General features: G+C 56.7%; 47 protein-coding genes, 7 pseudogenes and 1 riboswitch (1 of these 55 running past the window's edge). Of the genes and pseudogenes, 33 read left to right on the forward strand and 21 right to left on the reverse strand.

The window, feature by feature from the left end; translation table 11 throughout:
- From ACZ1HE_RS21950 to ACZ1HE_RS21965, 4 genes and pseudogenes are all read right to left on the reverse strand, one after another.
- A pseudogene (locus ACZ1HE_RS21950) lies at window positions 1–185 on the reverse strand (hypothetical protein); the annotation flags it as partial.
- Window positions 186–197: 12 nt separating this feature from the next.
- Window positions 198–1,160: a PDR/VanB family oxidoreductase gene (locus ACZ1HE_RS21955; protein WP_472624629.1), complete on the reverse strand. Its 963-nt coding sequence runs from the start codon at window positions 1,158–1,160 to the stop codon at window positions 198–200.
- Window positions 1,157–1,753 (reverse strand): dimethylamine monooxygenase subunit DmmA family protein, encoded by a 597-nt coding sequence (locus ACZ1HE_RS21960; protein WP_472624631.1) that lies wholly within the window; start codon window positions 1,751–1,753, stop codon window positions 1,157–1,159. The genes ACZ1HE_RS21955 and ACZ1HE_RS21960 overlap by 4 nt, the downstream gene beginning before the upstream one ends.
- A gap of 55 nt (window positions 1,754–1,808) precedes the next feature.
- A complete protein-coding gene (locus tag ACZ1HE_RS21965) occupies window positions 1,809–2,954 on the reverse strand; it encodes an aminomethyl transferase family protein (RefSeq protein ID WP_472624633.1) in 1,146 nt (381 codons plus the stop codon).
- Window positions 2,955–3,295: 341 nt separating this feature from the next.
- On the opposite strand from ACZ1HE_RS21965, the gene ACZ1HE_RS21970 reads away from it, so the two are divergent.
- The 7 genes from ACZ1HE_RS21970 (at window position 3,296) to ACZ1HE_RS22000 (ending at window position 10,206) form a co-directional block, all read left to right on the forward strand.
- Complete coding sequence (locus ACZ1HE_RS21970; RefSeq protein WP_472624635.1) at window positions 3,296–4,669, forward strand: ammonium transporter; 1,374 nt, start codon at window positions 3,296–3,298, stop codon at window positions 4,667–4,669.
- A 12-nt stretch (window positions 4,670–4,681) separates the two neighbouring features.
- The gene (locus ACZ1HE_RS21975) at window positions 4,682–4,897 is read left to right on the forward strand and encodes a hypothetical protein (protein ID WP_472624637.1); all 216 of its coding nucleotides are present in this window, start codon (window positions 4,682–4,684) and stop codon (window positions 4,895–4,897) included.
- A gap of 147 nt (window positions 4,898–5,044) precedes the next feature.
- Window positions 5,045–5,974: a class II glutamine amidotransferase gene (locus ACZ1HE_RS21980; protein ID WP_472624639.1), complete on the forward strand. Its 930-nt coding sequence runs from the start codon at window positions 5,045–5,047 to the stop codon at window positions 5,972–5,974.
- A 1-nt stretch (window position 5,975) separates the two neighbouring features.
- Complete coding sequence (locus tag ACZ1HE_RS21985) at window positions 5,976–6,659, forward strand: protein GlxC (protein ID WP_472624641.1); 684 nt, start codon at window positions 5,976–5,978, stop codon at window positions 6,657–6,659.
- Between the two features lie 20 nt (window positions 6,660–6,679).
- Window positions 6,680–8,008 carry an FMN-binding glutamate synthase family protein gene (locus tag ACZ1HE_RS21990; RefSeq protein ID WP_472625064.1) on the forward strand — a complete coding sequence of 443 codons (1,329 nt, stop codon included), beginning with the start codon at window positions 6,680–6,682 and terminating at the stop codon, window positions 8,006–8,008.
- 79 nt (window positions 8,009–8,087) lie between these two features.
- Window positions 8,088–9,416, forward strand: a complete 1,329-nt coding sequence (gene glnT, locus ACZ1HE_RS21995; protein WP_472624643.1) for a type III glutamate--ammonia ligase — start codon at window positions 8,088–8,090, stop codon at window positions 9,414–9,416.
- 79 nt (window positions 9,417–9,495) lie between these two features.
- Window positions 9,496–10,206: a type 1 glutamine amidotransferase gene (locus ACZ1HE_RS22000; protein ID WP_472624645.1), complete on the forward strand. Its 711-nt coding sequence runs from the start codon at window positions 9,496–9,498 to the stop codon at window positions 10,204–10,206.
- A 13-nt stretch (window positions 10,207–10,219) separates the two neighbouring features.
- Here ACZ1HE_RS22000 and ACZ1HE_RS22005 read toward each other — a convergent pair whose 3' ends face one another.
- Window positions 10,220–10,645, reverse strand: a complete 426-nt coding sequence (locus ACZ1HE_RS22005) for a globin domain-containing protein (protein ID WP_472624647.1) — start codon at window positions 10,643–10,645, stop codon at window positions 10,220–10,222.
- A 139-nt stretch (window positions 10,646–10,784) separates the two neighbouring features.
- Between ACZ1HE_RS22005 and ACZ1HE_RS22010 the strand changes: the two genes are divergently transcribed.
- Window positions 10,785–11,636 carry an EamA family transporter gene (locus ACZ1HE_RS22010; RefSeq protein ID WP_472624649.1) on the forward strand — a complete coding sequence of 284 codons (852 nt, stop codon included), beginning with the start codon at window positions 10,785–10,787 and terminating at the stop codon, window positions 11,634–11,636.
- Between the two features lie 342 nt (window positions 11,637–11,978).
- Here ACZ1HE_RS22010 and ACZ1HE_RS22015 read toward each other — a convergent pair.
- Window positions 11,979–13,654 (reverse strand): annotated as a pseudogene (locus ACZ1HE_RS22015) (formate--tetrahydrofolate ligase).
- Window positions 13,655–13,830: 176 nt separating this feature from the next.
- Window positions 13,831–14,766: a LysR substrate-binding domain-containing protein gene (locus ACZ1HE_RS22020; RefSeq protein WP_472624651.1), complete on the reverse strand. Its 936-nt coding sequence runs from the start codon at window positions 14,764–14,766 to the stop codon at window positions 13,831–13,833.
- Window positions 14,767–15,003: 237 nt separating this feature from the next.
- Here ACZ1HE_RS22020 and ACZ1HE_RS22025 point away from each other — a divergent pair, with 237 nt between their 5' ends.
- The 9 genes and pseudogenes from ACZ1HE_RS22025 to ACZ1HE_RS22065 all read left to right on the forward strand — a co-directional run bounded on the left by ACZ1HE_RS22025 (window position 15,004) and on the right by ACZ1HE_RS22065 (window position 25,075).
- Complete coding sequence (locus ACZ1HE_RS22025) at window positions 15,004–15,954, forward strand: ABC transporter substrate-binding protein (RefSeq protein WP_472624653.1); 951 nt, start codon at window positions 15,004–15,006, stop codon at window positions 15,952–15,954.
- A gap of 85 nt (window positions 15,955–16,039) precedes the next feature.
- The gene (locus tag ACZ1HE_RS22030) at window positions 16,040–17,068 is read left to right on the forward strand and encodes a quaternary amine ABC transporter ATP-binding protein (RefSeq protein ID WP_472624655.1); all 1,029 of its coding nucleotides are present in this window, start codon (window positions 16,040–16,042) and stop codon (window positions 17,066–17,068) included.
- Window positions 17,068–19,050 carry an ABC transporter permease gene (locus ACZ1HE_RS22035; protein WP_472624657.1) on the forward strand — a complete coding sequence of 661 codons (1,983 nt, stop codon included), beginning with the start codon at window positions 17,068–17,070 and terminating at the stop codon, window positions 19,048–19,050. The genes ACZ1HE_RS22030 and ACZ1HE_RS22035 overlap by 1 nt, the downstream gene beginning before the upstream one ends.
- A gap of 1 nt (window position 19,051) precedes the next feature.
- A complete protein-coding gene (locus tag ACZ1HE_RS22040) occupies window positions 19,052–19,417 on the forward strand; it encodes a cupin domain-containing protein (protein ID WP_472624659.1) in 366 nt (121 codons plus the stop codon).
- On the forward strand, window positions 19,414–21,813 hold the full coding sequence (locus ACZ1HE_RS22045) for a DUF1989 domain-containing protein (protein ID WP_472624661.1): 2,400 nt from the start codon (window positions 19,414–19,416) through the stop codon (window positions 21,811–21,813). Before ACZ1HE_RS22040 ends, ACZ1HE_RS22045 begins: the two co-directional genes overlap by 4 nt.
- Window positions 21,814–21,848: 35 nt before the next feature.
- Window positions 21,849–22,283: a hypothetical protein gene (locus ACZ1HE_RS22050; RefSeq protein ID WP_472624663.1), complete on the forward strand. Its 435-nt coding sequence runs from the start codon at window positions 21,849–21,851 to the stop codon at window positions 22,281–22,283.
- 51 nt (window positions 22,284–22,334) lie between these two features.
- Window positions 22,335–22,664 (forward strand): annotated as a pseudogene (locus ACZ1HE_RS22055) (phospholipase D-like domain-containing protein); the annotation flags it as partial.
- A gap of 184 nt (window positions 22,665–22,848) precedes the next feature.
- Window positions 22,849–24,151: pseudogene (locus ACZ1HE_RS22060) on the forward strand (alanine/glycine:cation symporter family protein).
- Between the two features lie 43 nt (window positions 24,152–24,194).
- Window positions 24,195–25,075 (forward strand): annotated as a pseudogene (locus ACZ1HE_RS22065) (glutaminase).
- Between the two features lie 82 nt (window positions 25,076–25,157).
- Here the strand turns inward: ACZ1HE_RS22065 and ACZ1HE_RS22070 are convergent.
- Genes ACZ1HE_RS22070 through ACZ1HE_RS22080 form a run of 3 tightly spaced genes read right to left on the reverse strand, consistent with a single transcriptional unit; the run spans window position 25,158 to window position 28,301 of the window.
- Window positions 25,158–25,859, reverse strand: coding sequence for a thiamine ABC transporter ATP-binding protein (locus ACZ1HE_RS22070; RefSeq protein WP_472624665.1), 702 nt, complete (start codon window positions 25,857–25,859; stop codon window positions 25,158–25,160).
- A complete protein-coding gene (locus ACZ1HE_RS22075; RefSeq protein ID WP_472624667.1) occupies window positions 25,846–27,342 on the reverse strand; it encodes an ABC transporter permease family protein in 1,497 nt (498 codons plus the stop codon). The genes ACZ1HE_RS22070 and ACZ1HE_RS22075 overlap by 14 nt, the downstream gene beginning before the upstream one ends.
- Complete coding sequence (locus ACZ1HE_RS22080) at window positions 27,318–28,301, reverse strand: thiamine ABC transporter substrate-binding protein (RefSeq protein WP_472624669.1); 984 nt, start codon at window positions 28,299–28,301, stop codon at window positions 27,318–27,320. Before ACZ1HE_RS22080 ends, ACZ1HE_RS22075 begins: the two co-directional genes overlap by 25 nt.
- A 43-nt stretch (window positions 28,302–28,344) precedes the next feature.
- A riboswitch (TPP riboswitch) is annotated at window positions 28,345–28,447 on the reverse strand.
- A gap of 200 nt (window positions 28,448–28,647) precedes the next feature.
- On the opposite strand from ACZ1HE_RS22080, the gene ACZ1HE_RS22085 reads away from it, so the two are divergent.
- The 6 genes and pseudogenes from ACZ1HE_RS22085 to ACZ1HE_RS22110 all read left to right on the forward strand — a co-directional run bounded on the left by ACZ1HE_RS22085 (window position 28,648) and on the right by ACZ1HE_RS22110 (window position 33,977).
- Window positions 28,648–28,809, forward strand: a complete 162-nt coding sequence (locus ACZ1HE_RS22085) for a type II toxin-antitoxin system CcdA family antitoxin (protein WP_472624671.1) — start codon at window positions 28,648–28,650, stop codon at window positions 28,807–28,809.
- Between the two features lie 518 nt (window positions 28,810–29,327).
- Window positions 29,328–29,654: pseudogene (locus tag ACZ1HE_RS22090) on the forward strand (PAN domain-containing protein); the annotation flags it as partial.
- 69 nt (window positions 29,655–29,723) lie between these two features.
- Complete coding sequence (locus ACZ1HE_RS22095; RefSeq protein WP_472625076.1) at window positions 29,724–31,979, forward strand: hypothetical protein; 2,256 nt, start codon at window positions 29,724–29,726, stop codon at window positions 31,977–31,979.
- A 110-nt stretch (window positions 31,980–32,089) separates the two neighbouring features.
- On the forward strand, window positions 32,090–32,713 hold the full coding sequence (locus ACZ1HE_RS22100) for a caspase family protein (protein WP_472624673.1): 624 nt from the start codon (window positions 32,090–32,092) through the stop codon (window positions 32,711–32,713).
- Between the two features lie 74 nt (window positions 32,714–32,787).
- Window positions 32,788–33,042 (forward strand): caspase family protein, encoded by a 255-nt coding sequence (locus ACZ1HE_RS22105; RefSeq protein WP_472624675.1) that lies wholly within the window; start codon window positions 32,788–32,790, stop codon window positions 33,040–33,042.
- A gap of 482 nt (window positions 33,043–33,524) precedes the next feature.
- Complete coding sequence (locus ACZ1HE_RS22110; protein ID WP_472624677.1) at window positions 33,525–33,977, forward strand: hypothetical protein; 453 nt, start codon at window positions 33,525–33,527, stop codon at window positions 33,975–33,977.
- A 99-nt stretch (window positions 33,978–34,076) separates the two neighbouring features.
- Here the strand turns inward: ACZ1HE_RS22110 and ACZ1HE_RS22115 are convergent, their stop codons facing one another.
- The 8 genes and pseudogenes from ACZ1HE_RS22115 to ACZ1HE_RS22150 form a co-directional block, all read right to left on the reverse strand.
- The gene (locus ACZ1HE_RS22115) at window positions 34,077–35,564 is read right to left on the reverse strand and encodes a M81 family metallopeptidase (protein WP_472624679.1); all 1,488 of its coding nucleotides are present in this window, start codon (window positions 35,562–35,564) and stop codon (window positions 34,077–34,079) included.
- Window positions 35,561–36,934, reverse strand: a complete 1,374-nt coding sequence (locus ACZ1HE_RS22120; RefSeq protein WP_472624681.1) for an amidohydrolase — start codon at window positions 36,932–36,934, stop codon at window positions 35,561–35,563. Before ACZ1HE_RS22120 ends, ACZ1HE_RS22115 begins: the two co-directional genes overlap by 4 nt.
- Window positions 36,935–37,220: 286 nt before the next feature.
- A complete protein-coding gene (locus ACZ1HE_RS22125) occupies window positions 37,221–38,144 on the reverse strand; it encodes an oligopeptide/dipeptide ABC transporter ATP-binding protein (protein WP_472624683.1) in 924 nt (307 codons plus the stop codon).
- Entirely contained in the window at window positions 38,141–39,121 is a 981-nt protein-coding gene (locus ACZ1HE_RS22130; protein WP_472624685.1) for an ABC transporter ATP-binding protein, read from the reverse strand. The genes ACZ1HE_RS22125 and ACZ1HE_RS22130 overlap by 4 nt, the downstream gene beginning before the upstream one ends.
- Window positions 39,118–39,975 carry an ABC transporter permease gene (locus tag ACZ1HE_RS22135; protein WP_472625066.1) on the reverse strand — a complete coding sequence of 286 codons (858 nt, stop codon included), beginning with the start codon at window positions 39,973–39,975 and terminating at the stop codon, window positions 39,118–39,120. The genes ACZ1HE_RS22130 and ACZ1HE_RS22135 overlap by 4 nt, the downstream gene beginning before the upstream one ends.
- A gap of 30 nt (window positions 39,976–40,005) precedes the next feature.
- A pseudogene (locus tag ACZ1HE_RS22140) lies at window positions 40,006–40,923 on the reverse strand (ABC transporter permease); the annotation flags it as partial.
- Window positions 40,924–41,007: 84 nt separating this feature from the next.
- Complete coding sequence (locus ACZ1HE_RS22145; RefSeq protein ID WP_472624687.1) at window positions 41,008–42,573, reverse strand: ABC transporter substrate-binding protein; 1,566 nt, start codon at window positions 42,571–42,573, stop codon at window positions 41,008–41,010.
- A gap of 21 nt (window positions 42,574–42,594) precedes the next feature.
- Entirely contained in the window at window positions 42,595–44,571 is a 1,977-nt protein-coding gene (locus ACZ1HE_RS22150) for a CocE/NonD family hydrolase (protein WP_472624689.1), read from the reverse strand.
- A gap of 129 nt (window positions 44,572–44,700) precedes the next feature.
- On the opposite strand from ACZ1HE_RS22150, the gene ACZ1HE_RS22155 reads away from it, so the two are divergent.
- From ACZ1HE_RS22155 to ACZ1HE_RS22165, 3 genes are all read left to right on the forward strand, one after another.
- Entirely contained in the window at window positions 44,701–45,462 is a 762-nt protein-coding gene (locus ACZ1HE_RS22155; RefSeq protein ID WP_472624691.1) for a helix-turn-helix transcriptional regulator, read from the forward strand.
- A 260-nt stretch (window positions 45,463–45,722) separates the two neighbouring features.
- A complete protein-coding gene (locus ACZ1HE_RS22160; RefSeq protein ID WP_472624693.1) occupies window positions 45,723–46,130 on the forward strand; it encodes a hypothetical protein in 408 nt (135 codons plus the stop codon).
- Window positions 46,121–46,651, forward strand: coding sequence for a hypothetical protein (locus tag ACZ1HE_RS22165; protein WP_472624695.1), 531 nt, complete (start codon window positions 46,121–46,123; stop codon window positions 46,649–46,651). The genes ACZ1HE_RS22160 and ACZ1HE_RS22165 overlap by 10 nt, the downstream gene beginning before the upstream one ends.
- A gap of 6 nt (window positions 46,652–46,657) precedes the next feature.
- On the opposite strand, the gene ACZ1HE_RS22170 is transcribed toward ACZ1HE_RS22165, so the two are convergent.
- The 3 genes from ACZ1HE_RS22170 to ACZ1HE_RS22180 all read right to left on the reverse strand — a co-directional run bounded on the left by ACZ1HE_RS22170 (window position 46,658) and on the right by ACZ1HE_RS22180 (window position 51,396).
- Window positions 46,658–47,677, reverse strand: a complete 1,020-nt coding sequence (locus tag ACZ1HE_RS22170; protein WP_472624697.1) for a hypothetical protein — start codon at window positions 47,675–47,677, stop codon at window positions 46,658–46,660.
- Window positions 47,678–47,739: 62 nt separating this feature from the next.
- Window positions 47,740–48,939 carry a COG3904 family protein gene (locus tag ACZ1HE_RS22175; RefSeq protein ID WP_472624699.1) on the reverse strand — a complete coding sequence of 400 codons (1,200 nt, stop codon included), beginning with the start codon at window positions 48,937–48,939 and terminating at the stop codon, window positions 47,740–47,742.
- Between the two features lie 387 nt (window positions 48,940–49,326).
- A complete protein-coding gene (locus ACZ1HE_RS22180; RefSeq protein ID WP_472624701.1) occupies window positions 49,327–51,396 on the reverse strand; it encodes an oxidoreductase in 2,070 nt (689 codons plus the stop codon).
- Window positions 51,397–51,498: 102 nt separating this feature from the next.
- On the opposite strand from ACZ1HE_RS22180, the gene ACZ1HE_RS22185 reads away from it, so the two are divergent.
- From ACZ1HE_RS22185 to argE, 7 genes are all read left to right on the forward strand, one after another.
- Window positions 51,499–52,293, forward strand: a complete 795-nt coding sequence (locus ACZ1HE_RS22185; protein ID WP_472624703.1) for a helix-turn-helix transcriptional regulator — start codon at window positions 51,499–51,501, stop codon at window positions 52,291–52,293.
- 244 nt (window positions 52,294–52,537) lie between these two features.
- Window positions 52,538–53,815, forward strand: a complete 1,278-nt coding sequence (locus tag ACZ1HE_RS22190; RefSeq protein WP_472624705.1) for a flavin-containing monooxygenase — start codon at window positions 52,538–52,540, stop codon at window positions 53,813–53,815.
- 18 nt (window positions 53,816–53,833) lie between these two features.
- Complete coding sequence (locus ACZ1HE_RS22195) at window positions 53,834–54,250, forward strand: RidA family protein (protein ID WP_472619128.1); 417 nt, start codon at window positions 53,834–53,836, stop codon at window positions 54,248–54,250.
- An 89-nt stretch (window positions 54,251–54,339) separates the two neighbouring features.
- Window positions 54,340–55,014 (forward strand): DUF1028 domain-containing protein, encoded by a 675-nt coding sequence (locus tag ACZ1HE_RS22200; RefSeq protein ID WP_472624707.1) that lies wholly within the window; start codon window positions 54,340–54,342, stop codon window positions 55,012–55,014.
- A gap of 16 nt (window positions 55,015–55,030) precedes the next feature.
- A complete protein-coding gene (locus ACZ1HE_RS22205) occupies window positions 55,031–56,527 on the forward strand; it encodes an aldehyde dehydrogenase (RefSeq protein WP_472624709.1) in 1,497 nt (498 codons plus the stop codon).
- Between the two features lie 24 nt (window positions 56,528–56,551).
- Entirely contained in the window at window positions 56,552–57,490 is a 939-nt protein-coding gene (locus tag ACZ1HE_RS22210; protein WP_472624711.1) for a LysR family transcriptional regulator, read from the forward strand.
- 31 nt (window positions 57,491–57,521) lie between these two features.
- Window positions 57,522–57,671 carry the 5' end (the start) of an acetylornithine deacetylase gene (gene argE / locus ACZ1HE_RS22215; RefSeq protein ID WP_472624713.1) on the forward strand. It continues 999 nt past the right edge of the window, so only the first 150 of its 1,149 coding nucleotides appear in the window; its start codon is at window positions 57,522–57,524; its stop codon lies beyond the right edge, outside the window.

Consider the following 57,671-nt stretch of genomic DNA (forward strand, 5'->3'; position numbering starts at 1 on the left):
TGTTCGTCGACATCAAACCGCATCTCGTAAACCGACCCTTCGGGCCCGCCCTTATGCTGTTCCATGTTGACCGAATACATATAGCTGTCTTCGTGAAACGGGAACGGAAAGCGTTTGATCGCCCACTCCGAGTTGTGGAACGTATAGTCGTCGCGAAAGGATTCATCGTTGAATTGAATGGTCATGTCGGTCCCCCTTCAGCGGTCCAGCACGAGGGCCTTGCCCTCGAAACGCGATACGCAGGGCATGATCTTCTTGCCTGCAGCTTTTTCTTCATCCGTTAGCCAGTGATCGCGGTGCACAAAGTTGCCATCGTGATCCAGCACTACGGTTTCGCATTGTCCGCAAGCCCCGCCACGGCACAGATACGGCGCATCGACACCTTCGCGTTCGATGGCCTCAAGCAGGCTTTCGTTTTCGCCCACATGAATGATCTTTTCTGACTTGGCCAGCCGCACTTCGAACGGTTTGCCGGGTTGGGGTGCAAGGAATTCTTCGTAGTGCACACAATCTTCGGGCCAGCCCTCGGCAGCCGCCGTATTGCGTACCCAGTCGATCATGCCCTTGGGGCCGCAGACATAGACATGCGTGCCCAAAGGCTGCCCGCTGAGCAGGTTTTTCAGATCAATCGCCTGTTCCTGATCGTCGTAATACAGATGCGTTTCGTTTGGGTGCCGGTCGGTCAGTTGGTCCGCATAAGACGCCAGCGCGTGATTGCGGCAGGCATAATGCAGTTCCCAATGCCCATGTAGCAGTTCAAGTTGTTTGATCTGCGCCAGAAACGGGGTGATCCCGATGCCACCGGCCAAGAACAGGTGCTTGCGGGCCCGAAGGTCCAGTGAAAACAAGTTGACCGGATAGCTGATGGTCATCTCGTCGCCCAGCTTGACCTGGCGGTGCATGAACAGCGAACCACCCCTGCCCTGATCATCGCGTCGAACCGAAATGGTGTAGGATGACTGATCAAACGGGTCCGACATCAGCGAGTATGGGTTGAGCCGCGTGATGCCACCATCCTGCATTTCAACAACGGTATGGGCCCCACCCGAAAAGGTCGGCAACTGGCCTCCGTCGATGCGTTCGAACCGGAACCGCGTCACCAACTCGTTCAAGGGGGTGATTTCGGTCACCTTGGCCTGGATTTTCTCGGCGCCACTCATTCGTAAATCCCCTTCGGCTTGGGCACGTTGCCATGATCTTCGGCATCCACGCGGACACCCTGATAGGCGGCAAGACGGCGGGAATAGTGGTCGCGCACAAACAGGTTCAGCCCGCAGTGCGCGCAGACAAACGGGTCAACCTCAACATCTTCCGTGATGCCTTTGCAATGCACGCATTGCATGCGACGCGCGACCGATCCGCGATGTTCGGTTTGGATTGCGGTGTGCGGCAGGCCAACGGTCATCACTTCGTTCATGGCCTGACCCATCATGCCCTCAGAGCCGGTTAGATAGACCTGCAATCCCATATGCGCGTCTTCCAGCACACGGCGAATACGCTGCAGCGCGGCCTCATAGGAGGGACCTTCGTAGAATTGCGCGGGGTTCAGCGCCTGCAGTCTTTCGGAATAGTCCGTTCCTTTGGGAATGTAGATCAGGTGGGTCTTGGACATCAGGTCGCGTGCCGCGATGTCGAGAACGGCTTCGGCGCCTTCGGCCTCAGCGATCATGAGATGATGTTCGCCCGGGCGAACCTCTAGCTTGCCCCAGACCGGGCGGCTTGCGATTGACTTGGGAAATTCGAACTTTGACATTGTGCCCTCAAATAGGAAAAGGGCGCCACGGAAAGTCCGTCGCGCCCTTGAAAGATCAGCCCTTGGCGGTACGGATCGACTTGTCCTTGTCGTAGAACGGCATTTCTTGCGCCGTTGCTGCAATCTCGGTGCCGTCTCCATTTCTGACCGTTAGGCTGGTACCGGGCGAGGCGCAGGAAACCGGCATACGGGCGATGCCCACATTGTGGCCGTTGACCTCGGAAAACATGCCAAAGGTGACAACGCCGACCTTTTCGCCGTTTTGCAGAAGATCGGCACCTTCGTCTGCTGGTGTTGTTCCCTCAAGCAGTACGCCATAGATCTTGAACCGCTCTTTGCCTTGCGCGGCATAGTGGTTTTCCGCACCGATAAAGCCGGTTTTACCGGGAGAGACGGTGAACTCCAGACCCAGCTCCCACAGGGTGTCGCCGCAGGTTTCGCCGTCAAATGGATAGGTTTCCGAATTGTCGCCGGGATAGAACAGCAGATAGCTTTCGGTCCGCAGCAGATCGAGGGTCGAGAACTGGACCGGGACGATGCCCATATCCTTGCCTTCGGACAGGATGCTGTCCCACAGGAGCACTGCATGCTTGGCCTGGCAGAAAATCTCGTACCCGCGTTCACCCGTGTAGCCGGTTCGCGAAATCATCACGGGGCAACCAAAAAGCTTGGTCTGCATGATCCCGAAATAGGCCAGATCGCGAATGCCGGGCACATGGTTGGCCAGGAATTCAACGGCCACCGGGCCTTGTAGCGACATGTCATGCATGTCGTCGTCAAAAATGACCGAGCAATTCTTACCCGCAGCCACAGAGGTCAGCTGTTCCATCCCGGTGCCGGTGCCGTGCACGACAAGCCAGGTGTTCACCGACAGACGATAGATGATGCAGTCGTCAACAAACTTGCCCTCGGAGTTCAGGATCGAGGCATAGGTCGACCGCCCTGGCATGATCTTTTCAACGTTGCGGGTGGTGACGCGGTCAATCACATATGCCGCGTCTTCGCCAACGACATGGACCTTTTTCAGGCCGGACACATCCATCAAACCTGCTTTGGTGCGGATCGCCTCGTAATCGGCTTTGGCCCGTTCTGGCGAGTGGTCATAGAACCACGCGGTCCCCATTCCGTTCCAATCCTCCAACTCGCCACCGATCTCGGCGTGGCGATGCGCAAGCGCAGACGTCCTCCATAGAATGGCCATGGTTCAGCTCTCCCGTTGATCATTTTTGTTGCCGATAGTGAGGCCGATGTTGTTCTGGAAATCAATATCGTGATGCAGATAACTTTCCCTGTGGGAATATTAGGCTCAAAAAAATGCAGGCTAAAAAGTCCACTGCTATGCGGGCAAAATTGTTATCTTTCAGAGAATTGCTTCTTAGATGTTCCGTTTACAGCTAAAAATGGAACTCAAGAGCACGGCATCTTGCCTCTAATATTTGTTGACAAGGGGCGGTTGCTATACCCCTGCGAGTGGATAACCTTTCCTTACAGGAAAATAGGCTGATCGCCTTTTCCCAATGAAACAAACGGGGAGACAACAATATGGATGGCAACTTAAACGCGCTCACGACCGTGTTTACCGAGTTCTACTACTGGGTGACGGTCGTCTTCATGTTCCTTATCCACGTGGGATTTTGCATGTACGAGGTTGGGGCAAGCCGGGCCCGAAACCACATGCACACATTGATGAAAAACATCATGATCATTCCTCTGGTCACGGTCACATTCTTCTTCTTCGGCTGGTGGATTTATTGGGCGTTCCCGAACTTCCCGTTCTGGGGTGGGCTGGACACCGAAGCGGGCGCTGCAAACCTGCCATGGGCGGACACAATGGGCCCCAACGCGGGCGACAGAATCACGGGCGTGTTCTGGGCTGCGTTCCTGCTGTTTTCCTGGACGGCTGCCTCGATCGTGTCCGGTTCCGTGATCGAGCGTATTCGGTCTTCGGCACTTTGGGTACATGCCGTTCTCATTGGGTCGGTCTGGTGGATCATTGATGCGGCCTGGGGCTGGCATTATGGCGGCTGGATGGTGCGCGAGCTTGGCTATCACGATGCTTATGCATCCGGTGTTATTCACGCGATTGCAGGTGGATACGCACTGGGAGTGATCATGGTTCTGGGTCCGCGTCTGGGCAAATTTGCCAAGGACGGCACACCTCGGGACATTCCACCGCACAACCCATGGCTGCTGACGATCGGTATCTTCCTGATCTACACCGGTTTCTGGGGCTTCTACGCCGCATGTAATGTTCCGGTTATCTCACCCGAAGGGATTGATGGTCAGATCACGGGCGTAACCTGGACCGCAACCAACATCTATCTGGCACCGACCACGCTTTCGGGCATCACATTCAACTTCCTGATGTCACTTTCGGGCGGGTTGATGGCAGCCTATGTGATCTCCAAGGGTGACGCGTTCTGGACCTTCTCGGGCGGTCTTGCCGGTATCATCACCGCATCTGCAGGCAACGATCTGTATCACCCGATTCAGGCCATGATCATCGGCGCTGTTGGTGTCGTGATCGTGTACAAGCTGCACTACTGGATGGAGCGCAAGTTTAAGCTGGACGATGCGGTCGGCGCGGTTGCCGTGCATGGCTATGCTGGTTTCGTCGGCCTTGTGATCTCGGGCTTTGTTCTCTGGGGTGTCCCTTCGTCGCCATATGAAGGGTACGCTGCGATCAACCCCGTCGGTCAGTTCATCGGTGCCGTCATCATGTTCTTTGTCCTTGGTTTCGTACCAGGCTGGGCCGTGGCCAAGATGCAGGCTGCTGCTGGGGTTCTGCGGATCCCGGAAGAGGTCGAATTGCAGGGCCTCGATTACGCCGAGCACCACGCTTACGAGGACGCCAAAGCCGCGATCATCGCGGCTGACAAGGAAGAACTGGCCAACCGCGGCGTAGCTGCAAAATAAGGGAGAACAGATATGTCTACGAACGGATATTCAAACTGGGCTGTCGATATGGCCGATGTCGGAGCAATCTATCCCTTTCAGGGATCCGAAGTTCTGATGGTCATCATCGGCGTTGCCTTCTGGATTGGCTGGCATCGCATTCAATTCGTGCGCGAACGCGAGCATCTGGAAAAGGCGCGCCACACCGGGGACGAAGAGAAGGTCAAGGCACAGCTCGAACGATATTGATCGTGCTTTGAAAGATCATAATGGGCGGGGGGCGTTGCCTCTCGCCCATTGCATGTCAGGAAAATAACTTTCCTATGATTATTGATGTCCCAAATGTTTGCTGGTACCTTAGAATCATAATGAAACTCACAAGGAGATCTGCCAGCCATGTGCGGAATTGTTGGATTATTCCTCAAAGATCAGTCTCTTGCGCCCGAATTGGGCAATATGCTGACAGACATGCTGATCACCATGACCGATCGCGGCCCTGACAGTGCTGGCATTGCCATTTATGGCGATGGGGCGCAGGACAAAACCAAGATCACGGTACAATCGCCAAACGCTGAAACCGATTTTGCCAATCTGGCTGAAGATCTTGGCAAAAGCCTGGGTGCGACGGTCACGCAAAACGACATCAGCACACATACCGTGTTGGAAATTCCGGCGGGTCAATTCGAAGCCGCGCGCGCAGCGCTTGCCGAAATCCGTCCCGATGTGCGCATCATGAGTCGGGGTGATACCCTGGAGATCTACAAAGAGGTGGGTCTGCCCAAAGACGTGGCAGAGCGCTTTAACCTCAGCGGTATGACCGGCACCCATGGGATTGGCCACACGCGCATGGCAACGGAATCCGCTGTTACCACGATGGGAGCGCACCCGTTCAACACGGGATCGGATCAGTGCCTGGTCCACAACGGCTCTTTGTCGAACCACAATTCGCTGCGCCGCAAGCTGCGCCGCGAAGGGGTGGTCATTCAGACCGAGAACGACACCGAAGTTGGCGCCGCTTACCTGACGTGGAAGATGATGAACGGGGCCTCTCTGGGTGAGGCGCTGGAAAGCAGCCTGGAAGATCTGGACGGGTTTTTCACCTTTGTTGTCGGCACCAAAGATGGCTTTGGCGTTGTTCGCGACCCGATTGCCTGCAAACCCGCTGTGATGGCCGAAACCGATCAATACGTGGCCTTTGGCAGCGAATATCGCGCGTTGGTGAACCTGCCGGGTATCGAAGACGCCCGCGTGTGGGAGCCCGAACCTGCGACAGTCTATTTCTGGACCCACAACGACAGCACCACCCCTAGTCAGAAAGCCGCCTGATATGCAGACCTATGATCTAGAAGCGGACGGCCTGCGCGGCATGAATTCGATCCTTCAGACCCAAAGTGGTGAAACCAACCAGACCAGCTGGGAGATTGTGAACCCCAAGGGCAGCCATGCAATTGCCGTGGGGCTGGACGCGCCGATTGAGGTCACCGTTAGGGGTTCTACCGGCTATTACTGCGCCGGAATGAACCAACAGGCGACTGTGCATGTCATCGGGTCCGTTGGGCCGGGTGTGGCGGAAAACATGATGTCGGGGACGGTCATCATTGATGGCGATGCCAGTCAATATGCCGGAGCCACCGGTCATGGTGGGTTGCTGGTCATCAAAGGCAATGCCAGTTCGCGCTGCGGGATCTCGATGAAAGGGATCGACATCGTGGTGCATGGCAACATTGGCCACATGTCCGCCTTTATGGCGCAGGCCGGGAACCTTGTGGTGTGTGGCGACGCGGGCGATGCGCTTGGCGACAGCCTGTACGAGGCGCGCTTGTTCGTGCGCGGATCAGTTAAAAGCCTTGGCGCGGATTGCGTCGAAAAGGAAATGCGCCCCGAGCATCTGGAAATTCTGGCTGACCTGCTTGAGCGGGCCGGGGCAGACGCAAAACCGGAAGAGTTCAAACGCTATGGCTCGGCCCGGCAGCTTTATAACTTCGACGTCGACAACGCTGCAGCGTACTAAGGACAAAGGGTATGAAAGATATGGACGATCAGATCCCCCGCACCCTGCCGATCCAGTCGGCGACATTCACCAACCCGATCAATGCCGAAATCCGCCGTGCGGCGGCTACCGGCATTTACGATATTCGCGGTGGCGGTGCCAAACGCAAGGTGCCTCATTTCGACGATCTGCTGTTTCTGGGCGCAAGCGTCAGCCGCTATCCGCTCGAAGGGTACCGCGAACGCTGCGACACCTCGGTCACTTTGGGCACGCGTTTTGCCAAAAAGCCGATCCAGCTGGACATCCCGGTCACGATTGCAGGCATGAGCTTTGGCGCGCTGTCCGGTCCGGCGAAAGAGGCCCTTGGCCGCGGCGCCTCGGCCGCGGGCACCTCGACCACTACAGGTGACGGCGGCATGACCCCGGAAGAGCGCGGCCATTCCAACAAGCTGGTCTATCAGTACCTACCCTCGCGCTACGGTATGAACCCCAACGACCTCCGCAAGGCTGATGCAATCGAGATCGTTGTCGGTCAGGGTGCAAAACCCGGCGGTGGTGGCATGTTGTTGGGTCAAAAGATCAGCGATCGTGTGGCTGATATGCGCACGCTGCCCAAAGGGATCGACCAACGCTCGGCCTGTCGTCATCCGGATTGGACCGGACCCGACGATCTGGAGATCAAGATCCTTGAGCTACGCGAAATCACCGACTGGCAGGTGCCGATCTACGTCAAGGTCGGTGCCACCCGCCCCTACTACGACACCGCGCTGGCCGTGAAAGCCGGGGCTGATGTTGTGGTTATGGACGGGATGCAGGGTGGCACTGCTGCCACGCAGGATGTGTTCATTGAACATGTCGGAATTCCGACATTGGCCTGTATCCGACCCGCTGTTCAGGCGTTGCAGGATCTGGGTGTGCACCGCGAAGTGCAACTGGTCATCTCGGGCGGCATTCGCACCGGCGCGGATGTGGCCAAGGCGCTGGCGCTTGGTGCCGATGCAGTCGCCATCGGGACCGCTGCGCTAGTGGCTTTGGGTGACAATGATCCCAAGTGGGAAGCCGAATATCAGAAACTGGGTACAACCACCGGCGCTTATGATGACTGGCACGAGGGGCAAGACCCCGCAGGCATCACCACGCAGGACCCGGAACTGGCATCGCGCCTGAACCCAGTCGAGGCGGGGCGTCGCCTGCGCAACTATCTGAAGGTGATGACGCTTGAGGCGCAGACCATTGCGCGCGCTTGCGGACACAATCATCTGCACAACCTCGAACCCGAGGATCTGTGTGCCTTGACAATGGAGGCCGCTGCAATGGCCCGGGTGCCGCTGGCTGGAACCAGCTGGTACCCCGGCAAAGAAGGCTTCTGAACCGATGCAGCGCGGCTCCCGAAAGGGGGCCGCGTTTTTACTTTGATAACCAAAAAACAACAGGGAAAGGAAAGCAATCGTGACGACAGATCTCGCAGCTTTCGCAGCCAAAAACGGCGTCAAATACTTCATGATTTCGTTCACCGACCTGTTCGGTGGGCAGCGGGCCAAGCTGGTCCCGGCGCAGGCCATTGCGGACATGCAAGAAGAGGGCGCAGGCTTTGCCGGGTTCGCCACTTATCTGGACATGACGCCAGCGCACCCGGACATGCTGGCAGTGCCGGATCCATCATCAGTGATTCAATTGCCATGGAAACCCGAGGTCGCCTGGGTCGCGGGCAACTGCGTGATGGAGGGCGAAGACGTCGCCCAAGCCCCCCGCAATGTGCTGCGCCGCCTGATTGACGAGGCCGCCGCCGAAGGCATGCACGTCAAAACCGGCATCGAGGCTGAGTTCTTTTTGCTGACGCCGGATGGAGAGCAAATCTCTGATCCGTTCGATACGGCGGAAAAGCCCTGCTACGATCAGCAGGCAGTCATGCGCCGCTACGACGTGGTGCGCGAGATTTGCGATTACATGTTGGAACTGGGTTGGGGTCCGTACCAGAATGACCACGAAGACGCGAACGGCCAGTTCGAAATGAACTGGGAGTTCGACGACGTTCTGCGCACCGCCGACAAACATTCGTTCTTCAAGTTCATGACCAAGTCGGTTGCTGAAAAGCACGGGCTGCGCGCCACCTTTATGCCCAAACCTGTCGAGGGGCTGACCGGCAACGGGTGTCACGCGCATATCTCGGTCTGGGACGCGCCGGGTGCGGATGCCAAGACCAACGTATTTGCGGGCGAAGGCGAAGGCCAGACTGGCGAGGTCGGATTGTCCGAGCGGGGCAAACATTTCCTTGGCGGCATCATGAAACACGCAAGCGCCTTGGCCGCGATCACCAATCCAACGGTGAATTCTTACAAGCGGATCAACGCACCACGCACCATGTCGGGTGCAACCTGGGCGCCCAACACCGTGACCTGGACGGGCAACAACCGCACACACATGGTTCGTGTGCCGGGACCGGGCCGGTTCGAACTGCGCCTACCTGATGGGGCAACAAACCCCTATCTGCTTCAGGCGGTCATCATCGCGGTCGGCCTGTCTGGCATCCGCTCCAAAGCGGACCCCGGCAAGCGCCACGACATCGACATGTACGCCGAGGGGCACACCGTCAAAGACGCGCCGCGCTTGCCGCTGAACATGCTGGATGCCATGCGCGAGTACGACAAGGACACCGAGCTTAAGTCCATGATGGGTGACGAGTTTTCGGCGGCCTATCTCAAGATGAAGAACCAGGAATGGAACTCTTTCGTGTCCCATTTCTCGCGTTGGGAAAAGCAACACACGCTCGACATCTAAACCGAAGGCGCGCGCGAGCATCTGGGCCGCGGTACATCCGCGGCCCTCTCATTGCTGACCTAACTCCACCTGCTGCCCCATGAATGTTCTGATTTTTCAACACACACCAGGAGAGACCCCGGGCGCGTTTGTGGATCACATCGCATCGCACGGCGACACTGCCCAAATCGTGCATCTGTATAGCGGGCAGAACATCCCCAAGCTTGACGCATTCGACATCCTGCTGGTTTTGGGCGGGCCTATGGATGTGTGGGAAACCGAATCTCATCCTTGGCTGGCCCTTGAAAAACGTGCAATCAGGGAGTGGGTTCTTGACCTGAAGCGCCCTTACTTTGGGATTTGCTTAGGCCATCAATTGCTGGTGGATGCCCTTGGCGGGCGGTGTGCCCGGATGAAGTCCCCGGAAATTGGCGTGTTACCAGTTACGCTGACTGATCCCGCACGACGCGACCCGCTTTTTCAGTCGTCAAAGTATCAGTTTCCAGTACTTCAGTGGCACGGTGTCGAAGCGGTTGAGCTGCCTTTAGGTGCGATTGTTCTGGCACGGTCAAATACCTGTGCAGTTCAAATCCTGCGCGTGTTTGAAAACGCCTGGGGCGTTCAATTTCATCCAGAGCTTGTGAAGGGCACTATCGATTCCTGGATGGGCGATCCGGCCAACTATCAATGTGCTGTGGATTGGCTTGGCTCGGCGGATGCGACGGATCAAATGATACGAGAAAGCAACGAAATTGCTGCGGATCAATTTGACATGACGGCTGAAATCTACAGGCGACTGCGTCAGGTTTAACACCTGCCAGATCTCAGGGTTCGATCTGCCCCTGATCACCCTCGACCCGCCAGTCTGGTACATCGTTGACCAGCATTAATGCCGCGCGGCGAAGCGTTGCGCGCATCTTGTCCACAACATGACCGTGCATATCGCAATCCACCAATGCAGCATCAAAGGTCTGTAACCACAGCTCTGCATCTGCTTCGCGGATCGGAACATGGGCGTGAATTTCGCGCAAATCCATATGGCTAAATCGCTCGCGGTAATAAGCGCGACCACCCAAAAACCCGCTTAGAAATTCGAACTGAGCTTGCCGCGTGTGATTCAAACCGTGGCCCCGAAAATGCAACCGATGCAGGGAATGTACAGCCGGGTCCGACTCCATTCGATCATAGAACCGCTCGACCAATGCGCGCAGTTGGTCTTCGCCGCCGAGTTGATCCAAAGCCGAGGACATAGGTGAATTCCTTGAGGTCTCATCGCTTAGAATATTGCATAACAGGAATATTTGTTTATCAACAGTGACATCTTGGCGCTGCCTATTCTTTGGAAACCATCATGCTGATCGCACCCGAACAATTGCACCTGGCTCAGCAATGAGCGCTTTGCTGCTGGGGCTTCTGGCCGCCTTGTGCTGGGGCATTCATGATCTGTCGGTCAGATACATCAGTCAGTCGGTCAGCGTCGTCGCCTCGCTTATGACCGTGCTGATTGTTGGCGCTGTCCTGCAACTTGGACTGTTGGTTGCAATGGGCGACTTTACCCCGATGTCAGGGCGTGCCGTTTTCTATGCAATTGCTTCCGGCGGGTTTTATCTTTTGGCTGGCCTGAGCATGTACGAGGCTTTTCATCGGGGACCCGTCCGTTTGGTGGCGCCGTTGGTGGCAAGCTATCCGGTACTATCGATTTCGGTTGCGATCTGGCGTGGTTCAACCGTCAGCCCATGGCAATGGTTGGCCGTCATCGCAATTGGTATCGGGGTCACATTTGCGGCTGCAAAATCAGACGATGCTGATACCTCGTACCCTAAGGCGAGCCCAACCATTTTATTGTCCTTACTGGCCGCCGTCGGGTTTGCTGCGGCATTTGCCTTAGGGCAGTATGGAACAGAACTTAGTGACGCATACAATGTATCCCTGATCGGGCGTGTAACGACGATATGTATGCTGGCCGTGATCGCATTTGCGTTTCGCAAATCGATCTTGCCCGCGGTCAAAGCCCTTCCGCTTTTGTGCGTAATGGGTGTGCTGGATGCCGTCGCGATCCTATGCGTGATTGCTGCTGGTGGGTTGCCAAATGCGCAATATGCCTCTGTCGCAGCCTCTGTTTTTGGCCTGATTACCGTTGTCCTTGCATGGGCGGTCCTTGAGGAACGTATGATAACCAGTCAATGGTTCGGCTGTTTCGTTGCCTTTGCAGGTATCGGCTATCTTGCGTTCGCTGCCTAACGGTTCAAGTCATTGGTGTCATGTTTCTGATGAGTTGAGAATGCGTCAGCTATGACCCTCTCAATCTCTCCTGGGCGATCTGGCCCGACATGATACCAGGCAGCCCTTCGCGTGGCGATTTGTGTTGGATTTCAATTCCCGGCGATGATCCGAAATGTCCATGTGGCGCGGTACTCGCGACAGGAGCACAACAAAAAACACACCATCCATTCAGTTCAAAAGCGCATGTAGCTTCGGCATTCCGCCTGCATTGATGCGCAATCGCTTGGCGGTGTCAAAGAGGGCATTTAAGAACTCCTGCGGCCCGGAGGTTACCGGGCCGCAGAAACCGTATTTTGGAGCTTAGAACAAGCCCTCGATCTCACCTGCGTCATTGAGGCAGATGCTTTCCGCCGCCGGTTTGCGCGGCAGACCGGGCATGGTCATGATCTCGCCGCAGACGGCCACGATAAAGCCCGCACCGGCGCTCAGGCGTACTTCGCGCACCGGAACCGAATGGCCCACAGGTGCCCCGCGCAAGCTCGGGTCGGTCGAGAAGGAATACTGCGTTTTCGCCATGCAGACCGGCAGGTTGCCGTATCCGGCAGCTTCCCATTCCTTCAGCTGGTTGCGGATCTTGTTGTCGGCCAGAACCTCATCGGCGCGGTAGATGCGCTTGGCGATGGTGTCGATTTTGTCAAACAGCGACATGTCATCGGGGTAGATCGGCGCAAAGTTGGCAGTACCGCTTTCGACCATTTCCACGACCTTTTCGGCCAACGGAGCGGACCCTTCCGAACCCAGTTCCCAGTGACGCGACAGAACCGCCTCGACGCCGTGCGTCGCGGCATAGTCCATGACCGCCTGAACTTCGGCGTCGGTGTCGGTGACAAAGTGGTTGATCGCAACCACAACCGGCACACCAAAGGATTTGAGGTTCTCGATGTGGCGGCCCAGGTTGGCGCAGCCATTGTTCACCGCGTCAACGTTTTCCGCGCCCAGATCAGCCTTGGCCACGCCGCCGTTCATCTTCATGGCGCGCACGGTGGCAACCAGAACGACTGCGGAGGGTGCGATGCCTGCCTTGCGGCATTTGATGTTCATGAACTTTTCAGCACCCAGGTCGGCGCCAAAGCCCGCCTCGGTCACCACATAATCGGCCACTTTCAGCGCAGTCTTGGTCGCGATGACCGAGTTACAGCCGTGCGCGATGTTGGCAAACGGACCGCCGTGCACAAAGGCCGGGTTGTTTTCCAGCGTCTGCACCAGGTTCGGCTGCATCGCGTCCTTGAGCAGAACGGTCATTGCACCTTCGGCCTTGATGTCGCGGCAGTAGACCGGGGTCTTGTCGCGGCGGTAGGCCACGATGATGTCGCCCAGACGCTTTTCCAGGTCCTTCAGGTCGTTCGCCAGGCAGAGGATCGCCATAACCTCGGAGGCCACGGTGATGTCAAAACCAGCTTCGCGCGGGAAACCGTTGGAGACGCCGCCCAGAGACGCGGTGATGGTGCGCAGAGCCCGGTCGTTCATGTCGACCACACGACGCCATGCAACGCGGCGGGTGTCGATTTCCTGCTCGTTGCCCCAGTAGATGTGGTTGTCGATCATCGCCGACAGCAGCGAATGCGCGCTGGTGATCGCGTGGAAGTCGCCGGTGAAGTGGAGGTTCATCTCCTCCATCGGCACCACTTGCGCGTAACCACCCCCGCAGCGCCGCCCTTCATGCCGAAGTTCGGACCAAGCGAGGCCTCGCGGATACAGATCATCGCGTTCTTGCCGATGCGGTTCAGACCATCGCCCAGACCCACGGTGGTGGTGGTCTTGCCCTCGCCCGCAGGCGTCGGGTTGATCGCCGTCACCAGGATCAGCTTGCCATCGTCCTTGGACTGAACCGAGTTGATAAACTCCTGGCTCACCTTGGCCTTGTCGTGGCCGTAGGGCAGCAGATCATCCGAAGACATGCCAAGCTTGGCACCAATCTCCTGAATGGGTTTCTTGTTCGCCTCGCGGGCGATCTCAATGTCGGATTTGTAGCTCATTGGCTTTCGGGTTCCCTGCAAGATTGGCCAAAAACGCCCAAACCTTTTCGCGTGCGTGAAGAAGGCTGGAATCACATATTTTCGTCAGGGTAAATAAATATTCCCTTGGGTCAACCTTGGATTCGCTCTGAGATTTGTAAGGCAATTGGTCCAGGCAGGCAGAGCCTTACCCGAAGCTACGCATACCGTTTGCGCCCCGCACTCAGGCTCAATAGCCAATCTTCAACGATACCACGTTCAGGGAATGTCCTATGGGCGGGGCTTTTTAGCAGGTAGTAGCCCGATTGTGTTCGCACAGAAGCGTCCGGGATCGGCCTGACCAGCGCACCGCTGTCAAGTAGCGGGTCCACAAGATGGGCCCATCCCAAGGCAACCCCCAACCCGTCAACGGCGGCCTGAACTGACAACGGATACGTATTGAAGGCCACCGCACGTTCCATCAGTGACGTCGAGACGTCGTTGTGATCAAGCCAGGTGCGCCAGGTCATCCATTCTGCGTGACTGCTGGTGACTTCGATTAAGTCCAGCTCGGGCAATGTTGCTAGATCTGACGCCTTTGGATTGCTCTTCAGATAATCGGGGCTGCATACGGGAAAGATCGTTTCGCCGAACAAGAGCCTTGCGTCATAGCCGGGCCAATCCCCGTCGCCGCGCAAGATTGTCAGGTCCATCGCCTCGGACAGGCACTCGGCATCGCTGTCTGATGAGACTAGTGAAATTCGTATACGTCCGTTTGATTTGTTGAACCTGCGCAGTTGCGGCATCAGCCAAAGCGACGCAACCGAATTTGTCGCCGAAATGGACACCGTATTGGCCTGATGCTTGGCCAGCATATCCCGGCTGACGTCCCGCATCAGGTCGAGTGACCGTTCAACAGTAGCCAACAAAATGGCCCCTTGTTGAGTCAGGGACACCGACCTGTGCCCGCGGACAAACAAGGGCACATCATAGTGTTGTTCCAGCAAGCGGACCTTGCGACTGATGGCCGTTTCGGAAATGTTCAGGACCTTGCTGGCCTGCGCAAAACTCTGCGCTTTGGCAGCAGCTTCAAAAGCCAAAAAATAGTCAAGGGGCGGAAGAACCTTGCCGGTGACTGGTGCTTTCTTTGGCATTTACGTGAAGATTCCCGAGCTGGTCGTAATTGTGATCGAAGATATTTGCCCTCAGCAATCGCCAACTAATCAGGCAACTCACTGTTAAATTAACGAAAAATTCGATTTGCCTCAAGAAATTTTGGCCAAAGGCTCTAAAATTTCTGTTCTGCGTATTCAGCAAATCTAGGCAAACTGCGCAAATTCGGGGCCGGAAGAGTCCCGTGATCAAAAATGAACGACACTCAGGGAGCCACCATGAAACTGAAAAACCTACTTTCTGTTGCAACCATGGCAGCAGTAGCGGGAACCGGAGCGATTGCCGAAGACAGCAGCGATCCCATCGTCATCCCAATTCACAACTGGTCCAGCCAGATCGTTATGTCGAACGTTGTCGGCCTGATCTTTGAAGAGATGGGCAACAACGTCGAATATGTTACCACCGACAGCCAGGCCGTTTATGAATCGGTTCGTTTGGGCGATGTGGCGCTGGAGATGGAAGTCTGGGAAGGTGCGTTTGGCGCGTCCTATCGCGCGGCACTGGAAAAGGGTGGTCTACATGACGCGGGCGACCATGACGCAGTGACCCGCGAGGATTGGTGGTACCCGATGTGGACCAAGGAATCCTGCCCGGGTCTGCCTGACTGGAAAGCACTGAATGATTGTGCACATCTGTTTGCCACCGCCGAGACGGGTGACAAGGGCCGGTATCTGGATGGCCCGGTTGACTGGCTCAAGCACGGTAAAGAACGCGCTGAGGCGCTGGATCTGAACTTTACCGTGATCAACGCGGGTTCGGCCGCGGCCCTGTGGGCTGAAATCGGCGCTGCCGAGGCGGACAAGAAGCCGGTTTTGGTCTTCAACTGGACACCGAACTTTGCCGAAGCGGTCTGGCCCGGTGAATTTGTTGAATTCCCGGCGTGGGAAGATGGCTGTGACAAGGATCCTGCCAAAGGCCCGAACAAGGATGCGTTGTATGATTGTGGAAACCCGGCCAAGGGCTATCTGAAAAAGGCGGCCTGGGACGGTATGAAAGACAAGTGGCCATCGGCATACTGCACCCTGACCAATATCTCTTTCACCAACCCGCAGATCGCCGAAATGGCCAAGCTGGTCGACACAGACGAGCTGGAGCCGGAAGATGCGGCAGCCGAGTGGCTGGACAACAACCGTAGTGTCGTCGAGCCATGGATGAGCGCCTGCAGCTGATAAGCTTGCGTTAAACAATGAAACTGGTGCGGCCTTGTCCATCCCTGCGATGCAAGGCCGTGCTCAACTGAAAAGAAAGAAACTGATGTCAGCCACTCCGCCAGTCATCTCGGCCCAAAACGTTTGGAAACTGTTTGGTGCTTCGCCGGAAAGCTACCTGAAATCCATGCCAGCCGGGCGCAGTTTCGACGACATTCGGGCGGACGGGTACATTGCCGGGGTCGCGGACGTATCGATCGAGGTCGCCCGTGGCGAGATGCTGGTCATCATGGGGCTGTCTGGGTCTGGCAAGTCCACTCTGGTGCGGTGCTTTTCGCGCCTGCACGACATCACGGGCGGCACGATCAAGATCGATGGTCAGGACATCATGGGCCTGAACGAACGCGAGCTGATCGAACTGCGCCGCAACAAAATGGGCATGGTGTTCCAGTCCTTTGGGTTGCTGCCGCATCGCACCGTGCTGGACAATGTGGCCTTTCCGCTGGAGATGCGCGGCCAAGACCGCCATGACCGGCGCGAACGGGCCTTGGAAGTGATCAAACTGGTCGGTTTGGAAGGCCGCGAAGAGTATTTCCCACGTGAATTGAGCGGTGGTCAGCAACAGCGTGTCGGCATCGCGCGGTCCCTTGCGATCGAACCCGACATCTGGTTCCTGGACGAGCCGTTCTCTGCTCTGGATCCGCTCATTCGGCGTGAAATGCAGGACGAATTCCTGCGACTGCAAGAGATGTTGGGCAAAACCATCGTGTTCATCACGCACGACTTTGACGAGGCCCTGCGCCTGGCGGATCGCATTGCGATCATGCGCAATGGCGCAGTCGAACAGTGTGACACGCCCGACAAGATCGTGATGAACCCGGCCACCGAATATGTGGCTAAGTTTACCGAAGAAGTCGACAAGGCCCGCGTTGTGCACGCCAAGGGTCTTGCAACGCCGGTCAATGGTCATGCGCTGGAAGGGGCCCCGATTGATGGTGGCGCCACGATTCATGAATTGGCGCGCGTTCTGGTCAACGACAATCGCATTCTTCTGCCCGTCGCAAACGACAAGGGCGTCGTAATGGGTGTTCTGGAACGCGAGGCTGCGTTGAACATTCTGCTCGGGGCCGACTGATGGCGACCCTGTCCACTGACATTCCGGACACCTCATCCAAAACTTGGACCCGAGGCAGGATTTTGACCGTTTTGTTGGCCACTGCCTTTGCGCTGATCCTGGCCAAGGCTGTGGGCATTTTGCCGGACTGGCTGAACCGCATTCCCGAAACGATGATCCCTCCGACGGCGCTGGCGTTGGATGCCATCTTTAGCTTTATCCAAAATGACTTGGGCCTGATCCATGTCACCGGGTTCATCGCCGAAGGCCCGTTGGAGTTCCTTTTGGATACGTCGGCCAACCTTCTCGAAGGCAAGCGCCGTTGGCCACATCTGGGCCCGATCCCATGGTCCGCAATCGCTGCCGTCGCAGGCGTGGTGGGCTACGCCGTAGGGGGTTGGAGGTTGGCTGCTTTGGGTGCGGGCACCTTCATCTGGACCGCCGCGATCGGTCAGTGGAAAATCGCGATGCAGACAATGTCGGTGATCGTGGTTGCCGCGCCGCTGGCCTTTTTGCTGGGTCTGACACTGGGCATCGCAGCGTGGAAGTATCGCGGGTTTGAGAGGATGTTGAAACCCATACTGTCGGTGCTGCAAACCCTGCCTTTCTTTACCTATCTTCTACCTGCGGTGATCTTCTTCAAGGTCGGGCCAACAGCCGGGGCCGTTGCAACCATCACGTTTGCGATCCCGCCGATGATCCTGATGACCACACTGGGCCTGAAAAAAGTCAGCCCCGAGGTGATCGAGGCTGGGCAGATGTCGGGCTGCACCCGCTGGCAGATGCTGCGCCATGTCTATGTACCGGCCGCGCGCACCGAAATTCTGGTCGGGGTCAATCAGGTGATCATGCTGTGTCTGGCCATGGTTGTTCTGACCGCCTTTATCGGCATGCCTGGTCTTGGGGCCAAACTGCTTGCCATGATGGGCAGCTTCAAACTGGGCCGGTCGTTCGAAATTGGTGTTACGATTGTTCTGCTGGCTGTGACACTGGACCGGATGTCCAAGGCTTGGGTCGTCAAACAGCCCGTGCATTTTGAACGCGGCACACCTTGGTGGAAACGCCATCAGATTTCTTTGATTGGGTTGGGTCTGTTTGTTGGGTTTATCCTGATCTCGCAAATCTTCCCGATCCTGGCCGAGGTCGGCCGCAAACAGCACCTGAGTCAGGGCAAGGAAATCGACGTTGCGATCAAGTCGGTCCTTGCGTGGGACATGATCAAAGGCACAACCGAATGGTTGCGCTGGTTCCTGAACGTCAAGGTTCTGATCCCGTTCCGCAACTCTCTGTTGGCCATTCCGACACCGGCGTTCATCTTGATGGTGGTTGCCTTTACCTATTGGGTTGGTGGCCGCAAACCCGGCATCTATGCCGCGATCTTTTTCACCATCGTTGCCTTTTCTGGTTGGTGGGACCGCTCTGTGATCACGCTTTACACCGTGATTTCCGCTGTGGCGCTGGCCACGATGATCGGTATTCCGCTTGGCGTGATCGCCGCGCGGTCGTCGCGGTGGTCCAAGAACATCCTGCTGGCCTGTGACACGGCACAGACCTTTCCCAGCTTCATCTACCTGATCCCCGCGATCATGCTGTTCGGGGTCAACGATGTGGCGGTTGTCTTCTCAATCCTAATCTTCGCCGCCGTCCCGCTGATCCGCTATACGATCATCGGCCTGAGCAGCGTTCCGCCCGAGATGACCGAAGCTGCCGACATGTCCGGCTCGACCCGGCGACAAAAGCTGTTTTCGGTGCAGTTCCCGCTGGCCCTGCCGACAATGGCCGTTGGGTTCAACCAGGCCATCATGTTCGCTTTTTTCATGGTCATCATCGCGGCCTTTATCGGCACACAGGATCTGGGCCAGGAATTGCAGCGCACGCTTGCGGGTACCGAACTTGGCAAGAATTTTGTCTTAGGCCTCAACGTCTCGCTCATGGCGCTGACCTTTGACATGGCGATCAGCAGTTGGGCCGAGCAGCGTAAAAAACGCCTGGGGCTTGATTGATATGACACAGCTGGCAAACGCACGCACTGTCGCCCGTTTTGACGACCCCGGCTTTACCCGGATGGAGGGTCAGTCAGGCGGGCAAGTCTGGTGGAAAAACATCAGCTTTGACGAGGCCACCGGGCAAGGTAGCTATCTGATGAAGATGGCGCCGGGCACCCGGTCCAACCCGCATACCCATACGGGCGCCGAAGAGTTCTTTGTCCTCGAAGGGGATCTGACGGACCACGACGGTTTCAGCTATCGCAGCGGTGATTTCGTCAGCCTGGCTTCCGGATCCAGCCATTTTTCCCGTACCAAAACGGGCTGTCTTTTGGTGGTCACCCACCACGGTGCAATCAAAGCCATCGACGAGAGTGAACTATGACTGTGAAACCGGTTTTTGAGGTTCCGTTTGAACGCAGAGGCGTTCTGGCTCCGGGCCTGCCGATCCTGCCCCACGGGACAGAGCGTCACCCGGTGCCCGGTGCAGGCTCACGCGCGGTTCCTGTTTCCAAGGGCGATACCGTCACCCTGCTGGATCGTGACGGTATGCAGTCGGCCGAGATGGTGTTTTTTGCCCCTGACCGCAGTTCTGATGCGGCCATGTTGGGTGCGCAGGGACATGGGCGGCCAGATGGGCTGATTGCCACGCTCGCGAATGGGTCGCCGTCCGGCAAAAAGGTGCTGCGCGCGTTGGAAGTGGCGGGGTTCGATATTGGTCAGGGCGACGCGATCCGAGCGTTTTCTAACGGGTCTCGCCCCGGCGACATGGTCAGCTTTGTTGCCGAGAACGATGGCCTGCTGATCGTCGCTGCACCGGGCGAGGCAATGCGCCCGGAAAACAACAACCCGCCGACCGACATCATCCTGTACATTCAACGCTATGCGCCGGGGTTGGCAAAGCCCGATGTTGGGCCGCCTGATCCGCTTGCCGATCCGTTAAAAGACATCAACATTCAGCCCGGCAACGCCCGATCTTACGAGGTGAAGGCCGGTGAATTCATCCAGATCGTGGACATCAAGGGGCGCGAAAGCTCGGACTTTCAGGCGTTCAGCCGCCGGGCCTTGGACAAGGGGATCGAGCGCGAGATTGATCCCACAACCACCCGAAGCCTGATGGGCAGCCTGTATCCGCAGCCCGGCATATTTTCAAAATACTGGTCGGTGGATCAGGAACCATTGGTCGAGATTATTCAGGACACCTGCGGGCGTCATGACACCTTTGGATTGGCCTGTACCGCGCGGTATTACGAGGATCTTGGGTACCCCGGTCATGTGAACTGCTCGGACAATATCAACAAAGATCTGGATCAGTACGGCATCAGGCCACGCGGTGGTTGGCAGGCGATCAACTTCTTTTTTAACACAATGCTCGATGACACCAACGCCATCGGTATGGACGACCCGTGGTCCCGGCCCGGCGATTTTGTCCTGCTGCGCGCCTTGACCGATCTGGTGTGTGTCAGCACCGGCTGCCCTTGCGACATTGACCCGGCCAACGGCTGGAACCCCACCGACATTCAGGTGCGAACCTACAAGGCGACCGAGGATTTTCAACGATCCTACGGCTATAGAAAATCTGCGGAGGCGGATGTGGAAGAAACCAAGAAAACAGCATTTCACGACTGCTTTGCACGTCACACCCGGGATTTCGTTGAATACAACGGCTATTGGCTGCCCAACACGATGACCAACCACGGCGCAATCGCCGAATACTGGGCCTGCCGGGACAAGGTCGCGGTGATGGACCTGAGTCCGCTGCGCAAGTACGAGGTCGTGGGGCCGGACGCCGAAGAGCTGATGCAGCTCTGCGTGACCCGCAACATGAAGAAGCTGAGCGTGGGGCAGGTCGTCTATACCGCGATGTGTTACGAGCATGGCGGCATGATTGATGATGGCACCGTGTATCGCTTAGGCGAGACGAACTTTCGCTGGATTGGCGGCAATGACACCAGCGGGTTGTGGTTGCAGGAACAGGCGCAGAAACGCAATCTGAACGCTTGGGTGCGCAATTCGACCGATCAGCTGCACAATATCGCGGTTCAGGGGAGGTTCAGTCGGGAAATCCTGTCCAAAATCTTCTGGACGCCTCCGCAACAGCCAACCATCGACGAATTGCCCTGGTTCCGTCTAACGATTGCGCGTGTCGGCGATGTGGCGGGCACGTCCGTCGTTATCTCGCGCACCGGGTATTCCGGTGAACTGGGGTACGAGATCTTTTGCCACCCAAAGGACGCCGTCGAAATCTTTGACCGTGTCTGGGAGGTTGGCCAAGACTATGGCATAACGCCGCTCGGACTGGCCGCATTGGACATGCTGCGGATCGAGGGCGGATTGATCTTTGCTGGCTCCGAATTTGACGACCAGACCGACCCGTTTGAGGCCGGTATCGGCTTTACCGTGCCGTTGAAATCAAAGACCGACGATTTTATCGGGCGCACGGCGATCGAAGAGCGCAAAGCCCACCCCCACCGCAAACTTGTCGGGTTCGAAATCGAAGGCGGCACCATCCCGTCTGCCGGGGATTGTGTCCGCATAGGCAAAGCGCAGGTGGGTGAAATCACCAGCGCGATGAAATCCCCCATTCTGGGCAAGGTCATTGCCTTGGGTCGTGTGGCAACCACCCATGCCGCTCTGGGTACGGACATTGAGATCGGGCAATTGGATGGGCAGCAAAAACGGTTGAAGGCCAAGATCGTGGCTTTCCCTCACTTTGATCCCACGAAAGAGCGGGTAAAGGGAATATACACAAAGGTGACTGTTCCAAACGCGGCGGAATAGTCGCCGCGATCCCGCACCGGTCGAGGCAAAACACTATGTTAAGCAAACCGCTGAGAGTGCTTTCGTTGGTTGTGCTTTCGAGCAGTTTCGTCGCCATTTACCAAGAAGGGATCGCCGGGAACTGCACCCAACTTGAAGAGATCGAAAGCTATGTCACCTCGGACGTGGTTCCGGAGGGATCGCACTGCGAGAGGTTTACCGGTCTTCAAAACTCGGTTGGTGTGTCCTGCTTTTGGGGCCGTTCGTTCAGAAGTGCAGATGCCGACCAACTCTTTGAACAGATCTGGGCCAATGTGACAAGTTGCCGGAAAGGCGAAACATCCTTCGAGCAGAAGGGCGTGAACCACCCCGATAGTTACCAACAGCGAGAACTGTTGACGGACAATGGCATCTATCGTGTGGCGAAAAAGGACAAGGGTCAGGAACATCGCACATTGATCTTCTTGAGCTTCGAGCACTTTGGCTCCTAAGCACAAAGCCGTTATCAAATACCGCTAACTTGATCCACAGGCGCTGACGTCAGACAATACCGGGGTCTATCTCGTGCCGGTTTTCTCACCAAAGCCTTCACGATCGACAATCACTATCTGTTTGTAGGTTTGCTCAACTGGGATCCGCGATCCGTCAACATCAACACGGAAGTGGGTGTTTTGGTTGACTCTCCGGAGTTGACGACGCGCGTGGTTCTTGTGCTTGATGGAGCATTGGAAGTGAACACCTATGCTGTCCAATTGGACGAGAACGACCGGGTCACCTGGAAATCCCTCCGGAAGCTTTTTCGACCATCTGAAGGCTGGGGTTCTGGCGATCCTGCCCGTTGGATCACAACTGTAGAGCGGGCCAAGAAATGAGACAATCTTGGAGACGACCAACAAGAGATTGAAGATTTTGCTTGGATGAGGACTAAAGATGGACTTTTTTGTCGACGGCCTGAATGGCATTCTCTGGAATTACGTCCTGATATACGGGTTGCTGGGTGCAGGTGTGTACTTCACGATCCGGCTTGGGGCCCTGCAGTTTCGACATTTTGGCGAAATGCTGCGGGTCATAACCTCGGCACCGAGCACTGACAAACGCGGAATCACACCATTTCAGGCGCTGACGGTCAGCCTAGCGTCGCGTGTGGGAACCGGAAATCTTGCAGGTGTCGCCGTAGCACTGACTCTGGGTGGACCGGGCGCCATCTTTTGGATGTGGATGGTCGCGCTGGTTGGAATGGCGACCGCTTATTCCGAAAGCACACTTGCGCAACTTTATAAAGTGACGACAAAAACCGGCGAGTACCGGGGCGGGCCTAGCATTTTATATCTCCAAAGGATTGAATGCTCCCTGGGCAGGCGCTTTGTTCTCCGTCTGCCTGATTGTAAGTTTCGGGCTGATTTTTGTCGCCGTGCAGTCCAACTCGATCGCAGAGGCCCTGAATGGCGCCTTTGGCATCGAAAAACTCTGGGTCGGGGTTCTGGTCGCCGCTGCTGCTGCTGTTGTTATTTTTGGTGGAATCAAAGCAATTGCGCGGGTTGCTGAAATTCTGGTTCCGTTCATGGCGGGCGGGTATCTTCTGATTGCGGTCGTCGTAATGATCCTGAATATCACCGAAGTGCCTGCTCTGCTGTGGCTGATCGTTTCAAGCGCTCTAGGGCTGCAAGAGGCGACAGGAGGGATTGCGGGCGGTGTGATGGCCGCGATGCTCAATGGTATCAAACGCGGTCTGTTCTCGAACGAAGCCGGTATGGGGTCGGCCCCAAATATTGCGGCCGTTGCAACCCCGTCGCCGCACCATCCGTCAAGCCAAGGGCTTGTGCAGGCCTTCGGGTGTTTTGTGGACACGATCCTTGTCTGCACGGCCACCGCGCTTTTGATCCTTTTGTCCGGTGTGATGAGTGGCAGTGAGGCCACGGGGATGCAACTGACCCAAGACGCGTTGGACGTTCATATGGGACCAGTCGGTACTTATTTTATTGCGATTGCGATCATCTTCTTCGCGTTCACCTCCATTCTTGGCAATTACTCCTATGCTGAGAACGCGATGGTCTTTCTTGGCCTGCACGGCAAAGCAGGCATCACTGTTTTGCGTGCGGCTTGTCTGGGGATGGTGGTCTGGGGCGCGATGCAGACAGTTGCGACTGTCTTTAATTTTGCCGATGCTGCGATGGGCGTGATGGCCGTTATCAACCTGACGGCAATTCTACTTTTGTCTGGGACGGTCTACCGGCTGACCAAAGACTATTTCGGTCAAAGGAAAGCCGGACAAGAACCAGTCTTTGTTTATGAGGACTTCGAAGGCTCAACCGAAGGCGTTTCCCAAAAAATCTGGAGCGAAGATGCCCAATCATCCTGACCCTTCTGAGATCCAGCACATTCTTGACGACATTCAGGTGCAAATGACCGGAGATGCCAATCGGGGTGAGGTAGCGAACTACATCCCCGAACTGGCGCGCGTACCGCTCAACCGGTTCGGAATTGCCGTTGCCCCTCTGGATGGTCCTCCAATCATGGCGGGTGACGCTGAACTGCCGTTTTCAATTCAGAGCATCTCGAAGGTTTTTGCCCTCGTCGTCGCGCTGGAACATGTTGGTGCGGCGCTATGGCGGCGCGTCGGGCGTGAACCGTCGGGTGATCCGTTCAATTCGATTGTTCAGCTTGAATTCGAGCGCGGCAAACCGCGTAATCCGTTTATCAACCCCGGCGCAATCGTAGTGTCCGATGTCATCCTGGCACATCAACCTGATAGGACGGCACCGCACCCGGTTCTGGATCTGTGTCGGCGGCTGGCAGACGCGCCTGACATATCTGTCGACGAAGAGGTCTTTGGATCCGAGGTCGAAACAGGCGATCGAAACCGGGCGTTGGCTTATTTCATGCAGGCCGAAGGCAACATTCAATCCGATGTGGTCGACGTCACTGAACGCTACTTCCGGCAATGCAGCATCGAGATGAGCTGCCTTCAGCTTGCGACCGCCACACGGTTTCTTGCAACAGGCGGAGTCGGACCGGTGGCAAAATCCGCGGGGGTTACGTCCGAACGCGCTCGCCGCATCAACGCCCTGATGATGACCTGCGGTTGTTACGACGCGTCAGGTGAGGTGGCATTTCGAATAGGTCTGCCGTGCAAAAGCGGCGTCGGCGGGGGAATTGTTGCCGTTGTCCCGGGGTTGCCTCGATCGCGGCCTGGAGCCCGGGGTTGGATGACAAGGGAAACTCGATTTTGGCCATTAAGGCGATCGAACAATTGGCGCATAGGTTGAATTGGTCGGTGTTTTGAGCGGTATCGCGTTAGCCATGGCATCTATCAGGACGCTGTTCGTGCTGAACCGGAGTGGAAGAGGTGTGCCGGTTCTGAGACTTTAAGTGGATCCTGATCTTTCAAAGTATGTGACCAGAGGTTCCGGCGGCGCGGCCATGAAGGATGCCGTTTCCATAGGTGGCCAGGCTGTGCCATTCACGACGCCCACCACGGCGTCAGCGATTTGGGCTGCGTCAGAGGGATCATGCGTGACCATGACCACCGTGCGCCCGGCGGCGAGTGAAACCGACAGGTCTAGCATTTCCCGTTTTAGCGCCGGACCAAGCGCGCTGAACGGTTCGTCCATCAACAGGATCGGGCGGTCTTGCAACAGCGCGCGCGCTAGCGCCACCCGGCTTTGCTGACCACCCGAGAGCTTGCCGGGTTTGCGCGCACTCATACCTGTGAGGCCGACTTGGGTCAGCATGTCCTCGACCTCATTAATCACAGCGCTTGGTGGGCGCAGTTTGGTGGTCAGGGCCAGGGCGACGTTTTGTAATACCGTCAGATGTGGGAACAGGTTGTTGTCTTGAAACAGCATCGAGACTGGGCGTTTTTCAGGGATCAACGTGCCGATGTCCGCACCTTGCCACAGCAGTCGCCCGGTGACCTGAGGCACGAAACCCGCGATCCCGTGCAGCAGTGTCGATTTGCCAGCGCCTGAAGGGCCAATGATGGCGGTGACCTGTTCTGGCGTTATTGTGAGATCAGCGGTGAGTGCAAAATCGCCTTGGGCAAATCGCGCCTTATCAAACGTGAGCATTTGCACGGCCTCCTTTGTCGAAGATCCAGAACAGACCAAGCGAAAGGCCAACCAGCAAAAGTGCCGCGCCATAGGCTGCATCCAACCGATAGGCCCCCATCAGCTGATACATCACCAGCGGGAGCGTGCCCTCTCCGGGTCGGGAAAACAGGGTGATGACCCCGAGATCGCCCATGGCCAGAGCGGCGGTCAACCCGGCGGCAAATCCCATGGGTCTGCGCAGCCGTGGCAGGTAAACGATCCGCCACAACGCCCACCCCTGCAGGCCAAGGGACTGCCCCAAACGACCGAAATCTGCCTGCGCGCTTTCAATCCCGGGGCGCAGAATGCGCAGGACAAAGGGCAGGGCCATCAGCACGTTGACCAAGAGCGTGACGGGTAGCGCCACCTTCGGCGGCGAGATAAAGGGTTGCAGCACCAGAAACAGACCTGTTCCCAGAACCAGGCCAGATACGGCGATGCCCAGCAAAGAGGCAGCCTCTCCCGCGCGGCTGGCCAGCGGCAGTGCGAGGCCAAGGGTCAAGATCACTGCTGTGACAGAGATGACAATCGAGCGGAGTGTGGCGGGCCAGATGCTGTGCGGCAGCTCCAACAGCCCCGGAAGGCCGGTAACCAGAACTGCGCCGAGGGGGAGCAAGAGAAACGCCGCCGCCAGGCCGATCCAGAGCGCATCGGCAAGGCGTGACCCGTCCCAGCGTTGTACCACGCGGTCGAACCCCGCTCCCAGCATGTCACCTCGCGCCAGAAACAAGGCGATGCCGCCCGCGATGCCGCCGAGGAGCAGTTGCACAACAGCAAGCGACGCGGCCTTGGATAAGTCAAAATCAAATTTGAAGGCCTGATAGATCGCCAGCTCTATTGTGGTGGCACGTGGCCCACCCCCAAGTGTTAGCGCCACAGCAAACGAGCCCAGGCAGATCACGAAAATCACCGCAAAAGCGCCGGGGACAATACGTTTCAACATTGGCCATTCCAGCAGCCAGAAAAGCGGCGCGCCTAATGAGGCCGCGACCTGAAACCGTTCGGACGGGATCGCAAGCCAGCCTTGCAGGATCAACCGCACCGCCAGTGGCAGGTTGAAAAACACATGCGCCAGAATAACGCCATGGGCACCATAGATGTCGAGTTTTGGCAGGCCCAACTGGCTCGTCAGCAGATTGAGCAGCCCCCGGCCGCCAAAGACCGCCAAAAGGCCCAGAACTGCAACAATCACCGGCAGGATGAAGGGCGCGCCCATCACCGAGATCAGCGCTCCGCGCCCCCAGAATGCGCGCCGGGCAAGGGCCCGGGCCACCGGGATCGCTAGTACGACACTGATCGCGGCAGACCAAAACGCCTGCCAGATCGTAAACCGCAGTGCGGCCAGATCAGCGGGAGACAGCGCCGTAAACCCTCCGCCCCGCCATAGCACAGCCGAAACGGGGACGATCACCGCCCCCGCAACGACCAGAGCTGCGATTATTGAGACAGCGCGTTGCGCCATGCTTCGATCGCAGGTTCACGCAGCGCGGCGGCTTCGTCTTCGGTGTAGAACAAAACCTTTTCCGGCACGGGAAGCTGCCTGAAGCCTTCGGGCCACTTATCCTCGGCCAAGGCCGTGGGGAACGACCAATTGGTGGTAGGGATCATGGATTGGAATTCTTCGGTCAGGATGAAGTTTAGGAACTGATCCGCCAGATCGGGGTTGTCCGTGCCCGCAAGCTTGGCCGCCGATTCCACCATGAAATAGTGACCTTCGTCAAAGATCGCCGCCGATTTGGTCAGATCGTCTTCGGCAATGATGTGATAGGCTGGAGAGGTGGTATAGGACAGAACAACATCCGCCTCACCATCGGTGAACATGCCGTAAGCCTCGGACCAGCCTTGGGTCACGGTCACGATTTTTGGGGCCAGCCGAGCCCAGGCCTCTTCCGCCTTGTCGCCATAGACGGCGTTGACCCACAGCACCAGCGACAGGCCCGCGATCGAGGCGCGCGGATCCTGGATTACAACGCGCAGATCGTCGGGGGCGTTTAACAGCGCCTCGAAGCTGTTGAACCCTTCGGTCTTGGTGTTGTCATAGATAAAGGCAACGTGGCTGTAGTTGAACGGCACAAAGGTGTCATCCGCCCACTCCAGCGGCAGCGTCAGGGGAGACAGATCGACACCATGCGGCGCAAACAGGCCGGTATCGCGGGCGCGCTTGGTCAGGTCAGAGTTGAAACCGATTGCGACATCCGCTTCGGTCTGTTCCCCTTCGAGCAGCAGACGCGGCAGCACGTCGCCGGTTTGATATTGCAGGTCGCAGCCACAACGTTCTTCAAAGGCCGCCTCAATCGACGGGCCCGGACCCCATTCAGAGCCGAAGTAGTCAGGGGCGTAAACGGTGAGGACGGGTGTGTCAGCGGCGGCTGCAACGCCCGCGCACATCAGCCCTGCGAAAGTGATAACATGTTTGTACATTCTTCATCCTATCAATGCGCCGGGCGGAGAAAGGATGAGAGGCTTGTCGGCCAGTAACCTTCCCTCCGCCGGTCTTAGCCGGTTCAGGTTCTACGGGTCCGCCACACTGGCATCTCAGCTTTTTGCAAAGCCCCCGAGGCAGCTGTGTGGTTAGTACAAATCCCCTGTCACCGCAAGAACTTCGCAAAATGATCAATGTTCCGACATCACTTGCGCCGTCCGGATCTACTTTAGCTTCGGTCAACGGCGTGTGGTCCGATCACATGATCAGCGAACTGAACGGGAAAGGTTGATCTCGGATGAAGATCAGCGGCTCATCAAGCCCAAGACCCTGTCAGTGATCAGTATGTCGCGGGTTGCAGAAGTTGCAATTTTCGAAGCCAGCAATGCCGAGCGCAATCGGCCTTGGAGCGAACAGAATGGTGAGAGCATTGCGTCTTACACAGAAGAGATTGAGCGTGAGGGTCTGGCCTCGCCAAACGTCTCACCTTTTAGCGGGAAGGCCTGAAGCCCCTATAATTCGTGAGATGAGAGTTGTTTTTGAAGCTTCAAAATTCTCTCGCGAAACCGGGTTTGATCTCGTTAAACTGTTACCCAGAGACGAGGAGCGTGCGTACAATTATGATCATGACGCTTGGAACGACCCTAAAGTCTTTTAGATTGGGCATATTGGTTTTACTCGCATTTTTGAGTGGAACGGTTTCAGTGTTGGCCAACCCCTGGAAACCAATACGTGCTGAACTCGGCGTTGGTGGAGCGAGCTGCACACAAAACCAAGACGACGGAGCCTGTATTGTTTTTCGATGCGATCCGTCTCGCGGTCTGGAATTTGTTGTATTTCGCGATCTTCCAGTTGCCTCGGTGCCAAATGCGTATGAATTGCGAGTCGATACAGGTTCACCCGTTCTTTTCGTTCCGCGACGTATTGAAGGTGTGGAAGGACAGATCAACAACCTCGATCAGGGTGGGACCGAGCATAGCCGTCTCTTAGTCGAGATGATGCAAGGTCAAAAAATTATTCTCAAAATGGAGCAAGACTTTTCTTTTGCGTTGGTCGGCGCTCGTGACGGGATTGAACGTGCTATCTCTGCCTGTGCGACCCGCGAATACGCCGTTCTTAAGTCAGCGCAAGATGTTGAAGACTTAGCAAAGCGGGCGGAAGGACGTAACCCTCTGCAAACATTCGTTAAATATCTCTACGACACCGACAGTTGGGGCCGTGATCTGGACGGCGGTCTGACCAACCCTTCGCTTCGAGGTATCACAGCCTCTGCTTGCGTCCAGAGATGCATTGATCGCCAAGAGTGCACGGCGATAACCTTTAACAAGCCAAAACAGGTGTGCTTTCTGAAGGAAGGACTTGGTTCTATTCGAACGGACCGAGATGCTTCGACAGTTGTGCTTTCCCAACGCCCGTTGAAAGTGCGTAAACCACTGATCCAGGGGCCCGCACCAACCTTCGTCCGCAATCTTCGTGCTCGTGCAGGAGAGCCATGGCAGAACTATGTGAGTGCATTGCGTCAAGCCAGTGTGCCATTGGGTGGCAATTGCCAGCACGAAGCCAATGAGTTGGCGCGCGTGGCGCAATCGATCTCGCTCAAACCTCCTGCACGAGAGGCGAAGGTTGACAGTGCAATCTCGCTTGAGTGGACAGCGGATCAAATGCAACGGCGTATTCCCGCATGGCTGATCCTTTCGATCGACCGGCCCGCGCGCTTTGAAGGAGACGGGTTTTTCGCCCTCAACAAGGGAGCATTGGGCCCATTTGGCCTAACGCATGACACGGATCGTCAGCGTGCTTTTGTCCCGCTGTTCGAAGGGGCATCTGCTTTGAATGGGGCTCTGGGTTTACGCGCGCTCGAAGCAGGCGACTATTCTGTACGCCTCACATTGATGGGGTATTTGAGAGCCTGTTCGCAAGAAATGCCTATCATGCAGTCAGAATGGACGATTTCGGTCGCACCTGCAGACCCCCAAGTGGTTATCCGGGATTTGTCTGCCCCCCATCCATTCGATCAACGTTTGGATGTACCGGAGTTCGCACGACGTGTGGTGTTCAACGACAACATCTTCCAGATCCAAAACCAGGTCGATGGCAGCGAAATTCTTACCCGAGGCGGAAAAAACCTGCGGTTATCTCCGACCAAAAGATTCGTTGTTATCACTGATCAAAAGAGATTTGAGATCATTGACATAGTTGACGGCCAACGCGTGGGCGAGGTTCCGGGGGCGGCGCTGGCTTTCTGGAACGCAGATAGTTTTTATGTCAGCGAAATGGGATTTTGGGGTCAAATCAGTGCGGGTTCCACGATGCGTCCGCGCGTCTTTCTGGAAACCTATGAGACAGGTCCGTCTTGCTGCATGAATGGCGGCAATACAGAATTGACTGCGGATATCGAAAACAATCTTTTTCGCGTTGCGGGTCAAACATGGTCCCTGCTTGATGGGCGCCTGACGGGTAAGCGGGATCCCATAGAATATTTCCCTGACCGCAAATTCCTGTTGGGTAAGGGCTTTCTACCTCAGGCAACGGCGTCGTTGGGGATGGTTGCCCCAGTCTCTCAAGACGAAGAATGGAATATGCCACTGGGGCCAAATTTCATGTACGGTTATGCTTTTGGTAACATTCGCAAAAGCGATGATCCCGAGGATGCAGCAATTGCCTCCATGGCCACAAACGGCGTTGCCAGCACGCCCAATCCAGAGTTCGGGCGCAATCCTATTGAGCTGACCAATGCAACGCTGGCCAATACAGTTCTGCGGGGCAAAGCGATTGATCAGACTGGGCCACCGAACAAGGGGTTCGAAGCAGCTTTGGCAAGGTGGGATGTTTTGCTCGCGAAAGCGGTATCGCCCGAGATCGTCCTAAACGAAACCGATTTCGAATTGCCTTACCAAGGAACGCTTATTCCTGGCCCAAAGTTCTTGCAAACGGTCTCCTTGATAGAACGCGATCTTGCCACAAGAAGTATCCCCGCCAACTGGGTTGTGCCGACGCCTGACAACAACGACGGCTATTGCAATCACTTTGGTTCCGAAGGGCCCGATCCATCTCGTCCCGGTGCAAGCTATGAGTTGAATCTCGCGTATCGCTTTGACCTCAAGGGCGACCCTGTTTGGGTGACCCGTGCGAGATGTGACGGAGGCGCCACGGGTGGATCTTTGACACATGCCACACAACTGATCATCTATGATGCGCGCATGCCGGGTGAAAGCTTTGGTGATTATGCTGTCGAAGGGGCACGCAGCATGTTCGGCTCGCGCAGGCAGGGGCTTATCGACATTGATTTCAAAACGAAGCTCTTCAAGGGCAAACTTTTGGTGACTTATGCCCCCGGTCTCGGTGCTTTGATGGTCTATGACTTGTCGAAACGGGAGTTTGTTTTGCAAATCAGGGACAGCCGTCGCGGTGACTTGATGTCAGATGTGTTTGTTGACGAGGCTCTTGAGCACTTGTTCCAACTCAACTTGGATGGCAGCTTTTCGGTCTATCGCTTTTCGGATGACGGGTTGATTTTGGAAGGCCGCTATCTGGATGATGAACTCGTGGTTTGGACCGCTGATTTCCGCTTTGATGCGACGGAGGAGGGGCTTCTTTCGTCGAATTACGGTTTCCGGGCAAAGCAGGTCAATATAGTTTCCAGCAATTCAGCGGTGCTCTGCGTGTTCCCCATCTGATGAGATCAGCCCTTAATTCACAAGACATAGCCAGCCCTCCACAAGTACCAGGCATACCGCCCGAGCTTTCTGCGCACATCCATGCGCAGGGACGTGAAATTGTCGCCTTCGTGGATGACCTGACCGGTCAGGATGCCAAAGTCTTGCGATTGTATCAGGACGGACTTCTTACTGATACCTTTACGCCAGCCTCTAGCGGGGTCTTTCAAGTAAAAGCCACACGCCGCACCGGTACGCGTTGGGCAACGCTGGTGGCGGAAAATTCTACGAACCTCTTTAGTCTTCCGGTCAGTGTTGACCTTTCTGCTGATCCACAAGGCAGATCATCGGCGTTCTTTCTTGGCGTAGGGATCGACTACTATCAGGCGCATGATTTGAACTCTTTGAATTATGCAAAGATCGACACCATTCGTTTGAGTGATAGCCTTAGCGCCTTGAACGGAAAAACGCTCGATATCGTAGACAAGCGCATTCTTGTGGATCGCCGTGCCACCAAGAAAGGAATCCCGGAAGCGGTCGATGCCTTGATTGCGCAGGCCAATCCAGGGGACAATCTGGTCCTGTTCTTTGCCGGTCACGGGTTGAAAGATCCGAATGGCGATTTTTATCTTGGCCTCTCTGACACTGATCCAACGGACCTTAAGGGCACGGCGCTCGACTGGAATGCACTCGCTGCCAGGTTTGAAAATGCCGAGTTGCGCGTCACTGTTCTCTTGGATGCTTGCCATGCTTAAGCGCGGCAGGCAGCTCTGCCTTTGCAACCAATGATGGTGCCGTGGCGCAATTGAGGCAAACAAACACTGGTTCCTTGACGATACTGTCAGCTGCCAAAGGGCGGCAGTACTCTGGCGAAAGTGCCCAAGCGGGTGGGGGCTTCTTTACCGAAGCCATTGTAAATGTCTTGTCAGAGAAGCGCGGTTTCTATGATGAAAACAACAATGGTATACTAGAAGTCGTCGAACTTTATCGAGGCGTTAAAACGCAGGTTGTTTCCAGAACGGGAGAGGCGCAAACTCCTTGGTTATCTCGCAATCAATTGGTGGGTGAAAATGCACTTTTTTAGCGTTATTACATCTATACTTGGATTGGGCGTCTTATCCGTTTCGTCGACCTCAGCAGCCGCGCAATGCTATGTCTGCGACCAAGTCGTAGAAGTCACGGACGAATACGCAAAATGTTACGTTGAGAACTTTCAGAGCCTGCTGGATGCGCTGGATACTGCGCCGGGTGGAAGACACCAAGTCAACCTGGCTGGATGCAGGGTACAAGGCGATCAAGTTGGAAAACGTGGTGGATTGTTAGATTTCGGAGACTTGCCTCCACCTGAAAGTATTCAGACGAAATCTATCTATATACTCGATAAGGAGTCCGCGGTTTGTTTGCACAAACTCATCTCCGAGTTTCCGGATGACTTTGATCCGAAGGCTGTTTTTGACTTAGTTGCGGCGTGTGAAGATGGGTAGCGACAACCGATTTTTGGGTATTCCTGTTTGGAAGTGGGACGGGGTTGCCGGTGCCTGCGCTGCATTGGGTGTTTTGGTTATCATGATCACAGCGGTCATCGGGGTGTATCAACTCAATGCACGCGCGGAAGCAGCGCGTGCCCAAGCGACATTAGATATGTTGGACGCCTGGGAAGAAAGAGGATTTCTGGAGAAATTCCAATCTCTTGACGGTGAAGTCAAAAATGTCCTGGCCGGAATACCAGCCGAGGACATCAATGCCGCCCGAACGAACAAGGCTATTGAAACCCGTCTTTATGAGCGAGTGTCGACTGAAGTCCTGCGATCACCTGGGGCTGTTCAGAAGTTTGAAACCATCATTTATTTCTTTCAACGCGTACATATTTGCATAACGGCCAAACTATGCGCCGAGGATGCAACCATTCAGTTCTTTGGCGGACCAATGGAAGACTTCGCAAAGGTCTTTGCCGCAGAAATCAAGCGTCGCCGAGGCGGGGATCCCAACTATGCAGGTGGATTGCGTATATCAGATTGACGCCAAACATACTGCAAATGCCTGACAGCACCGTGGCACGTGCAAACCATAATTGGCTCGGCGGGGCGCCGCGGGCAATCTTCCAAAGTGAGGGCCAAATCAAGCGTCGTCAGTCTCGGGCAACCTTCTTGTAATACGGGCGTAAGGGATTTTTTTCAGATCGCAGAGAAAAGCGCCGGGTGCAGAGACGGGAATTACAGCTCCTGCAATCGATTCAAAGTCCGCTCGAAAGTGTGTCGTGCTTTTGACGCAAATCACCGCATAGCGCGTGGGGTCCAACCCGATATGGGTAAAATGCGCGCGGTCCAGGCATTGGTTTCGTAGGCTTGTGACGACAAGGTCAATCTTGGCCTCATGTCCTACCAGACGCAGCGCTGCCGTTTTGCCCAGAGTTGCCACCCCACCACCATACATTTCTCCGGTATAGCGGCACGTGCCATCCCCCAAAGCCAGAACTTCAAACTTGGCTTTGACTGGAACATGCCCCGCCAAACCGGATTTTGCACCAATGGCCAATGTGACCAATGCACCTTCTCCGGCCTCAAAAGCCTGTCTTGCGCTTTCTGGGTCGTGGAACAGGCCCATCAGAACATTCTGTGCGCCACCTTCGATTAATGCCGCCAGCAATCCTGTGGTGTCAGACGTCCCCCCTGCACCTGCATTGTCCTGAACATCTGCGAAAACAATGGGTTTGTCCCACTTCTGACGACATGTCGAAACAGATTCCTCTAGCGACAGCATCGAGCAATCAAGGTCAGCTTCGCGGGCCAAAAACAAATCGACAATTTCCTTGGCGGCCGCCTCGGCTTTATGGGTGGAGGAGGCGTAGGTGACGCAGGACGGGCCGGTATCGGGGAAATCTGCTGCCGTAAAGCCCAGAGCAATTTCCGCCAGAACATCCTTGTGCTCAAACTTTTCCGGCAATCGATAAACTTCATCGAAGGGTGCGGAACCTGTATACTGAGCATGCAGGGGAATAAGATACGGCACCGTCTGGAAGGCTTTGTATAGTGTTTCACCTGCCAGCAAGCGCTGTAGGACCGGGACACACCGGGCGCCTGTATCTGCCATGTCCAAATGTGGATAGGTGCGGAAAACTGACAGGTAGTCCGCGTGTTCGACCATGTCAGCAGAAACATTGGCATGAAGATCCAGACTGGCAACCACTGGTACTTGGAGGCCCACAAGTTCACGAACACGTTGCAGAATCTCTCCTTCACCGTCAGCATGGCTTTCCGTAACCATGGCCCCATGGAGATCGAGATAGACAGCGTCGATGGAACCTGCATCTCGAATTCCATCCAGCAGCATCCCGCAAATTGTTTCGAAAGCATGATCTGTTACATGGGCGGACGGTTCGGCCGAACACCACAAGACGGGCACAAGTTCAAACGCCGCAGCCTTCGCATCCTTTGCAAAACCTGCGACAGGCAGGTTCATGCCCTTTGTCTCAGACAATACCTTTTGGCCGCGCAGCATGCCGGGCCAGGAATCGGCCATCTCAAACTCGGGCAGCCCGGATTTTGTCACACCAAAGCAGTTTGTTTCATGCTGAAACCCTGCGACCACGATACGTTTGGTCGTCATTCCGTATGCTCGATGTCTTGTTCACGATGCGATGCGGTAAAGACAGCCTGACCGTTGCGGACGGTCTCCAGTACTCTTGTCTCTGCCAGGCGCGTGGGCGCGTTCAGCGGATTGCGTGACAAAATGGCAAAGTCGGCCACCTTGCCGGTTTCTATCGACCCACGTTGATCTTCCTTGAAGACCTGCCAGGCGGCCTCAATGGTCTGGGCACGCAAAGCGGACAGAGCGCTGATCTTCTGATCCTCGCCCAAAACGCGGCCCGAAGCGGTTGTCCTGTTTACGGCGCAATCGGCCAGATGGACCGGGCGCGTCGGAGTGACCGAGGCGTCATTGTGGATCGTGTATCGCACGCCATGCCGCTCGGCTGATGCAGCCGGGGATATCCGTTGAGATCGCTCAGGCCCCAGAAAGGTGTCGTGGTGGCGGTCCCCCCAGAAAAAGATATGCGCCGGAAAGAAACTGACGGTCAGGCCAAGCCGGGCCATGCGCTCCAGCTGGTCATCACGGAGGGCCTGACCGTGGATGATGGTATGACGGTGATCTTCACGCGGGTGCGAAACAAGCGCCTTTTCGACCGCATTAATGAACATCTCGGCACCGGCATCGCCGTTGCAGTGGCAATGGATTTGCAAGCCTTCGCCATGGAGTTTAGCGACATCGGCATCCAGCTGTTGTTGTGAGGTGTAAACCATTCCGCAAGGATGATCCGGATCCGTTGGTTTGAAATAGGGCGCCGAAAGATAGGCGGTCTGCAGCTGAAAGGCCCCATCCGTGAACAGCTTGCGCGGCCCTAGTGTGAAATGTGGGTTGCCGGGCCAATTGGTGGCGATCCAGTGCATAGACAGTTCCGGCTCCAGCTGACCAACCGGCAAAAGTTCGATGTCGATGCCGGGGTCCTGGTCTGCGGGCAGGCTGGCGAAGTGATCCAGCATGGTTTGCGATGCCCAGGCATTCTGGGCGTAGGTCACACCGTGCGACAGGTATTCGTCGCGGCAGGTGTCAAAGCCCTGCCAGAATCTCTCTCGGTCGATCAGGAAATCGGTGTCACCCATCTGACCCATGGCCGAGAGACCTTCGACCAGCCCGGTCAACGCCCCGGTTTCAGGGTCGCGGCCAAAGCGGCCACCCTCCGGGTCGGGAGTTTGGCGATCTACGCCGCGCTGTTCCAACGCAAGGGAATTTGCTGCACCATTGTGACCCGACGCATGTAGAACCCAGATGGGATGGCTTTGCGATACAGAATCCAACTCGGCCCGCGTAGGCATTCGGCCTTCCAGAATGGACGTATTGTCAAAAGACACGCCCATGACCCACTCACCTTTAGGCGTCGCGTTTGCCTTTTCCCGAAGCCGGTCCAACGCCTGCGCCACCCCTTGCAATCCCCTAACGGGGGCGAGGACAGATCAACACGAAACAGCCGGATAAACCCCGGATCCGGGAAATGCCCGTGTGGGTCGATAAAGGCAGGCATCAGCGTGCGCCCCTGCAAGTTATGCTCCTGCGTATCCGAAGGCATGCGCGCGCGCAGATCGGCCTCGGCCCCCACGGCCTGAATCCTGTCGCCTTCGGTCAGAACCGCCTCGGGCGAGGAATCTTGCGCATCCATCGTCAGGATTGTGCCGTTGAAATAGAGTGTGCTTGGCATCGAATTTCCTACTACGACAATGGAGCCAGACAACGGAGCCCGTGACCGCCGTCCACTTCCCATTGCGGGGTCTGAGTGCAGATGTCTTTGGCAAAGGGGCAGCGTTCACGGAATTCGCAGCCAGAAGGGCGCTTGAGCAGGCTTGGAGGTTCCCCTTTGAGAGCGATCCGTTCCAATCGCGCATCTGGATCCGGCTCTGGGTTAGCGCTCAGCAGACAGCGGGTATAGGGATGGCGCGGGTTGTTGAAGATTGTTTCGGTTGTGCCTTCTTCGACCAACCGGCCCAGATACATGATGCCCATTCTGTCGGCCACGTGACGCACAACGCTGAGGTTGTGGGTGATGATCACCATCGCCAGACCCAGCCGTTCACGTAGATCGTTGAGCAGGTTCAACAGCTCACCCTGCACAGACACATCCAGACCCGCAGTTGGCTCATCCGCAAGGATCAGCTTGGGTTCCAGCGCCAAAGCGCGGGCCACACCCACGCGTCGCGCCTGACCGCCCGACAGCTGATATGGGTAACGGTCTGCAAAATGCGTGGGCAGGTTCACCATTTCCAGCAGACGTTTGGCCTCGGCATCCAGATCACGGTCTTTCATGCCCTGAATGCGATAAGGCTCGGTGATGATACTGCGGATGGTCAGGCGCGGCGACAGGCTGCCGACGGGGTCCTGAAACATCATTGCCATATCCTTGCGCAGCGGGCGCATGACGCGTTCCGGCGCGCCGCGAATTTCCTGACCCTCAAAAGTGACCGAGCCGTCCTGCGCAGGCGCAAGCCCGGCGATGGCGCGTATCACGGTCGTTTTGCCAGACCCGCTTTCACCAACCAGTGCGTAGGTCTCGCCGGGTTGCACGGTAAAGCTGACACCTGCCAGCACATTGACCGGCCCGAAGCTGGTGTGCAGGTCCACAACGTTCAGCAAGCTCATGTTGTGGCCTCCTCATGGTTCAGCCAGCAAGCGGCGTGGTGGCCCTGTTTCAATTGATCCAGTGGCGGCACGTCGCTGGCACAGCGCGCCATCGCCTGATCGCACCGATCCCGGAAAATGCAGCCCCCTGGCAGGTTGGCCAGATCGGGAACTTCGCCGGGAATAGTCGGCAAAACACGCGCGCGTTCTTTGATGTGACCGGGGTCGCATTCGATCAGACGGCGGGTGTAGGGATGTTTGGGATTGTGGAAAATCTCGCGCACATCGCCACTTTCGACCACCGCTCCGGCATACATCACCACTACCCGATCACAGAGTTCCGCGATCACACCAAGATGGTGCGAGATAAACAGGATGGCACAGTGAAATTCGCGCTGCAGCTCTTGCAGGCGCTCGATGATCTGCACCTCTAGCGTTGCATCCAGCGCCGTGGTCGGCTCATCCGCGATCAAGAGGTCAGGCTCGGACATCAACGCCATCGCAATGGCGATCCGTTGGCGCATCCCGCCCGAAAACTCATGCGGATACTGCTTCAGCCGCGCTTCGGGATCTGGAATGCCAACAGCACCCAGCATCTTGGCCGCGTGGGCCAGCTTGTCGGCCTTTGACTGTTTGGATCGGTGCTGAATGTCCAGCATTTGCTGACCGATTGTCAAAACCGGATTGTGCGTCTGCATCGGGTCCTGAAAGACAATCGAAATATCCGCACCGCGCAAGTTGCGCATGTGACGTTCGGACGACTGTAGCAGATCCTGCCCTTTGAACCGGATCTCCCCCTCGCGGAACCGCGTATTGGGCGCGGTCAGGCGCAGGATGGATGAGATCAAGGTGGATTTACCGCAACCAGACTCGCCGACGATGCCCACAATCTCGGCTTTGTTGACGTTGAAGGTGATGTCCCTCAGCGCCTTAAGGTCACCACGGCCAGTTTCGTAATCGACGCTAAGGTGGTCGATTTCCAGAAGTGTCTCGGTCATCGCTGTTTCCTCAATTTCGGGTCAACCACATCGCGCAGGCTTTCACCCAGGAAGGTGAATCCCAGCGTCGCCAGAATGATCGGTAGCCCCCCGCCCACCACCAGCCAGGGCGTTTGGCGGATCAGGGAATAGCCATCCTTAAGCAAAGCACCCCAACTCGGTGTCGGAGGCTTAACACCCAGACCCAGGAACGACAGGCCCGCCTCAAGCGCGATAACCGTGGGGATATCCATCGCCGCTAAAACAGCCAAAACACCGATGATGTTGGGCAGCATATGCACGCCCAGTATGCGCCCCATGCTGGCCCCCATCGAGCGTTCGGCCAGAATGAATTCGGAATTGCGCAGCGTCAGCGTCTGGGTTCGCGCGACGCGCCCATAAGTCGGGATCGAGGTCGCCATGACGACGAAGACCACGGTTTGAAGGCTGGGTCCGATCAGGGCCACAACAGCCAACGCAAACATCACCGTCGGAAAGGATCGGATGGTGTCAAAAAACAGCATCAGCAGGTTATCCAGCCATTTCGGCCCATACCCGGCAATCATGCCAAGCGTCAGGCCAATCGCCATTGCGCCGAACACGGCCGGTAATGCCACCTTAAGCGCAACCTGACCCCCAGCGATCACACGCGAAAACGTATCGCGCCCAAGTTGATCTGTGCCCAGCAGGTGTGCGGCGGACGGCCCTTGCAAGCGGGATTTGATATCCATCGCAATCGGGTCATAGGGTACGATCCAATAGGCGAAGATAGCGCAGAACACGATCACGCCGACGATGATCAACCCCATCAGACCAAGCGGATCGCGCGCGACGCCGATTATGATCTGGCTCAGTTCAGAACGAGATTTTTCCATGATCCCCTCCTTAATTTGCCGAACGTGCACGGGGTCGAGCAACGCATTGATCAGGTCTGCCAATGCGGTCGACACCACGAACAAGGCGGTGGAGATCAGGACTGAGCCCATTACGATCGGGTAGTTTCGGGTCGTGATGCTATCAATCACCAGCTTGCCCAGTCCGGGGCGCGCAAAAACGATCTCAGCAAAAACCGCGGAGCTGAGCAGAAACCCCATCCCAACGCCGATCACCGTCACAACGGGCAAAATGGCGATCCGCAGTGCATAGACCAGAACCACACGACGCTCTGCGATGCCAAAGGCGCGGGCCGTGCGCACATGGCTTTCGCCCATCACTTCCAGCATCGAGGCGCGCACCAAGCGCGCAATGTAGCCAACCCAGCTAAGCCCTATGGCAAAGGCGGGCAAGACCAGATGGTCAAGACGATCCCAGAACCCTTCGCCTGCGCCGATGGCCGGGAACCACTTCAGATGCACGGCAAAAACCAACAGCGACAAAAGGGCGACGACAAAAGCCGGGGCCGCCACGAAGCTGACCGAGATTGCTGCGGCCACCCGATCAATCAACGTGTTGGGATGCGCTGCCGCATAGGCGCCAAGTGCGATACCCAGCGTTGCAGACCACAGGATCGACGCAAAGATCAGTTCCAGAGTGAACGGCAATTGCTGGAACACAATGTCAACGACGGACCGGCCCGAGAAGACATCGGTTCCCAGATCGCCCTGCAAAAGGTTCCCGTAATAGATCAAAAGCTGCTTCCAGACGGGTTGATCCAACCCCAGTGCCGCAGTCAGTTCGGCCTGAAGCTCGGGCGTGGCACGCGGACCCAGCATGATCTGGACAGGGTCGCCGGGCACGGCACGGATCATCAAGAACATGACGGTAACCGCCACGATCAAGATGAGCAGCGACAGCCCGAAGCGACGGGTTGCAAAGTTCAGCATAGCCAACTGGCTCCTTGTGGCTTGATGGCGGTGTTTTGGGTGCGGCGGGCATCACGCCCGCCGCTCCTGTTTGACCTGGGGAGTTCAGGTCGCCTTGCCGAAGTAGCGAAGCAAGGACAGGCCATCGGGTCGCAGGGCAGGGATGACACGCGCGCTGTGAACAACCGGTGTTGCCTCATGCGTGATGAAGCGATAAGCGCCGCTTTCTTCCATCAGGTCCTGCGCGCGCTGATACATCTGCGCCCGCTTTTCGATATCTGTTTCAGCAGCTGCAGCTTCGTGAATTTCGTTGAATTCAGGGCTGTTGAAACGTTCCCAGTTCCATTTGCCGACCTGTTCGGGTGTGAACCACGACGTTGCATAATACGGGTCCGGGGTCATCGAGTAGCGGTTCAAAACAAGCTGTAGGTTCTCATTGTCACCAGATGCCCAAAATGCACCGGATTCCAGAACGTTGACTTCGACCGTGATCCCGATTTGCGCCAGCGTCGCCTGAATGATCTGTGCTGTGGTGGTAAAGGTCGTTTTGTTCAGCGTGTCCAGGGTCAGCGTGACGTTGGTTTCACCGGATTCCGCCAGCAACTGCGCTGCTTTCTCAAAGTTCGCAGCAGGCGGCACTAATGACGACGGGCGATGCCCGGCAAGGCCCGGAGCAATGATGCCGGTTGATGCTTCAGCTGCGCCGAAATAGGCAGCTTCCAGAATGCTGGGGACATCAATCGCGTGTTGAATGGCCTGCCGCAACTTTTGGTTCTTGAGCTTCGGATGTTCGACGTTCATGCCCATCCAGACATAAAAGAGCGATGGCTTCTCAACCAGCGATCCACCATTGGGAACCTCGGCGCGATACCGCTCGACCGAGCCCAGCGAGACGCGGGTTACATCCAGCTCACCCGCCTCAAACGCGATTTCGGCGGTGTTCTCATCGTCGATCGGATAAATCTCGACGGTGTCCCAGGTGGGCGCGTCCCCTTTCCAGTCCGGGTTGCGCTTGAGCACCGTCTTCTCCTTAGGCGACCAGCTGTCGCGTAGATACGGGCCGGACTCTGCCACCGGATCGGCACCGATCCGGCCACCTGCAGCTTCGACTGCGGCTTTGGATACAATGTTGCCCGTGATGTAGGGCAGGGCAATCGACCAGAGCGGTGCAAACGGGCTGTTCAGTACAATCGTCCCTTCGCGCTCGCCGGTTACTTCGACATGGCTGAACGGCCCCAGATCGGGCTTGTTCGGACTGTCGGTCGCGTCATCAACGATCCGCTCCATGCTGAACTTGACGTCTTCGGCGGTCATGGCACCAAAACCGTTGGTGAACCCGATATCGTCCCGCAATGCGAATTTGATGTGGGTCGGGTCGACCTGCTCGATCATCGTCGCTGCATCCAGCTGCCAACCCCATTCGTCGCCGGGCTTGTACTGGATCAGCTTGTTGTAGATCGAGGCATGCACCTCTTCCTCGACGACACCAACAGAGTGGGCCGGATCCATGTTTTGAGCATCGCCGTATGCCCGTACCCGCAACACTCCGTCATCTGCCGCAAACGCGCGGTTTGCCCACCCCAACGGAAGCGCCGAAGCGGCGCCTAGCGCGGTTGCACCTTTCAGGAACCCCCGACGGCCGACATTGGCTTTTGTCCATTCGATTTTCATAGTATCCTCCCTTGGATTAAGTCACAGAAGCCCGCGCGAAATGGTTTCGGACCATTCCTTTGTCAGAACTTCGATTTCGTCTGCGCCTTCGGTGGCGCGTAGTTTGCGGTAAAGGTAGAAGTTCTGCGCGTCGCAGGTCACCCGGCATTCGGTCGAGATGGCGACCTGCCAATCTGCCCTTTCAAATGTGAAGTTCCAGGCAGTTTCGAAGCACGCGGTTGTCGGATCATCGGGATGAATGCCGTAGTGCATGCGCACATCACTGCCGACAATCAGATCGTGATATGGATCACGCGCTTTTCCATAGTCATCAAATGTCTCCAGAACGATCCGGCCATCGTCAGTCGTGATGCGTTCGGATTGCGCGGATGGCAGGCGCAAGTGTTCAGCGGCAAGAACTGGATAATCCTTCGCCGCGCCGGGTTCCGAGGCTTGAACCTCGTGCGCGACGTTCCGCACCGGCAGATGCAGGGCGCAATCACGCAACTGCAGAGTCACTTCGGCCGAGTGCGGAGCTGGCCAGACGATTGGCCAGTACGACGTCGACAGCGCCAGCCGCAACACGTGACCTTCGCGCAGACGATGCGCGCATTCGTTCAGAGCAATCTCGGCCTCATAGATTTCACCGGGTTGCAGGATTTCGGGCGTTTCATGGCTGCGGTAGTGGCACAGGTTCAACGGACGATAGCTGATGCGCTGCGATACGCCTTCGGGCGAGACATCGCACAGCCTTGCGACAAGCTGGGCAACGGGCTGATCCACCGAGAACCGAAACTTTAGCTTTGCGCGGCCCAGCAGTTCCAGTGGGGCTTGCAGCGGCGCGCTGTCAAAACATACCGACAGGGCATCATCCCTTGCCTGGTCGCCTGCAAGTTCATTGTCGATCCGCATGCCAGCGCAGAAATACCCACCTTCCCCGCCGACATGGCTCGGCGAGGCTACTGCGACCGTTCCTGTCGCCGGTTCTTGGGAAAACCCACCGGGCGCTAAATGCCAGATCTGTTCGGACACATGCGGCGACGGCCAGTTGGTTTCGGCGATCCAACGACCTTTCCGGGCAGAGTTGTGCGCCGTCGGATTGAAGTGTTCCTGCATGTATGTCCGGTACGCAGGCAGGTCCTCGGCCCCATTTTCCTGCCCCTTTAGCCAGCGGTCAAACCAACCGATCACTTCGGAATGAAAGTCCGCAGGGTCGAGTTTCGAGATATGCGCATAACGGTGTTCCCACGGTCCGATGATGGCTTTGGTTGGAACCGTCAAGTTAGCCGCCAAAGACGGGGGCGCATTGACGTATGCATCTGCCCAGCCAGTGATGGCTAAAACGGGGGTTTGGATTGCGGACCAATTCTCGCAAACCGAGCCGTGCTGCCAAAAAGTATCACGCGTCTGATGGCGCAGCCAATCCGCAGCAGAGAAAGGAACGTTTTTCAACCGGGCCAGCAAGTCCTCTCGCCAATCCGCACGAAGGTCAGGATCGGCGGGGCGGGTCAGGTAGGCAAACATCTGACTGCCCCAATTCATGTTGTCGCTCAGCAGGCATCCGCCCATGTAATGAATGTCATCCGCATAACGATCCACAGTCGAGGCAACGCTGACGACAGCCTTCAACACGGGCGGCTGCCGAAAGGCCAGTTGCAGGCCGTTGAACCCGCCCCAGGATATTCCGATCATCCCGATATGGCCGTTGCACCAATCCTGCGCCGCGATCCAGGCCAGCACTTCCTCACCGTCGTGCAGTTCCTGCTCGGAGTATTCATCGTCGAATTGCCCTTCACTGTCCCCGGTACCTGCGATGTCGACCCGGACGCAGGCGTAACCTGCCTTGGCAAACACCGTATGGGTCGTTTCATCTCTTGCCGCGGTGCCGTCGCGTTTGCGGTAGGGCAGATATTCCAGAATGGCGGGGGCCGGTCCGATTTCGGGCAACCAGACGCGCGCAGCCAACCGTCGCCCGTCGGCGAGGGTAATCCATGTGTTTTCGATGAGTTCAATTGGCATCTGGGCGCTTGTCTGTTGCAAGGTGATGCCGAAGAAGAAACCGATTTTCTAATAAAACAAATTGTGCAATCTTATGCGAACTGACGCTTATTGCTGTAAAGTAGCGTCAAAACGCGAAAGGTTTTGGCCGTGTCAGAGTATTTTTCCGCGAATTTAAAGTCACTTTGTGCAGAATACGGCAGCATTTCGCAGATTTGCCGAGATATCGGCGTCAACAGACAGCAATTTAATCGCTACCTGAATGGTGCCAGCCTGCCCTCTGCCCACAACATGCGCCGTATTGCGCGTCACTTCGATCTGACAGAGGCCGACCTGTTCGCGGAAACAGCAAGCTTCGAACGCATGCTCAAGCGAGATCTGCCGCAATCCGACAATACGCCCATGGAGGCGTTTTTGAGACCGTTTCGAGGTCAGCAGAAAAACCTGCGGCGATATGTAGGCTTTTATCATTCCTATTTCTGCACGCCGTCTTGGGAAGGAAAAATTTTCTGTTCCTTGATCCGCATTCAGGAGGTGGATGGGCTATTTACAATCAGATCCCGTGAAATCGCCACCTCACCCGACAAAAGCACGCACCAGATTTCGCGGTACTCTGGCCTCGTGACGATGCGTGGCAACCGGATATTTGTGACCGAGCACGAGCTTGTGAGGGAAGGGAGCGTTGCGAATACGATTTTGTATTCCGCGCACCGTCAGCAGCTGAAGTATCTGCGCGGTATGACCATGGGTGTTGCTTGGCGCCCCTACCCGCACCCCTATGCGGCCAAGACGATCTGGAAACGCCTGCACGAACGTGTAACAGCGCGCAAAGCTATAGACGCTTGCGGTATCTATCCGATCCTAAGCAACAAGATTGATCCAACAGTTAGGAAGCACCTGACTGAGACTTGAAGCCCAGCATCGGGTGGGGGCACCAGTTGCAGCCGACCCGGTTCTGCAGATTATGTGGGTTTCCACTCACGCGTACGATGCCTGCGTTACTGTCAGTGTTTGTTTTGCGATCGCTTTTTGGTTCTTCCAATACTGTGTGGCATGGCGAACCAAACTGAATCAGACGAAAGCCCAACTTACTATTTTTTGACAGTTCCATTGGTTTCCTGAGGCCGCATGCACCGCTGGGTCAGTTGACAGGCGTGTTTCTTTTCAACATCTTGAGGGCTCTGAGTCCAGTTGAAGTGATTGCGTTGATGCGCCTTTTGCAACTTGTAGTTTTTCTTGCCACCGTTGTTGGATTTCCGGCTGCAGCGGAGACGTGGACAATCACGGCTGAACAAGCTCAGTGCATTTTGTCTAACAAGGCATCTTATGTTCAGGACGCCATTGATGTTGTCGTCATTCCAGTTGCGGTTTGTCCTGAAACCGATTTGACGGCGATCGCGTTGGATGGGCAAAAGAACCTTGGAACCGCGCCTAATGTGGCTACCACGGCTTCGGGCAGCGGTATCGCGTATGACGAGATAATTGTTTACCGAACGCAAGATTTGGAATGCTTGACGTCTGCCCAGATCGTCTTTGAGGGCGAGAAGGCGGTTCTGCCGAAGATTGTTGCATGCGATTAGGATTTAATTTCGACAAGTTGAAATCTGCGATTGAAGTTATCGCACATGTCACGGTCATCGTGTCCTTGGGCTTGGGTTGGATTACATATCTGGAAAACGCAAAACAGGCTAAGAGAGACGTGTCATTTGGTGTGATTTCCCGTCTCAGCGACAGTGAGCTTGTTGGCGTCCAACGCAGACTTTCGGTTGAACTGGCCCGTGCCGAATTAAGTAAGTTCAGCGGGGTTGCGGTTCCACGAAGCACGATGGCGCATTTCGTGAGCAGCTTGGCATCGACTAGCGACAATACAGCCACATTTGATCAGGACATTTTTGCCCTGATAAGCTACTTCGATGATGTGCAAATCTGTGTTTCGACAGAGACATGCGACGATGATGTTATGCAAGCCCACGTCGGAGAAGTGGCTGGGCGATACGCATGTTTACTATTGCCGTACGTAAACAGTGTCCGAGAGCGTTACCTGTTGAATGACCTTGGTGACGGCATGGCCGAATTCACCAATTATTCTCAACGGTGCTAAGCTGGTTCAGGTGCAATTCCGCTTTAGCAGCCCAAGGAACCGGTCTTCGGAACTTGGCGATAGTTCTTTAAACAATGTCGTTTCTTCGGGATGCTGGGCTAAGAGGCCGAGGAACTCTGCACTGGAACTCTTGCGCAGGTTCTCAAAGGTCTGGTCGGATATCTGAAAATCCAAAACAGCCGTTTGTCGGCCTATGGGATCAGCAAAGAAGCCGCCGAAGGTCGCAGGAAACACACTCTTGTTGAGCAACAGTTTGGTGCGCGCGCCCGGAGCAGGGAGGCTTTTGGTATTCAGGCATCGTGTTCCCACGCAAAGATTGTGGCTACCGTCAGAGGATGCCGGGGCAGCGGTTTCGAATGTGACGTGCAGGTGCAAATCTTGCGATTCCCCGCGGCAAAAAACGCGGAACTCTGATTGTCCCTTTGGGGCCAGGGTGGTCAGTACTAGACCTGCCTGCCAGTGTTCAAGCATCCAACTTGGCCTGTCTCGAATGATATAGAGTGCTTTTGCTTCGGCTTCGGAAGGTCGAAACGTTCCGCCAACCTTCAGCTTGGCTAGTCGCGTGTACAGTTCATTGCTGACGGACATATCGGCAAGATAGTTCACCAAGGTGCCAATGATGATCTGCTCGCCAAGCCGTTCTTCCAAAGTTGCGCTTTTCGAGGTCAGTTGCAGCAAAATCTCTTGATGATTGGGCCTCTCGAAAACTAACTGCTTCGTGTCAAAATCAGCGTTGCGTGAAACCCCACCCAAAAAGGCCCACGAGCAAGGGCCTTGGCAAATGGCTTCTCCTGGGTCGGCTCTGCCAATTTTTGTTGATAACCCTTGCGCACGTATGAGGCGGCCAAGAGTCAGCGCCTCTGAAACGTTCCCGCCATTTGATGAAAGCACAACGGTATCTATGCCGGTCAGATCCAATTTTTTGAACTGTTCAACGGCATCCTTGTCGATATTCCCCGACGCGAACAACAATGAGCAATCCTTGTGGCATGGGGCCTCCAACGTTGATGCGGCCCGAAATTCCATCGCGATCGCGCCCTTTGCGATCATGAAAATGCACAAAAGAAAATGTAAAACAGTACACCGGATCATATACAGTTCCGTCCGATCAATTGCAGAAACCCGGGATTGGTGGTTGGAGGTATCCAGCCTGTTGTCACCTCTCCCAAGGCAAGTAGGACGCTCAGTTCTGACGTGTTGCCAGAAGCGGATGACTTTTCGTCAAACGTCTGTTCCAAAGATGGATTGCTGAAGCCGATCATATCGCCCGGCCGGAGATTTGCGATGTCAGGCGTCGAAATCACGAAATCCAAAAGATATGTAAAATCTCCCTCTGTATCGGTAAAAATACCGCCGAACGCGGCCGGGTACGTTCGGGTTGTTTCCGTGTCAGCCGCCATGGCATGCAACTCGATCGAGGAGAGGTACTTGGCGGCTTCTGCAATGTCTCCGGCGCCGTATTGAGATTTGTAGACGGTTGTCCCGTCAACTGTTCGATGAAGTATTTGAAAGTGCAGGCGACCTGGTTCGTTTTGCTTGCAAAAGACTCGCTGCCCCCGATTTTCCATAGCGAAATCCAGCCTTAGGCCTTTGCCGTAGGGGGCAATCTGCCAACTCAGCAGATCTTCAAAGCTCTCGGCAGCCAAGGCTGCATTCTGCGGGATCGCTATTTCTGCCGTTTCCCCGTCAATGATTTGAAATGACACCGCTTCATCAAGGGTGGGAAAGTACATATCGTCGGGCGGAGCTTTGGATGCGGCAGTGTACAAATCGGTGTGTACGGCCATTTCCAAAAGGTATTCGATGATTACTCCTGCAACGATTTGATCCTTAAGGCGGTCCAGGCCGGTGAACGCTGGGGCTGCTTGCGACGTAAGCTCTGATATGTTTGTGAACTGGTGAAAGCCCAAACTTGTGTTCGTTTGGTACTGGAAAGCCGCAGGGCCAAGCGCCATGCCGTCGCGAAACTCTGACCCTAGGAATGCGTAGGCGCAAGCAGACAGACACTGCATTGCCTCATTGGCGTTCTCGCCACGCGGGATTCCGGTGAATGTGTTGAATCCGTACTCGCGAAACAACCGGCCAAGTTCCAGACCCGCGCGTAGATCGCCACCAGGTGAATCGAGCCAGATTTGATTATACACAAAGTTGCTGGCTTTTGGCGTTTGGTACTCGTCTAGCAACGCTTGAAACTTACCGGGGGTTTCGGGGGTTATTTCGCCGGTTGCCTGAACGAGGATACACCCTGAACATGGCCCGCCAACTTCACCCTTTACGGTAAATTCCATGGATGCAGCGCCTGTCGCCGTCAGCAGAACATAGGTTATCCACGTTGAGAAAAGCGGCAAGCTGCGCCAAAGACTGGAGAAGAACATTTTTTAAGCTAACAGGTTTCGAAGCGGTATACGTGAACCTTAGCGACTAAAGTAATATCTTGCCTAGCCCGATTTCGGGTGGAAATAAGAACAAGCAGCTCTGCCAGCAATCTCAGTCTGTTAGTTGCTGAACTGAGTGGAATTGCTATCACATTCTTCATGCCTGTTTTTGATTTCGTTTGATCATGTCGATCTCTGAAAAGATCGACTGTTGTAACGAGTTTCCATGATCGCCTGTTGAAGCAACGACGTGGATGCCTCTGACGCTGACAGGCCCCACGTCGTCATTGTTCAAAGGTACTAGTCGACCGCCAGCTCGGTAATTTCGCGGCGGAAGGGCAGGGCGTCGCCAATGTCCTCACCGTCCAACTCGCGAGCGTAGCGATGGTCGGCATAGGTGGCCCAGGCTATCGGGCCGGGCGCGTTGGCATCACCGATCAGTTTGACCGATTTGATGCCTGCTTCCACCCATTGGTCTTCGCGCGCTTTGAGATCGTTGTACACACTGTTGGTCTCGAGCCGCGATGCGACCATGACAACCGCGTCGGCTTCGATCTTCCATGTGCGGTCCGTGTAGACGCAGTTTGACACGACGTGATCAGGATAGATTTCGGTCACACCCTGGTTCAGCACGATCTCGACACCGGCTTCGACGAGGCGCGGGTGGATTGCAATCTGTTCCAGCGTGTTGTTGGTCCAGTCGCTGACAAAGGCGGATGGCGTGACCAGCGTCACCTGCGCGCCCTGCTTGGCCAGCAGCTCGGCCAAAACGCCGCCCATGTAGTAGTGATCGTCGTCATAAACCACCACGCGGCCCGACGGGATGGTACCATCCATCAGATCGTCGGGGGTATAGACCTTGGCCCCTTCGGCAATTGGCATCGGCACCACATGCTGACGCGAGACACCATCGCTACGCCAGGTGGACCCGGTGGCGATACAGACGTTTTCAAAACCGAACTCCAGGATGCTGTCGGCGTCCAGCTCGCTCTCGCGGTAGATCTCGACATTGGGTCGCTGGCTGAGTTGGTAGTCGCGGTAATCGACAACGCGACCCCAGGCGCTTAGCCCCGGCAGCAGGCGTTCGCGTGCCACACGGCCCCCGATCACATCGCGAGCTTCGGCAACGGCGACGTCATAGCCACGGCGGCACAGCGCCCATGCAGCTTCGAGCCCAGCAGGACCCGAGCCCACGATCAGAACGTTGTCGCTGTCGCCCTTGTCGTTCATCTTTTCGGGGTGCCAGCCTTTGCGCCATTCCTCCATAAAGGTGGGGTTCTGGGTGCAGCGGCTTATCGACATGGTCATGTCGCCGGTGATGCAGATGTTGCAGCCGATGCACTCGCGGATGTCCTCGATCCGGCCCTCTTCGATCTTTTTGGGCAGGAAGGGATCGGCAATCGATGGGCGCGCGCAGCCGATGAAATCCAGCGTGCCAGACTTGACCATCTTGGCCATCACGTCGGGCGAGGTGAATCGACCCACGCCAACGATGGGTTTGTCCGTCAGTTCGTGGATGCCGCGCACCAGCTGTTCCTGCGCCGCTTCTTCCTTGAAGCGTGAAGGCCCTGAGCAGTCTTCCCAAGTGCCCTGCGCCAGATCCCAAAGGTCGGGCAGATCCTTATTCATCTCGATGTAATCGCGCACCTCGGCGTTCGAAAACCCAAGCTCGCCGATGGTTTCATCCAAGCTGACGCGCAAGGTGATCGCCATGGTGTCCCCGATGGCGTCGCGCATGTCGGCGATGACTTCTTGGCTGAACCGGGCGCGGTTTTCCAGACTGCCGCCGTATTCGTCCGACCGCTGGTTGGTGGCGCGGCTCAGGAAGTGTTGGAAGATGCCAAACCCATGCGCGCCATAGAGGCAGATCAGGTCAAAGCCCGCATCCTTCGAGCGTTTGGCGGCGTTCACGAACCAGCGGCGCAGGTCTTTGATGTCCTGCTTGTCCAGCGCACGCGCCTGGACGGGATCGTTTGTGAAGGTGCGGATCGGCAGGGCCGAGGGGGCAAGTGGCACTTCTTTTGTATAAAGGTTCGGGCCATTGATGCCGGAATAGGCCAGCTGAATGCCCGCCAATGCGCCATGGGTTTTCATTCGCTCGGACATTTTACGCAGCTGCGGGATGTCCTTGTCCTCCCACAGGCGCAGCTCGATGAACGGGGTAATTTCGGACGTGTGGTGCATCTCACACTGTTCGGTGAAAATCACGCCCCAGCCACCCTCGGCCTTGATGCCGCGCATGGCTGCGGCCGCCGAGGGATCACGATAGCCGCCACCGTTGCAGTGGGGCACCTGATAGAACCGGTTCTTGGCTGTGAGTGGGCCGATTTTCATCGGCTCGAACAGGATATCGTAACGGGGATCACGCACGGCTGGCTCCTTTAGCTTTGGCTGTTGCATACCACCAATTTCAAGTCATTATCCTATGTAGGTACGTTTAGGGGGTATATACCCCCAAGGAGGTATGCAGCTTTGTCCCCCGATATGGCACCAGACAAACTGGGGCAGGTGATCCTGTCTGTCGGCACCAAACAGTTCGGCGCGGCTTTGCAAGATTGGCTCGATGCGGTTTGCGTGTTCGATAACATCGGCATCGTCGCGTTCTTTCAGGACCGCCCCCCGCGGGTGTACTTTACTCACGCGCGCACCAGTCGCGTGTTTGACCGGATCGATAGTCAATATGTCGGCGGTGCCTATCTGCTGGACCCGTTTTTTGGCCTACACCAAAGTCAGGCCGCTGCGGGCCTGTATCGTCTGTCGGATGTGGCCCCCGATCAATTCCAGCGCAACGAGTATTTCAAATCTTACTACCGCAACACCACGCTGACGGATGAGCTGGCTTTCTTTTGCTCGCCCGCGCCGGGGGTGTCGATCACGGTTTGCATCGGGCGGGATGAAACCACGGGCAGCCGGTTTTCTGTCAAGGACCGCGAGATTGCGAAAGGGATTGCTCCAGTTGTGAATGCACTTGTCTGCCGAAACTGGGGCGATCTGAGGTCCGAGGAAAACATCGCCCCACAGGATGTGGCAGGTGATCTGCGTCAACGCCTTGAAACAGACAAGGGGATCGCGCTCAGCGGGCGGCAATCCGAGGTGGCGCTCTTGGTGCTCAAGGGACACTCTTCAATCTCGATCGGGCTGACGCTGGGGATCAGTCCACAGACAGTCAAAGTGATCCGAAAACAGCTGTACAAAAAGTGCCAGATCTCGTCCCAAGGTGAGTTGTATTACCTGATTGCCCCTTATTTATCAGGGCAAACCGACTGATGCCCAAGAGATTAGTCACAGCCTAACTAAGGGTAAGTTAGAGAGTTATTTCGCCCAATTTCAACTTGTGGAACCTTTACGTCGAAACGCGCAAATCGTGCTGAAACGGAACGGATGATCCTTGGCTCGTCTCCTCTTTGCCCTTTGGCAATGACGACCCATCCCGTGATTCAGATCAACACACCGGCGCGGGAATTTTCGACCTTTCGGAGCAATCCGGAAGATCCTTGAAGGGAACCGACACATGACAATTGAAAAAACGGACACATTGGTTGTTGGCGGCGGTCAGGCCGGGATCGCGCTCAGCGAACACTTGGGAAACAACGGTGTGCCGCATGTGATTTTGGAAAAGAACCGAACGGCCGAAGCTTGGCGGACCGGCCGCTGGGATGCTCTGGTCGCCAATGGCCCGGCCTGGCATGATCGCTTTCCCAGCCTGTTGTTCAAAGGCGATGACCCGGATGCCTTTGTGTCCAAAAATCGCGTCGCCGAATATTTGGTGGAATACGCCCAGATGGTGAAGGCTCCCATCCGCGAAGGCGTCGAAGCCCTGAGCGCCGAGCGTCTGCCGGGCGAGGGGGGCTTTCGGGTCCAGACCACCGCCGGAGAGATCCACACCAAGCGCATTGTGGCCGCCACTGGCGCGTTCCAGCATCCGGTCATACCGCCCATCGTTCCGGAAACTCCCGGCGTCGAGCAGGTGCATTCCTTCTACTACAAGAATCCCGATCAACTGGCAGACGGTGCCGTGATGGTTGTGGGCGCGGGCTCGTCTGGTGCTCAGATCGCGGATGAGTTGAACCGCGCGGGCCGCAAGGTGTTCCTGTCGGTTGGTCCACACGATCGCCCGCCGCGCCGCTACCGTGGGCGGGATTTTGTTTGGTGGTTGGGCGTTCTGGGCCTGTGGGACGTGGCGGCGATGAAGCCGGGCACGGAACACGTGACCATCTCGGTTTCCGGGGCCTATGGCGGTCATACGATGGATTTCCGCCGTCTGGGCAACGAAGGTGTCACTCTGGTTGGCATGACCAAAGGGTTTGAGGATGGCGTTTTGTCCTTTGCCGACGATTTGCAGCGCAATGTGGCCGCAGGTGACGCGAATTATCTAGAAATGCTCGATCTGGCGGACGCCTATGTCGAACGCACGGGACTCGACCTGCCCGAAGAACCCGAGGCGCGCCAGGCTTTTGCCGATCCCGATTGCCTGGCCAACCCGCTGGACTCGATTGATTTCGCCAAAGAGGGCATCACCACGATCATCTGGGCCACCGGCTTCCGTCAGGACTTCAGCTGGATCAAGGCCAACGCCTTTGACGAGCGCGGTGCGCCGATCCATCAGCGTGGCGTGTCGGCTGAGCCGGACATCTATTTCCTGGGCCTGCCGTGGCAATCGCGCCGGGGATCGACCTTCCTTTGGGGTGTGTGGCACGACGCGAAATACATCGCTGACCAGATCGCGATCCAGCGTGCCTATGCAGAATACGATGGCCAAGCCGCCATCATCGCCCCCGCAGCAGAATAATCAGACGGAATCCCAGACATGTCTCACACGCGCATCCGCAAGTTCAACACGTCGGACACGTACCCCGAGCAGAACCTGGACAACGACCTGTGTCAGGCCGTTGTCATCCAGGGCGGCAAGACCGTTTATCTGCGGGGTCAGTGCCCGCAGAACCTGGACGATGCGGTCAACATCGACAGCCATGACCCTGTCGAGCAGACCCACAAGGTGATGCAGAATATCCGCCAACTGATTGAAGAGTGCGGCGGCGACATGAGCCATCTGGTCAAGGTCGTCGTCTACATCACCGACGTGCGCCACCGCGAGGCGGTGTACCGGACCATGGGCGAATACATCAAAGGCGTGCACCCGGTGTCCACGGGTCTGGTGGTGCAGGCCCTGGCGCGCCCTGATTGGCTGGTCGAGATCGACGGAACTGCAGTGATTCCCGATTGATCGGCACGGCCGATCACTTGGGCCGGGCGTCGCGCTCCTCTCCCCTTTGTCGGGGTCCGGCCCAAGACTTCCCTTGATAGGAGATATTCATGACCTTTTCTCTGGTGGCGCGCTGCGCGGATACGGGCATGTTTGGCATTGCAATCTCGTCTTCGTCTCCGGCGGTTGCGGCACGCTGTGCGTTTGCGCGCGCCGGGGTCGGAGCAGTTGCCTCACAGAATGTGACTGACCCGGCGCTTGGCCCATTGGCCTTGGACCTGATGGAGGGCGGCGCTACTGCGGCCGAGGCCATCGCGAGCGTTCAGCAGCAGGGCCGGTTCATCGAATACCGCCAGGTGCTTGCCGTCGACAAGGCGGGCAACACGGCAATCCATTCGGGGCCGAATTCTCTGGGCATCTGGACGCAGGCGCGGGGGCGCGACGTGGCTTCGGGCGGCAACCTTTTGGCCAATGACGGCATCTGCCAGGCCATCGTCGACGGGTTCGAAGGCACCACGGGTCATCTGGGCGACAGGTTGATTGCAGCCATGCGCGCAGGCCTGGCTGCGGGCGGCGAGGCAGGTCCGATCCATTCGGCGGGGATGAAGATCGTGGACCAGGTCAGCTGGCCGGTCGCGGATCTGCGCTGTGACTGGACCGAGGACTGCCCCATCGAGAACATTGCGACGGCCTGGGACATCTACAAACCGCAACTCGACGCCTACATCCAACGCGCCTTGGACCCACGCGAAGCGCCCTCCTACGGCGTCCCAGGCGACGATTGAGGACAAGGAACAAGCGATGCTGGACTACACGCACGATGATTGGAAAACCCGCGCCGCAGGCCTGAACATCAAAGGTCAGGCTTTCATTGATGGTAAATTTGTCGACGCGGTGTCGGGCAAGACCTTTGACAGTATTAACCCTGCTAACGGCGCCATCCTCGCCCAGGTGGCCGAAGGTGACGAGGCCGACATCAACCGGGCCGTTGCTGCCGGTCGGGCAGCGTTCGAAGACGGTCGCTGGTCGCGCATGGCGCCGGGCGATCGTAAGGCGGTGCTGCTCAAACTGGCCGACCTGATCCGTGCCAATCTGGAAGAGATGGCGCTGCTCGACAGTCTCGACATGGGCAAGCTGGTGACGGATGCGGCCACAGTCGACGCGCCCGGTTCGGCCCATTTCTTTCAATGGTATGCCGAAGCCATCGACAAGGTCTATGACGAGGTTGCCCCCACTGGTCCCGGCGACTTGGCCCTGGTCTCTCGCGTACCGCTCGGCGTTGTGGGCGCTGTGACGCCCTGGAACTTCCCGCTGGACATGGCGACGTGGAAGGGGGCTGCGGCGCTCGCGGCCGGTAATTCTGTCGTGCTGAAGCCCGCGGAGCAATCGCCCTTGTCGGCCTTGCGATTGGCTGAACTCGCGGCAGAGGCGGGTGTGCCGGACGGGGTGTTCAACGTGGTGCCGGGCTTTGGCGTCACGGCAGGCAAGGCGCTTGGTCTGCACATGGATGTCGATTGTCTGGCCTTCACCGGCTCGACTGCGATTGGCAAGATGTTCATGCAGTATTCCGGCCAGTCCAACCTGAAACAGGTCTGGCCCGAAACCGGCGGCAAAAGTCCCAACTTGGTTTTTGCCGACTGCGAGGATCTGGACACCGCCGCCGACATGGCCGCCTTTGGCATCTTCTTCAATCAGGGAGAGGTCTGCTCGGCCAACTCGCGACTTTATGTCGAACGCTCGATCAAGGAAGCGTTCGTCGAAAAGCTGATCGCGCGGGCCGAGGCGATGCAGCCAGGCGATCCGCTTGATCCGACCTCGAAAATGGGCGCGATTGTTGACGAGAAGCAGACCCAAGGCATCATGCGCTTTGTCGAAGAGGGCAAGACAACCGCCAACCTTGTGACCGGCGGTGAGCGCGTGACTGTGGACGGCAAAGGGTGCTTTGTGCAGCCCACGATCTTTGACGACGTAGCCCACGACAACCCTCTGGCCCGCGACGAAATCTTTGGTCCGGTCCTATCAGTCATCCCGTTTGATACCGAGGATGAGGCCGTCGCAATGGCCAACGATTCAATCTATGGGCTTGCAGCCTCGGTCTGGACCGACAACCTGAGCCGCGCGTGTCGGGTGTCAGACAAGCTAATGGTGGGCACGGTTTCGGTGAACACGGTTGACGCCCTATCGGCACAGACCCCGTTCGGTGGCATGAAACAATCCGGCTTTGGTCGGGATTTGTCATTGCACTCGCTTGAAAAGTACACTGCTCTGAAAACCACTTGGATCAAGTACAAGGCTTGATCCGGAGCAAGCGGAGATGCGCCAGTGCCTTTCAGATATACTTTGCGCCAGTTGGAGTATTTCGTGGCGGTCGGACGGGCCGGCAGCATCGCGGCCGCTAGCAACAAGCTGAACGTGTCGTCACCGTCGATTTCGGCGGCGATCACGCAGCTTGAGGTCGAATTTGGCATCAACCTGTTTGTTCGTGAACATGCACGTGGCCTGGCATTGACAAACGCGGGCCACAAATTTCTGGAACGGACCGAGTTTGTGCTGCGCGAGGCCGAACTGCTGAGCACCCTGGCGGGGGAAATTACCGGTAAGGTGCAGGGTGTGCTGTCTGTGGGCTGTCTGGTGACCTTTGCTCAGATCGTGCTGCCGGGCCTGCGGCGCGAGTTCATCGACACCTATCCCAATGTCCGTTTTGAACAGCGTGAGCTGAACCAGGCCGAGATATTCAGCCAACTCAGGCGCGCCGAGCTGGACATCGCGCTGACCTATGATCTGGACATCCCCGCCGATCTGGAGTTCCAGCCCCTACACGTGTTGCCGCCTTATGTGGTTCTGGGCGAGGGGCACCCGTTGGCGGATCGGGCTGAGTTGACGATCGCAGAGCTGCGCGATTTCCCTATGGTGCTGTTGGATCTGCCGTTCAGCGGCGAATATTTCCTGTCGTTCTTCCGTGACGAAAACATCAAGCCGATCATCGAAGAACGCACCGCTGATATGTCCGTGATGCGGTCGATGGTGGCCAACGGGTTTGGCTTTTCGATCGCCAATATCCGCCCCCTGAACAGCCTGTCGCCCGACGGCAAAAAGCTGATCTTTGTGCCCCTGGCGGGCGAGGTCCGACCGATGCGCCTGGGTCTTTTGCAGGCACAGGCCGAGAATGAGACCAATACACTGAAGGCCTTTGTCGATCATTGCACGCAGGCGGTCCAATCTGGGGCTTTGCCGGGGCTTTATGCGATGGATGACGAATAACAACCCGATAGCTAAAGAAGTTTCTGAACGCATGACATCTACCTTGGACATTCTGGACCGTCTGATCAGCTTTGATACGGTCAGCCGGAACTCGAACCTGGAGCTTGCCCGCTACGCCGAGGCCTTCCTGACCGAGCGGGGTTTTGTGGTTCATCGCATTGATGATCCGGACGGGCAAAAG

It is taken from the genome of Falsiruegeria sp. JB4-1 (assembly GCF_055693495.1).

Excerpts from the sequence above, each read along its gene's own strand:
- ACZ1HE_RS21955 (WP_472624629.1), bottom strand. The coding sequence starts at position 1,160 with ATGAGTGGCGCCGAGAAAATCCAGGCCAAGGTGACCGAAATCACCCCC.
- ACZ1HE_RS21960 (WP_472624631.1), bottom strand. The coding sequence starts at position 1,753 with ATGTCAAAGTTCGAATTTCCCAAGTCAATCGCAAGCCGCCCGGTCTGG.
- ACZ1HE_RS21965 (WP_472624633.1), bottom strand. The coding sequence starts at position 2,954 with ATGGCCATTCTATGGAGGACGTCTGCGCTTGCGCATCGCCACGCCGAG.
- ACZ1HE_RS21970 (WP_472624635.1), top strand. The coding sequence starts at position 3,296 with ATGGATGGCAACTTAAACGCGCTCACGACCGTGTTTACCGAGTTCTAC.
- ACZ1HE_RS21975 (WP_472624637.1), top strand. The coding sequence starts at position 4,682 with ATGTCTACGAACGGATATTCAAACTGGGCTGTCGATATGGCCGATGTC.
- ACZ1HE_RS21980 (WP_472624639.1), top strand. The coding sequence starts at position 5,045 with ATGTGCGGAATTGTTGGATTATTCCTCAAAGATCAGTCTCTTGCGCCC.
- ACZ1HE_RS21985 (WP_472624641.1), top strand. The coding sequence starts at position 5,976 with ATGCAGACCTATGATCTAGAAGCGGACGGCCTGCGCGGCATGAATTCG.
- ACZ1HE_RS21990 (WP_472625064.1), top strand. The coding sequence starts at position 6,680 with ATGGACGATCAGATCCCCCGCACCCTGCCGATCCAGTCGGCGACATTC.
- ACZ1HE_RS22000 (WP_472624645.1), top strand. The coding sequence starts at position 9,496 with ATGAATGTTCTGATTTTTCAACACACACCAGGAGAGACCCCGGGCGCG.
- ACZ1HE_RS22005 (WP_472624647.1), bottom strand. The coding sequence starts at position 10,645 with ATGTCCTCGGCTTTGGATCAACTCGGCGGCGAAGACCAACTGCGCGCA.
- ACZ1HE_RS22010 (WP_472624649.1), top strand. The coding sequence starts at position 10,785 with ATGAGCGCTTTGCTGCTGGGGCTTCTGGCCGCCTTGTGCTGGGGCATT.
- ACZ1HE_RS22020 (WP_472624651.1), bottom strand. The coding sequence starts at position 14,766 with ATGCCAAAGAAAGCACCAGTCACCGGCAAGGTTCTTCCGCCCCTTGAC.
- ACZ1HE_RS22025 (WP_472624653.1), top strand. The coding sequence starts at position 15,004 with ATGAAACTGAAAAACCTACTTTCTGTTGCAACCATGGCAGCAGTAGCG.
- ACZ1HE_RS22030 (WP_472624655.1), top strand. The coding sequence starts at position 16,040 with ATGTCAGCCACTCCGCCAGTCATCTCGGCCCAAAACGTTTGGAAACTG.
- ACZ1HE_RS22035 (WP_472624657.1), top strand. The coding sequence starts at position 17,068 with ATGGCGACCCTGTCCACTGACATTCCGGACACCTCATCCAAAACTTGG.
- ACZ1HE_RS22040 (WP_472624659.1), top strand. The coding sequence starts at position 19,052 with ATGACACAGCTGGCAAACGCACGCACTGTCGCCCGTTTTGACGACCCC.
- ACZ1HE_RS22045 (WP_472624661.1), top strand. The coding sequence starts at position 19,414 with ATGACTGTGAAACCGGTTTTTGAGGTTCCGTTTGAACGCAGAGGCGTT.
- ACZ1HE_RS22050 (WP_472624663.1), top strand. The coding sequence starts at position 21,849 with ATGTTAAGCAAACCGCTGAGAGTGCTTTCGTTGGTTGTGCTTTCGAGC.
- ACZ1HE_RS22070 (WP_472624665.1), bottom strand. The coding sequence starts at position 25,859 with ATGCTCACGTTTGATAAGGCGCGATTTGCCCAAGGCGATTTTGCACTC.
- ACZ1HE_RS22075 (WP_472624667.1), bottom strand. The coding sequence starts at position 27,342 with ATGGCGCAACGCGCTGTCTCAATAATCGCAGCTCTGGTCGTTGCGGGG.
- ACZ1HE_RS22080 (WP_472624669.1), bottom strand. The coding sequence starts at position 28,301 with ATGTACAAACATGTTATCACTTTCGCAGGGCTGATGTGCGCGGGCGTT.
- ACZ1HE_RS22085 (WP_472624671.1), top strand. The coding sequence starts at position 28,648 with ATGTCGCGGGTTGCAGAAGTTGCAATTTTCGAAGCCAGCAATGCCGAG.
- ACZ1HE_RS22110 (WP_472624677.1), top strand. The coding sequence starts at position 33,525 with ATGATCACAGCGGTCATCGGGGTGTATCAACTCAATGCACGCGCGGAA.
- ACZ1HE_RS22115 (WP_472624679.1), bottom strand. The coding sequence starts at position 35,564 with ATGACGACCAAACGTATCGTGGTCGCAGGGTTTCAGCATGAAACAAAC.
- ACZ1HE_RS22125 (WP_472624683.1), bottom strand. The coding sequence starts at position 38,144 with ATGAGCTTGCTGAACGTTGTGGACCTGCACACCAGCTTCGGGCCGGTC.
- ACZ1HE_RS22130 (WP_472624685.1), bottom strand. The coding sequence starts at position 39,121 with ATGACCGAGACACTTCTGGAAATCGACCACCTTAGCGTCGATTACGAA.
- ACZ1HE_RS22135 (WP_472625066.1), bottom strand. The coding sequence starts at position 39,975 with ATGGAAAAATCTCGTTCTGAACTGAGCCAGATCATAATCGGCGTCGCG.
- ACZ1HE_RS22145 (WP_472624687.1), bottom strand. The coding sequence starts at position 42,573 with ATGAAAATCGAATGGACAAAAGCCAATGTCGGCCGTCGGGGGTTCCTG.
- ACZ1HE_RS22150 (WP_472624689.1), bottom strand. The coding sequence starts at position 44,571 with ATGCCAATTGAACTCATCGAAAACACATGGATTACCCTCGCCGACGGG.
- ACZ1HE_RS22165 (WP_472624695.1), top strand. The coding sequence starts at position 46,121 with ATGCGATTAGGATTTAATTTCGACAAGTTGAAATCTGCGATTGAAGTT.
- ACZ1HE_RS22170 (WP_472624697.1), bottom strand. The coding sequence starts at position 47,677 with ATGGAATTTCGGGCCGCATCAACGTTGGAGGCCCCATGCCACAAGGAT.
- ACZ1HE_RS22175 (WP_472624699.1), bottom strand. The coding sequence starts at position 48,939 with ATGGAATTTACCGTAAAGGGTGAAGTTGGCGGGCCATGTTCAGGGTGT.
- ACZ1HE_RS22190 (WP_472624705.1), top strand. The coding sequence starts at position 52,538 with ATGACAATTGAAAAAACGGACACATTGGTTGTTGGCGGCGGTCAGGCC.
- ACZ1HE_RS22195 (WP_472619128.1), top strand. The coding sequence starts at position 53,834 with ATGTCTCACACGCGCATCCGCAAGTTCAACACGTCGGACACGTACCCC.
- ACZ1HE_RS22200 (WP_472624707.1), top strand. The coding sequence starts at position 54,340 with ATGACCTTTTCTCTGGTGGCGCGCTGCGCGGATACGGGCATGTTTGGC.
- ACZ1HE_RS22205 (WP_472624709.1), top strand. The coding sequence starts at position 55,031 with ATGCTGGACTACACGCACGATGATTGGAAAACCCGCGCCGCAGGCCTG.